Genomic DNA, 57,671 nt, shown 5'->3' on the forward strand with positions numbered 1-57,671 from the left:
CGGGCGGACAGCGTGGTTCCGGCAAACCGGTTGCACTCGAAGTCAGCGCATCGGCTTGTTTTGCTATTCCCGAACGGCTGCCACCTTCGTACTCATCGGGCCAGGCGGAGAAGTGTTACGCACCCATTCGGTGGCGCAGCTCACACGATTCCCTCTTGCGGCGCGCGCCACACCCTGTGTGAGGGATCCGACTCATACGTCCCCGGTGATCCGCACCCCCAGGATGGTCACATCGTCGTCCCGGTCCCGGTCGCCGAGCAGTCCGTCCAGGATGCTCGTCAACAGCGCCTCCAGGCCCCCGTTGGCCCCCCGGGCGACCTCCACGAGGTCGTCCAGGCCCTCGTCGATGCCGCGTCCGCGGGTCTCCACGAGACCGTCCGAGAAGCCGATCAGGATGTCTCCCGGATCCAGTCGGATGGTGTGCTGCGTCCGATGTTCGGCGACTCCCAGCGGCGTCGACTCCTCGCCGATCTCGACGAGTTTGGCCTTGCCGTCGGCGGAGACGACCACCACCGGCAGGTGCCCCGCGTCGGCGAGGACGAGCAGCCCGGTCGCCGGGTCGATCACGGCGTACACCAGCGTGGTGAGAGACTCGTCGTCCTCCGTCGCGGTGAACAGCCGGTCCAGGCCGGTGAGTACGGCGGCGGGCTCGGGGTCGGTGAAGGCGAGCGCGCGCAGCGCCGAGCGGACCCGGCCCATGCCGGCCGCCGCGGTCAGGCCCTTGCCGATCACGTCGCCGACCACGATCGCCACCCGCTTGTCGGGCAGTTGGAACACGTCGTACCAGTCGCCGCCGACCTCGAAGTCGGGCGCCCCGGGCAGATAGCGGTAGCCGAACTCGACGCCGCGCACCGCGGGTAACCGCTCGGGCAGCAGGCTGCGCTGCAGGGCGACGGCCGTGCGGTGCTCGCGTTCGTAGAGCCGGGAGCGCTCGATGGCGAGCGCGCACTGCCCGGCGAACGCCTCGAGGAAGATCCGGTCGTCCGGGTCGAACGCGCGTCCGTCGTCGAAGGTGTAGCGCAGCACGCCCAGCGGCGCGCCGGAGCCGACCAGCGGCAGGATCACCCGGGAGGCGCCGGGACCGTGGTGGGAGACGTACCGGGCGATCCCGTCGGTCACCGCGGCGACCAGGTCCGCCGACCAGTGCGCGGGCAGGCCGCGCCGACGAGTGACGGTGCGCTGCGCCGGCACGTTCGGCCATGGGTACACCGGCGCCGTCTCGTCCAGCAGATACGCCTCCGAGCGGGCCGCGGCGATGCCGATGCCGAGTTCGCCGACCGCCTCCTCCACCTCGGGCACCCGGAGCGTGCCGGCGATCCGCGCGGTCATCGCCTGGAGCCTGGCGGTGCGCCACTGGCTGGAGCGCAGCAGGTCCTCGCAGCGCCGCTGCTCGGTGATGTCGCGCACCACCAAAAGCACGCCGAGCACCGGTCCGGTGTCCTCGACCGGGTCACGCACCGGCAACCACTGCGACTCGTACGCCCGTTCGCGTGCGTCGCCGCGACTGGAACCGACCCGGTCGGCGGGATCGCCGTGGTCGCGGCTCACGTGTGTCTCGACGTACGGTTCGCCGCGGGTGAGCACCCGGGTCATCGTCGCCTCGATCCGGCGCGCGCGGGCCGGCGGGTAGACCTCGCCGGGACGTCGGCCGAGCAGGTCCTCGACCGAGAGCCCGGCCAGCCGGGCGAGCGCGCCGCTGACCCGCCGACAGTGCAACCGCCGGTCGTAGAACGCGAATGCCGTCGATCCCTGGCTGGTCAAGGTGGCCAGCAGCGCCGCGTCGAGCACAGCGGGCCGCTCGCATCCGACCTTGTCGTCGTTCATTGCCTCACAACCCCACCTGTTGGCAACTCCGAGCCGGCGAGTCAGATATCGAGAGTACGCACGCGAACCCCCTCACCGGGAGGATTGGCCTGAACTCTCCGTACGTCGCCAAATCGGGCGGGTCGGACATACGCGCGCCCCTTCGTCGACCCGTACGACGGGCCGGCGAAGGGGCGATGCGTGCGTGTCCTCGGTTCCGGCAGGCACTGCGCCCTCGGCCGCCGATCAGCCCTCGCGGGGAGCGGGGAACTGGCGGTCCACCTCGGGATGTACGGCCAGCAGCGAGCGCATGGCGGCCTCGGCACTCTCGCCGTCGCCGGCGGCGACCGCGTCGACCAGGCGCGCGTGCAGCGCCACGGACGCCTCGGACAGGTGCTCGCAGCCGGCCACGTGGCCACCGGACACCTGGAGCGCGGCGGCCAGGATGCCGGCGAGGTGATCGAGCATGCGGTTGCCCGCGACCTGGAGCAGCAGGCCGTGGAACTCCGCGTCGGCGCGGCTGAAGGTCAGCGGGTCGGGCTGGGCGACCGCTCGCTGCATGATCTCCACGACGTCGGCGAGCCGGCGGACGATCTCGGGGTGGTTGCGGCACGCGGCCATGTGCGCGGCCAGCGGTTCGATGCCCCAGCGCAGTTCGAAGAGTTCGCGGCGCTGCGAGTCGCGTTGCGGGCCGCACGCGCGCCACTCGATCACGTCGGGGTCGAGCAGGTTCCAGTCGCTCACCGGGCGCACCCGGGTGCCGACGTTGGGCCGGGCGCTGACCAGGCCCTTGGCCTCCAGGACCCGGAGCGATTCGCGCACCACGGTCCGGGAGACCTCGAAGCGCTGGCCGATCTCCTCGGGCACCAGCGGGCGTTCGGCGCCCACCTCGCCCGCGACGATCATCTGGCCGAGTTGCTGGACGAGTTGGCCGTGCAGGCCGCGGCCTCGGCCGACGCCGGGTTTGCGCACGGCACGGGCCGGTTCGAGGTCGGGTCCGTCCCACACGTACGGCCGGCGGGACATCGGGTCGGTGCCGGCGGCGCCCGGCTCGCCGGCGCGGAACGCGTCGGCCGAGCCGCTCGCCGGGGCGTGGGTCATTGTCTGATGGGCAGCGATACTCACGCTCTCCATCTCGGCCTCGAACGGGTCGGGCTTGAGCAGCAAACCCGCTCTCGGCTGAAAAACACACGAAAGGGTGATCTACCTTGCGGGTCGATCGTCCGAAAGTGTGACGTCCGTCCGGAGCGCTCAGGCCCGGCGACGCACGAAGGTGATCAGCGCGAGCACGGTGACCACGAGGGTGACGCCGGCCAGCACCGCGCCACCCGTCACCGGCGACAGCCCGCCACCGTCGGAGACGACGAGCATGCGGTCGGCGGCGCGGAACGGGAGGTAGCGCACGAGGTCCCGATACGCCTCCGGGACTCCGGCCTCGATCGCCGCCGCGATCAGTCGTTCGGCCCCGGCGGGCAGCGCCGCGGCGGCGACCGCGATCAGCGCGGTGCCGCGCGAGAGGGTACCGATCGCCAGGCCCAACACGGCGGCGAGCAGCACGTAGGCGACGAATCCGGCCAGGATCCGGGGTGCGGGTGCCTCGATCGCCGCGCGGTCGGGGAAGGCGGGGCCGAACACGGCGCGGGCCGTGCCGACGCTCGCGCCCACCGCCAGAGCCGCGAGCACGACGGCCGCGAGCGCGGTGCCGACCACCTTGGCCAGGAACACCCGACCGCGTCGGGGCAACGCGAGCAGCAATGTCGGCAGCGCGTCCCGCCGTTGCTCGCGCGCGCAGGCGAGCGCCGTCATCAGCATGATCGCCGGGACCAGCACCGGCGTTCGGCCCGGACCCGCGGTCACCAGGTGGGCCACCTCGCCGGAGCCGATCGGGACGGCGCCGGCCTGGCGGGCCGCCACCCAGGTCGCGCCCGCGCCGAGCGCGAGCAGGCCCAGCAGGCCCCACCAGGTGGCGCGCAGGCTGCGGGCCCGCGTGAGTTCGTATCGGATCGCGCTCATGCGCTTCTCACCTCGTCGGTCTGCTCGGCGCGCCCGGCGGAGCGCCAGGTGCGGGCGAATCGGCGCCTGGGCGGCAGTGCGGCGGCGGGCTCGCCGGAATCCGGCTCGATCCCGACGCCGGCACCGACGCCTCCACCGGCGCCGACCCCGTCGGCGATCGTGTCCATTCGGCGCGAGTGTGCCGCGCCGTCCGGCGCGGCCTGCGGGTCGGTGCGACGGTCGATGTCGTGGTCGGCACCCTGGGCGAAGCCGCGGTCGAGGCCCTGGTGCGGCTCGGTCGAGGCGGCGCACGCGGCGCCGGGGCCGGCTTCCGGCGCGGCGTACGCTCGTGGGTCGGCGCGCCGGGGTTCGGCCGGAGCCGCCGCCTGGGCCTGCCGCGTCGGCCGGGGTTCCGGGTGTCCCGGCAGGGCGGGGTGGGGCTCGGCCGGTGACGGTTGTGTCGGTCCGGGTTGGGTCGGTCCGGGTTGCGTCGGTCCGGGCCGGGGCGATCCCGGCTCGGCTTCGAGGTCGACGCGGCCGTCGACAAGAGGTGGCGGGTCGGGCCGGGTCAGGGGTTCCAGGAGTACCGTCGCCGTGGTCGTCGCCGGGTTCACCCCCGCCACACGGGTGGGGTCGGCTCCGGGGACGGCGAGTTCCTCGGTGGGCCGGTCCGCCGAGACGGTCTCGACCGGCGGCTCGACACCGGCCCCGTCGACGTCGGCGTCGGCGTCGGTCCGGACGCGCTCGCGCCGCTTGGTGATCACGTCGATGAACGCGTCGCCCACCCCGGGCTCGCGTTCGGCCAACTCGTGCAGCAGGATCCCGCCGCGGAAGGCGATCTCGCCGACTCGGGCCCGGTCGGCGCCGAGCACGGTGAGCGTGGTGCCGCCGGGGCGGGTGGTGTGCACACCCTCGGCCCGCAGCAGCGCGGACAACCGGGCGACCTGCGGAGTGCGCACGGACACTCCCTCCCGCACGCCGCGGCGCAGGAAGTCGGTCGCCGACTCGTCCGCGACCAGGCGACCTCGACTGATCACCAGGACCCGGTCGGCGCACCGCGCGGTCTCGGCCAGGATGTGCCCCGCGACCAGGACGGTGCGGCCCTCCGCCGCGTAGGCGCGCAGGAAGTCGCGCAACCAGCGCAGCCCCTGCGGGTCCAGGCCGGTCGCGGGTTCGTCCAGGATCAGCGTGCCCGGGTCGCCGAGCAGGGCCGAGGCCAGCGCGAGTCGGCCGAGCGCCCCCGCCGAGAGCACCCTGGTCCGGGCCCCGGCCACCGGGGTCAGCCCGACCAGGTCGAGCACCTCGTCCACCCGGCGGGACGGGATCCGGCCGGCCGACGCGAGCATCGCCAGGTGCGCGCGCACCCGCCGGCCCGGGTGTGCCCCGCCGGCCCCCACACACGCGCCGACCTCGGTGCCGGGTCGGCGCAGCCCGCGGTAGCGCCGACCGTCGTACCGGGTCTCGCCCCCGCCGCGTTCGAGATCGAGCATCAGCCGCAGCGCGGTCGACTTGCCCGCGCCGTTGGGCCCGAGCAGTGCCGTGACCCTGCCGGGGAGTACGTCGAAGGACAGGTCGTCGACGGCCACGATGCCGCCGTATCTCTTGGTCAGCGCACGTGCCTGGATCATCGCCATCGCCATCGCTCCTCGTCACCCCGGCTGCGGGAGATCTATGGATCTTTGGCAACATATCTGCGAAACCACAATTTTCCCGGCATTTACTTGCATATCGGCGAGCTGCGGAAAAGTCCGCCGAACCTGGACAGGCTGCCGGGTCCTGGAGGACCATCGAAATACCGCCGAGTACCGCCTCTGGAGGTCGGCATGTCTCTTCCCGATCCGGGCGTCCTGGACGCCGTCCGCCGCAGGCGGGGCGACCTCGACGACGCGTTGTTGATCGTCCGTGACGGTCTGGTCGCCGACCAGGCGGGCCCGCGTCGGGTGGCCGCGTTGTGCGCGGGGCTGCGGCAGTTGCGGGCCGATCTGTACGAACACGTCGCGGCCACCGAAGGCCCCGGCGGCCTCTACGAGGAGGTGCGCCACGCGGATCCCCGGTTCGAACCCGCGGTGTGGCGACTGCGGGGCGAACACGCCCGGCTGGGTGTGCTCCTCGACGACCTGGTCGCGGGGATCGCTCAGGGCGCGCAGGACACCGGGGGCTGGCCGGCGCTGCGCCCGCGTGTGGTGGAGTTGCTCGCGCTGCTCGGCCGACACCGCAGCCGCGACGCGCAACTCGCCTACGACGCGGTCGGGCTCGACCTGGGCGGCCAGGGTTGAACGAGCCGGGGCCGAACGAAATCGTGGGATGAACGCGTCGGTGGCGCGAGGGCGGATCGGGCCCGTCCGGTCAGGCCTCGGGGCGCAACATCGGCGGGTTGAGCTTCTCCGCGGAGCCGCGGCGGAACAGTTGGGCCGGCCGGCCGCCCTGGCGGGTGGTGGTGCCACCGGTGGGCACCAGGAAGTCGGGGGTGCCGGTGACCTTGCGATGGAAGTTGCGCGGATCCAGAGCCACGCCCCACACCGCCTCGTAGACCCGACGCAGCTCGCCGACGGTGAACTCCTCGGGGCAGAACGCGGCGGCCAGCGAGGAGTATTCGATTTTGGAGCGGGCCCGTTCGACGCCGTCCTCCAGGATCCGTCCGTGGTCGAACGCGAGCCGGCTGCCGTCGCCGAGCAGTTCGCCGACCGAGGACCAGCGCGCGCCGGCCGCGTCGCCGCCGGGGCGCGGGGCGGGCAGATCCGGGGCCAGCACCAGGTAGGCGACGCTGACCACGCGCATCCGGGGGTCGCGACCGGGGTCGCCGAAGGTGGCGAGCTGCTCCAGGTGCACGGGCAGTCGGTCCAGGCCGGTCTCCTCGGCGAGTTCGCGTGCCGCGGCGGCCTCCAGGCCCTCGCCCTCGCGCACGAAACCGCCCGGCAGTGCCCACGCGCCCTGGAACGGCGGCTCGCCCCGGCGGATGGTCAAGGCACTCAGGGCGTGCTCGCGCACCGTGAGGACCACGAGATCCACGGTGACTCCGAAGGGCGGAAAGATCGAGGTCTCGGAGCGCGGCATGGGGCGATCCTAGTGCCCGGAGGGCACTAGCTGTCTGGCTGACGATAAAACGGATTCCGGAAGGTCGGCACACCGCGCGCAGGCGGGTGGTGGCGTCGCGTCACCGGGCGGGCCGGTTCAGATCGCCAGTTGCATGCCCGCCGCCGCCTCCTCCACGATCGCCTGCCCGGCCCGGTTGACCCGGACCGTGAACGGCTCGCCGCCGACCCGCAGATCGCGCAGTTCGAGTTCGCCGACGTCCAGCGCGCCGGCGGGCCGCACGGTGATCCGGCCCGCCGGCGCGTCCGGGCGGATCCCGGCGAAGGCCACCAGGACCGGCAGGATCGCTCCGGCCGCGCGCGCCAGCGGGCGACACGCCAGAGGGTGCGCCACCGGAGCGTGGCCGTCCACGCGCTGTTCGCCCGCGTGCATCTCCGGCAGCCGGTACTGGAACCACGGCGCGGCGTGCAGCAGGCCGGCGAACAGCCGCTGTGCGGCGTCGAGATGGCCCGCCTCGGCCAGCCCCGCGGCGGCCACGCAGGTGTCGTGGGCGCGCACCACGCCGCCCAGGGTGCCGAGCGGGTGGTAGCCCGGGGTCCGGGCCGAGGTGGCCCGCAGCCCCCATCCGCAGTCCAGGTCGGGCGCGGTCAGGCGCTGGGCCACCGCCCGGTTCCCGGTGTCGTCCAGGATGCCGCTGCCGGGCAGGTGGGCCATCGCGGACGAGGCCACGGTGATCGGTCGGCCGGTGGGATCCAGCGCCGCGGCGTAGAACTCACCCGCCGCGTCCTCCGCCCGGAACGCCTTGCGGAAGGCGACGCCGAGGTGCTCCGCCCGCTCGCGCAGCGCGCCGCCGCCCGGCAGGTCGTACGCGTCCAGCAGAGCCGCGCCGTGCCACGCGGCCTGGTAGGTCTGGGCCTGGAGTTCGCACGGCGCGGGTCCCTCGGGACCGAGTCGCACGAAATCGCCGGGTCGCTCGCCCAGCGTGCGCGACAGGTGCCCGAGCGCGCGGACGAGCGCGGGCAACAGCGCGGTGGTCTCGGCGGCCGGCAACCCCCAGCGCCAGGCCTCGCCGAAGAGCGTGACGAACAGCGCGGTCGAGCCCGCGCAGTCGTAGCGTGGCCGCTCGCCGACCCGGCCCAGAAAGTGCGGGATCCGCCCGGGCTCCTCGCCGTCGCGCGGTTGCGAGCGCACCCCTTGGCGCGCGGCCAGCAACCGCAGCACGCCGCTCGCGAAGCGGGTGCCCAGCGGCAGCAACATCCGGGCGGTCCACAGCGCGTCGCGCCCCGTGGGGGCCAGTTGCCACGGCGCGCCGGCGGTGGGCATCGGCGCGGTCGGCAGATCGGAATCGGGAACCACGAGCAGTGCCCGCAGGTCGCGCAGCCCCTGCTCGACCCAGGCCGCGACCCGCACGTCGTCGCAGCGCACCCGGGGTTCGGTCCACGGCGGTTGCCCCACGAAGGCGCGTGGACCGGGTCGGCCGGGTGCCGGCTCGGCGATCACCCGCAGTTCGACCGCCCACGAGCGGGCCGGCTCCAGGTCCACCTCCCAGCGCAGCGTCGCGGTGGCGGCCAGCGCGGTGTCCGGCGCGGGCTCGGCACTCGCCCGCACGGTCATTCCGTCCGGCGCGCTCCACCCCAGGCCGGCCGCGGCCACCCGGGCGGGCAACTCGACCGATCGATGTCCGGCCCGCAGCGCGGCGAGCGGGATCAGGTCGGTGCCCAGGGCCAGTTCGACCGGGAAGCACAACGCGCGGCGGCCGGTGTTGCGCACCACGAGCCGCTCGCGGCCGTCGGCGTACCGGGTGCGCTCGACCACCAGCGCGGGGTCGGGTGTGCCGTCCGCGGCGAACCGGCGCATCGCGAGGTAGCGCACCGCACCCGCCGCGACCACGTGCCCGGACAGCGGTTCGGGTTCGATACCGCCGATCGTGAGCACGTTGCGCGAGAGCGTGCGCCGCCCGTCGTGGTAGATGCCCGACACGCCCTGCCCGCGCAGTTGTCCGTCGCGCCCACTGATCGCCATGCCGGGCGCGTCCACACAGACGAGTGCGTCGTGCGCGACGGGGTGGGGAATCGTGCTCACGGTCACCGCTCTCGTCTCCCGCTTCTCTCGTGGGTCTCGCGCGGGGTCGGGACCCGGACCACCCGCACCGGAGTCGGCGGCACGCCGGATGGCCCGCGGCTCCCGACGTCGACCGGCCGGTCGACACGTTGCCCCCGGCCCCCCAACGGTCACGGCGCCCGGTTGGTCACGGCATCGCGGAAGATCCTTCGGCGCACCTCGGCGGCGCTCAGCGGACTGTTGATCGCCGAGTGCAGCAGTCGCGCCATCGTGTATCCGGTGTCCGCCCGCAGCGCGCCGGTCACCGCGACCCGGGCCAGCACACCGTCTCCGATCGTCCAGGCCGCCCACGCGGCGAGGGTGAGCGGCGGCGCGGAGGCGGGCGCGAAGGCCCGACGGGCAAGCGCCGTCCACAGCGCGAGGAGCGCCTGGTCGTCGGCGTCGCCCGACTGCTCGCCGTGCCAGGCCATCGCCTCGTCGCGCACCCGCGCGTCGCCCAACCCGAGCACCAGCCGCGCCGCCTCCGCCGGTTCGATCGTGGTGTCGCCGGCCCGGAACCGGGCCCGGTGACCGGTCAACGCGGTCAGCGTGCGCTCCGGCGAGTATGCCTTCGGATCGCTTCGCACACTCGTGTACGCCCGCATCATCAACTCGCGCATCGCGTACTCCGGCGGGCGGAAGCGGCGCACCAGTTCGGCCAGCGAGACCGGCTCGGGCAGGCCCGCCCAGACCGCCGTCGCGGCCACCGTCGAGTCGCGCCCGGTCCGCAGCGGGGTGCCCTCGGACGGGCAGCAGTCGGCGTCCGTACAGCCGTAGGACCACCAGCGCTCGGCGGTCACGCACACCGCCTCGCGCACCTCGATCGTGTGGCGGGCGCAGACCCGGGCGATCGCCGTGTGCAACGGCCGCAACCGCTCGACGGCCGGCGCCGGCCCGGCCTCGCCCGCTGCAGCCGACCCCGCCGGCTGCGCGCCATCCGCGTATATCGCCACGGCCACACCCCGCGCGCCGGTGCGCGCCAGCAGCCGCGCAAAGTGGTCGGCGGCCTGCTCGAAGTCGGCGGGCGGCGGCAGGTCGTGCCGCAGCACCGGTCCGACCCGACTGCGCTCACCGGGCAGGATGCCGAGCAGCACAACGCTGTCGGTGGGCCGCACCCCGATCAGATAGGGCACGGCCTCCACCAGATCGGCGGGCGAGCGCACCCGCAGGACGGACTGCGGGGACATCACCACGAAGGGCGTGCGGTCGAAGCCATCGGTGTCGTTCATACGGCGAGCCTGCGCCGGCTGCCGACCCGATTCCGGCACACACCGGCCGACTGTGCATGAATCAGCCGTTGTGGATACCGGTCTTGACAAAACAAGCCACCGAAGCCCAGCCGATCTCACGGTCAAGGCCGGAGGACAGCAGGCGCAGACGAGGCGGCAGGCAACCGTGCGGTCCGACGACGGCGCCCTCCTTACCGCGCCCGCGCCCCGCCCGGAACCCGCCCACACATCGCCGCCGGCCCCCGCAACGGCGCGAAGACCTCCGCCTGCGCGGTCAGTGCCCGGTACTCCTCGTCGGCCAGTTCGATCTCCGCCGCCGCCACGTTGTGCTCCAACTGCTCGATCGTGGACGCCCCAGGAATGGCCACCACCGGGCCCCGATGCAGCGTCCACGCCAACGCGATCTGCGCGGGCGTCGCGTCGTGCCCGACCGCCACCTCGCGCAGCAACTCCAGCAGCGGGCCTGCCCGGCGCAGGTTCTCCGGCCGAAACAGCGTGCTGCGCGCGCGGAACCCGGTCGGCCGGTTGTACTCGTCGTAGCGCGACCCGAGCAGTCCCCGGGCCAGCGGGGTGTGCGCGATCACCAGGCGCCGATTGCGCTCGGCCCACGGCACCAGATCGCGCAGCGGTCCGGGCGCCGCGAGGCTGAACTCGACCTGGTCGGAGAGCACCCGCCGGCCCAGCGCGTGCTCCGCCCGGCGCCACCGGGCGAGGTCGTGATTGCTCACCCCGACCTCGTCGACCACCTTCTCGTCCTGCAACGCGCCCAGCGCACTCATGACCGTGTCCATCGACACCAGCGGGTTGGCGACGTGGACCTGGTAGAGCGGGATCCGGTCCAGACCCAACCGGGCCATGCTGCGATACGCCCGGCCGCGCACCACCGGGGTCACCGGCAACACGGGCACGAACTTGGTGGCCACCACGACCCGGTCCGCGTCCGCCCCCAGCGCCTCGCCCAGGATGCGTTCGCCGCGCCCGAGCCCGTAGATCTCGGCCGTGTCGAACAGGGTCACCCCCAGTTCGAGGGCCCGGCCGACCAGCGCGTGGGCGGTCACCGACGCGTACGCGTCGCCGTAGCCCCACGCCCGGGAGCCGAACTGCCACGTGCCCAGTCCGATCCGACTCACCCGCGGGAATCCGTCCACTTCGAGGTAGCGCACGTCGCGCCTCCGTCGCCGTAGGGGTTTCGGTCCCTTCCACCATCGCGCGCCCGGCGCGCCCGGCCAAGGTCCCGACCCGGGCCCGTCGGCGGCGGTAGCCGATACGTTTATGCACAAACCACCTCCGCTTCCTTTTCGCGATGTCGCCGATGGCGGCTACAAAGGGAGGCATGACCGAGGACCGCTCCACCACCCCCGACGCCCGCCTCGACACCATGACGGACCTGCGCGCCCGCGCCGACGCCGTGCTGCGGGACCTGGCCGGCGGCGACGCGCGGCTGCGCGAGGACCAGTGGCGGGCGGTCGAGGCCCTGGTCGCGCACCACCGCCGCGTGCTGGTGGTGCAGCGCACCGGCTGGGGCAAGTCCGCGGTCTACTTCGTGGCCACCGCGCTGCTGCGCGAGCTCGGTGCGGGACCGACCGTGATCGTCTCGCCGCTGCTGGCACTGATGCGCAACCAGGTCGACGCCGCCGCCCGCGCCGGGATCCGGGCCCGCACCATCAACTCGGCCAACGTCGACGACTGGGACGCGGTGCAGGCCGAGGTGGCCGAGGGCAGCGTGGACGTGCTCCTGGTCAGCCCCGAGCGGTTGAACAACCCCGACTTCCGCGACACCGTGCTGCCCAAGCTGGCCGCCACGACCGGCCTGCTCGTGGTGGACGAGGCGCACTGCGTGTCCGACTGGGGGCACGACTTCCGCCCGGACTACCGCCGGCTGCGCACTCTCCTGGAGGAATTGCCCACCGGCGTCCCGGTCCTGGCCACCACCGCGACCGCCAACGCGCGGGTGAGCGCCGACGTGGCCGAGCAGCTCGACCCCGCGGGTGACGCGCTGGTACTGCGCGGCACCCTCGACCGGGAGAGCCTCTCGCTCGGCGTGCTGCGGCTGCCCGACCCGGCCGACCGGTTGGCCTGGCTGGACACCCACCTGCCCGAGCTGCCGGGCTCGGGCATCGTCTACACACTCACCGTCGCGGCGGCCGAGGAGGTCACCGCGTTCCTGCGCTCGCGCGGACACGCCGTCGCGTCCTACTCGGGCCGCACCGAGGACGCCGAGCGCCGGGTCGCCGAGGCCGACCTGCTGGCCAACCGGGTCAAGGCGCTGGTGGCCACCTCCGCGCTCGGCATGGGCTTCGACAAGGGCGACCTGGGCTTCGTCGTGCACCTGGGCGCCCCGCAGTCGCCGATCGCCTACTACCAGCAGATCGGCCGCGCCGGACGTGCCGTCGACCGGGCCGACGTACTGCTGCTGCCCGGGCGCGAGGACGAGGCGATCTGGCGCTACTTCGGCTCGCTCGGCTTCCCCGCCCGCGAGCAGGTCGAGCGCACCCTCGCCGCGCTGACCGGCGCCGGCCGCCCACTGTCCACGCAGGCCCTGGAACCGCTCGTGGACCTGCGCCGCAACCGCTTGGAGTTGATGCTCAAGGTGCTCGACGTGGACGGCGCGGTCAAGCGCGTCCGCGGCGGCTGGATCGCGACCGGCCGCCCGTGGGAGTACGACGCCGAGCGCTACGCACGAGTGGCCGCGGCCCGCGAGCACGAACAGCAGTCCATGCGCGACTACCAGGCCGACGGCACCTGTCGGATGGAGTTCCTGCGCCGCTGCCTGGACGACCCGGGCGCCGCCCCGTGCGGGCGCTGCGACGCGTGCGCGGGGCCGCGGCACGACGCGCGGGTGGACCCCGCCTCGCTGGACGCGGCCCGCGCGGCGCTCGGCCGGCCGGGCGTCGAGGTGGAGGCGCGCCGGATGTGGCCCACCGGCATGGCGGTCGCCGGCGTCGAACTCAAGGGCCGCATCCCCGACGGCGAACAGGCTGCGGCCGGCCGGGCGCTCGGCCGCTCCTCGGACATCGGCTGGGGCAACCGGCTGCGCCCGATCCTGGCCCCCGGCGCCCCCGACGGGCCGATTCCGGACGCGGCGTTCGACGCCGTCGTCCAGGTGCTGGCCGCGTGGGGCTGGCAGCGCCGGCCCGGCGGCGTGGTGACCATCGCCTCGCACACCCGCGGCGCGCTGATCGACAGCCTCGGCGAACGCCTGGCCGCGGTCGGCAGGCTGCCCTGGCTCGGCCGGGTCGAGTACGCCCCCGGGGCGGGCGGCCCGGCGCCGCGCAGCAACAGCGCGCAGCGCCTGCGCTCGATCGCGGACGCGTTCGTGCTGCCCGACGAGCTCGCCGAGCGGGTGGCCGCGCTCAACGCCCCGGTCCTGCTGGTGGACGACCGCACCGACACCGGGTGGACGCTCACCGTGGTGGCCCGGCTGCTGCGCCGGGCCGGCGCCGTCCAGGTGTTGCCCCTGGTGCTCACGATGGAGGGGTGACTTCGCGCCGGCGGACCCCGAACGGTCACGCGCACGTACCGAATGATCACCTGTACGTGTTGCCGAGTTCGCGGGCCTCACGCAAGAATCGACAAGGCGTTCTCTTCACATTCCCGTGCGGGCCCCGTCGGCGCCGCTCCGCCGCGAGCAACCCGTAGTCGGAGCGTGCGCCCGCTCTCCGTTCCGGACGGAAGGAGGACCGTGCACATCGCCACCACTGCCTCCGCCGCGCCCACTCGCACCGGCGCCGCGACCGCCGGCCCGTCCCGCTGGCTGGACCCCGAATCCTGGCGTGCGCGCGGGATCCCGCTGCTGCGCGACCCCCGAACGCTGATCAAACGGTTGTACGACCTGCACCGGCCGGTCGCCCGCACGGCGGTGGTAGCCGTCCTGGATCGGTCCGAACGCCCGGTGGCCAGCGCCTCCTTCGCCTTCGGCGAGGGGCGCACCGACGGCTGGCGGTGCCGCAACATGATCCTGGCGAACCTGCGCCTGATCGTCCCGGACGACCTGCGCCGGGGCACCCCGACACACACGACGGTGTTGGCGATCCACCGCGAGGGCGCGCGCGAGTGGGAGGCGGACGACGGCCGCTGGATGTGGGGGCTGCACGACGCGTGCGTGCTGCACGGGCTGCGCTGCGGCGCGTTCGCGGTGGTCGCGCGGGACGGCTGGCAGTTGGTGGCCGACGGGCGTTCCGGGCGCACCCCGGCGCTGCGCACGGGCCGCGACGGCGGTCCCGGCGGCAGTACGCCGATCAGGGCAGCGGGCATCGCCCCGGCCCGCCCCGCGGCTGGACTGCCGCACGTGCGTTACCTGCCGGAGGCGGGGCCCGCTCCCCTGGTCCGACCTTCCGCGTCCTGACGGACGCGTCCGATCAGGCGGTGAGGCCGCGCGCCGCGAGCCAGTCGACCAGATCGGTCGTGACCGTCAACGCGTGGTCCTGGACGAGTTCCGGGCTCTGTAGCCGAGTGCGCAGATGTTGCGCGTGGAACGGCTTTATCCCGGCGATCAACTTGCGCACCCCGAACACGTTGCAGAACGCCCGGTCGTCACCGGCCGAGAAGGCGCGGTCCCATTCCTGGCGTTCGGCCCCGATCAGGGTGATGTAGGCGTACCGGTTGAGATAGCCCGACAACATGTCGATGACGGTGCTACAGGCCCGGTACTGCTGTATTTTCAGCCGGTCCTCCTGGTCGCTGAGGAACCGGTCAAGGAGCTGCGCGATCGACGGCGATTCCGACATGGCAACGAACCGTAGCCGACCTTGGCGATTCGCGGGGCAGGGGGCCCGAGTTCGACCGGACCGGATACGGACGGGCCCCCTGCGTGCTACGACGTGCTATGCGACACCGGTGAGCGCCCGCACGCGCTCGATGTCGCCGCAGACCGTCACCGACGCCCCGGCGGTCAGCGCCGCGGTCAGGATCTTCGCGGCGTCGCCCTGGTCGGCGAATCCGTTGACCACGACGACGACCGCGGCCCGGCGCAGCGGACGCGAGGCGGGCAGCGACGCGTAGAAGACGTCCTTGCCCTCGTCGTACTGGCGCCAGTACTGCGCCGCGCCGAAGGTCTCCTCGTGCTGCTGCCACGGGTGCGGTCCACCCGTGGTCAGCACCAGGATCGACCCGGGCTCGGTGCCGGCCTCCAGGAGCGCGTCCACCGCGTCGTCTGCGGCGTCGAAGACGTTCTCCTCGGTCGCGGGGACCAGCGTGACGCGCGGCGCGGCCGGGGCGGGCCTCGCGGGCTTGCCGGGCTTCGTCGGGCCGGGTCCCGTGGCCGCGGTCGCCTGACGCGGCACGGCGGGCTTGGGCGGGCCCGGCTTCGGGCCCGGCCGAGGTCCGGGCTTGGGCACCGCGCCGGACGGGCGCGGCACGGACGGGGTTTCGGGTGCGGACTTGGCGTCCGCGGTGTTTTCGGCAGTCACCGGATTCACAGTCATGTCTGGGGAAGGCTCGGTTCGTTCGTGGCGGTACCGGGATGCCCGGCGGTGAGGAGACGCGGGGAGGGATCGGTGGAGTCCCGTTCCCCGGAGAACACGCGCGGCATGGTGGCAGTCCTATCAAAGCCGCGCGGGGCGTGCCCACCCAGGGTGCTCCTGGGGTGTGGCCCGGGCGTACGACGGCGCATCCTACGATGCCCCGTCAGCTCGGCCGGATCAATCGTCCACCACCACCCCGTGCTCGATCACCAAAGCTGCCAGGCCCTCCGCATAGCCCTGGCCGACCGAGCGCAGGCGCCAGGAGTCGCCGCGCCGATAGACCTCGGCCAGGATCATGACGGTCTCATCGCCTCCGCTCAACCGGAATTCGGCGAGTCGGCGGCAGGTCACAGGGTCGACGATACCGACGGTCACGGGTACCTGGGCGAAGGTGGTGCCACTCGTGGCGTCCAGCGCGAGCGCGACCAGGACTCGACTGCGGCCCGGAGGCAGCGTGGTGACGTCGATCTCGACCGAATCGGAGCCCGGTTCCACGTCGTTGGTGGTCCCGGTCTGCAACTTGCCGGCCAACCGCACGGCGCCGCTGGCGTGCACCGGTTGGTTGAAGAACACCAGGTCGCCGTCGTCACCCACTCGGCGGTCGTCGTCCAACACCAGGGCCACCGTGTCGCCGTCCGCCTGACCGGGCGCCCACCACGCCGCCTCGATCCGCACCGTGCCCGCGAACGGGCCCAGGTCCTCGATCGTGACGGCCTGGCCCCGGGTCAGCGCGCGCGGTGGCGCGTCCGCGGGCCGGGGCGGCACGACGGGCCGCGGCGGAACCGGCTCGGGCGTGGACGCGGGCGTCGACTCGGCGGCGGCCGGCGGCCGGTCCGGGACCGGCGGCACCGTCGGCATCGGCTGTGGCGGCGTCTCCGGGCCCGGCACCGGCGGCGGCGTGGTCGGCTGGGTGTCGTGCGTCGCCGGCACCTCGGGCGGCGGCGGGAGCACGTCCGGGACGGTGGCCTGGAGCACCTCGGCGGCCGAGGCTCCGGGCGCCACCGGCAGATCGGCGGCGGTCGGCGGCGGCGGGATGCTCGGCAGCGTGGCCCCGGTGCCCGGCACCGGAGCGGGCGTGGTGGCGGAGGCGGACCCGGACACCGGCGTGGCCGGCGTGGACTGCGCCTCGGTGACCTCGAACGCCTCGGTCGGCGCGAACGCCTCCGTGGGCGTGAACGCCTCGGTCGGCGCGGCGGCTTCGTCCGCGGTGAAGGCCTCGGTCGGCGCGAATGCCTCGGTCGGCAGCACGTCCGAGACGCCGTCCACGGGCGTGTCGTAGGGCCGGTAGGGACTGGGTACGAAGGATGCGGCGGCCGGCGCCGAGGTGCCCGGCCGGGGCAGCAGGAAGCCACTGGTGGTGCGCGGCGCCCTGGGCACGGCGTGCGCGAGCGAGGCGGCGGCCACCTGGGAGGCCGCGTCTGCCGCGCTGCTGCGCCCACGCTCGAGGTCGGCGAGCAGCGCCAGGAACACCGGCTCGATCAGGACCCGGATGCCGCGCTGGCGCGCCCAGTAGGTCCGGTCCGCGGATTCGTCCGGGTCGGCCACCACGAGCACGTCCACCCGATCGTGGATGCCGGACGCCACGGACAGGTCGGCGCGGGCCATCCGGCGTTCCAACTCGCCCCGGGTGATCGCGAGATAGCCGTGGAAGAGCACCGCCAGACCCGACTCCAGCGGGCGCCCGCGGGCCAGGATGCGCGGCCCGCCGCGACCCTGCTCGACCGTGGATCGGGCCATCCCGACGATCTCGTCCAGCGCGATGCGCGGGATGCCCAACTGCGCGGCGACCCGGGTCAGGTCGGCCCGCTCCTCGCGGTCGACCGGTCCGGCCGCGACCATGGAAGCGGCCAGCGCGGTCACGTACAGCCGGTCCAGGTCCTTGCGCTGTTCCTCGGAAATGCCCAGGGACACCGCGAGTTCGGCCAGGTCGATGGCCTCCTGCGGGGTGATCACCCGGTCCTCCAGGGCCGCGTCGAGCACCGCGAGGTAGCTGTCCGGTCCCTCGCCCACACCGGTCGGCGGACCGTACGCGCGGGCCTTCTCCAGGTACGACACCGCGTCCCGGCGGCGCACCTGCTCGGCCTCCTCGCGCGCCCGACGGGCCATGTGCGCGTCGTCGCGGGTGAACACCCGCGACAAATCGGCGCTGCGGCGCGGCCAGTTCAGCGAGGCCGCCACGGTCCGGGCCTGCTGCCAGTGCCGGGCCTCGCCCGCGCCCTGGCGCAGGTAGTGCTCCAGCAGCCGCGCGGTGCCCATCGCCTTGGCCGCGGCGCCGTGCCCACTGTCCACCGGCACCTCGGCCGCCTCGCAGCACGCGAGCAGCGTGAAGCGCGGCGCCTCGGGCAGGTGGTGCGGCGCCTCGCGCATCGTGCACAGGGTGGTCAGCGGCGGCACGGTGGGCCGGCCCCGGCGTTGGAACTCGCGCTCGACGAAGCCGATGTCGAAGCGCGCGTTGTGCGCGACCACGACCCGTTGCCGGAACAGGTTCACCAACCACGGCGCGACCTCGGCGAACGTCGGGGCGCTGACCACGTCGTCGTCGAACAGGCCGTGCGCCTGGAAGTCGCCGGCCGGACCCTGCGGGTCGAGCAGGGTCGTGAAGAACTCGGTCACGCGTCCGTCGAGATCGCATTGCGCGACCGCGATCTCGATGATGCGATGTCGATGCGGGGACAAACCCGTCGTCTCCACGGCCACCACCGAGTAGCCGGGGCATGCGAGGCGATCACCGATGCGCACAGTCACCCCCCAATGATGATGTGCCCGATGCGGCCTCCTTCAGTCGCATCCCGGCAAGCCCGACCTGCGGCGCGCGCGTCCACGGTACGCGCTCGCGACCGATGCGGGGTACGGCGCGACCGATCGGGCGTACCGTACCGCTGGTGACGTCGCGTCAGATATGACGCAGGGTCAGGACGTACTCTCCGAGGGCTGCGGCGTACCGACCTTGATGCCCTTGAGCACGGTGTCGAGCGTGGCCTTGTCCGGTGCCGAGGCGGAGATCTCCATCTTGAGCAGCACGCACGGGTATTCGCCGTCCGCGTTCTTCGCGTCGATCACCACCGCCTGTGCCCAGGCGGTGTCCGAGTCCAGGCTCAGGTCCTCGGGCTTGCCGCTGACCTTGGCCCGCAGCACGTAGCCCGGGTGACCGTCCACCGTGATCGGTTTGTCCAGTTCCATGGTTTCCACCTTGATTTTGCCCTTGCTTCCGGTCACCTCCTTCTTCAGGTCGGCGATCACTTCGTCCAAGGAGTCGGCCTTGTGGGTCACCAGCTCCAGGCCGGCCCGATAGCACTTGCGCTCGGCCTGCAGCTTCGTCTCGGCTCCGGACCCGCTGCGGGTCGCCGACTTGCTGGGACAGGGGCGCTCCACCGCCTGGTCCGCGGGCGCGTCGTCGGGGTCGGGGGCGACCCAGCCCTTGAACCTGGGCACGGTGAGTCCGGTGGTGGGGTCGGTGACCGTGCCGTCCGTGGCCGCCGACTTACCGCCGGAGCCGCCGTCGTCCCCGCTCAGGACCACGATCAGCGCGGCGATGATGCCGCCCACCACGACCAGCGCCAGCGCGGTCAGGCCGATCGCCTTGCCGCGACCGGGCCGGGCGGCGCCCGGCGGCGGGCCCATCGGCTGGTAGCCGCCGGGGTATCCGCCCTGGGGGTAGCCCGCCTGCATCGCGGCCGGCGGGGCGCCGACCGGCGGCGGCGGGATCTCGCCCTGCGCGCGGGCCCGGGTCGAGGCGGTCCACTGCGCGCCGTCCCACCAGCGCTCGGAACCGGGCGAGGACGGGTCTTCGTACCAGCCGGGAGGAATCGAGGCAGTCACCCGCGTGACGCTACAACCGGCCCGTGCGGCGCACGAGCGCCCCCCGGCAAATGTGACCGTTCGGAAACCGACGCCGATCAGCCCAGGTCGAAGCCGAGTTGGCCGTCGTCGACGAGCTCGACCCGGGGTCGCTTGAGGTGTCGCCACGCGGGCAGGTCGTCCCAGTACGCCCAGGACATCCGGTGGTGCGGCGTGGGGCCGTACTCGGCCAGCGCGGCGCGGTGCACCGGCGCCGGGTAGCCGGCGTTGCCAGCGAAGCCGTACTCGGGGTACCCCTCGCCGATCCCGGCCATCATGCCGTCGCGGTGCACCTTGGCGAGCACCGAGGCGGCCGCGACGCTGACGCACGACTGGTCGCCCTTGATCACACAGCGCACCGACCACGGCGCGCCGAGGAAGTCGTGCTTGCCGTCGAGCACGATCGCGTCCGGACGCACCGGCAGCGCGGTCAGCGCGCGTTCGGCGGCCAGCCGCAGCGCGGCGGTCATCCCGAGCGTGTCGATCTCCTCGGGGTCCGCGGTCCCGAACGCGTACGCGCGCACCCACGGGTCGACCGCGGCGGCGACCTCCTCGCGGCGGCGCACGGTGAGCAGCTTGGAGTCGGTGAGCCCGGCCGGCGGCACGGACAGGTCGGTGATCGCCGCCGCGACCAGCACCGGGCCCGCCCACGCGCCGCGCCCGACCTCGTCCACCCCGGCGATCACCTGCGCGCCCCGGGTGATCAGTTCGCGCTCGACGTCGTAGGTCGGCGGCGCGATGCGACCGGCGGGCTTGCGCGGCCCGACGACCTTCTTGCCGGCAACCTTCTTCGCGGCGACCGTCTTCGCGGCAACCTTCTTTGCGACGACCTTCTTCGCGGCAACCTTCTTGCCTGCGGCCTTCCTCGCCGCGAGCTTCCCGGGTGCCGCTCGCGTCCCCAGTGCCGCCGGCTCGCCGGCGACGATGCGCGCGGCGGCAGCCGTCCCTTCGACGATTTGCCGCGTGGTGGTCGTGTGCGCGGAGCCCGGATCGGCGTCGATCCCGGGTACGTCCGCGTGCTCGGTGCTCGACTCGTTCACCCCACCACCGTAGGTCAACGATCAGCGCCTGCCGACCACCGTCTCCCGCTCGCCGACGGCGATCGACACCGGCGGTCGGGGCTCGTAGTGGGTCGAGACGCCCGCCGCCGCCAAGCGCTCGCGCAGCGCCCTGGCCCCGGCCGACCCGGCGAGCGCGGCCTCGGCCGAGGCAATCGGGTCCAGTTCGGCGCCGAGGTGGTCGGTGACGGTGTCGGTGCCGGTCCAGGTCGGCCGCAGCCGGCCGCGCCCGGACTCGACCCACGCGCGGGCGAGCAGCGCGGCCAGCGCGTCGGCGGCGCCCTCGCCGTGCGCGGCGATCAGTTCGTCCCCCCGGCCCTCGACCAGCAGCCCCAGCACGCCGCCCAGGGTCACCGGGTACTCCACGCCCGCACGCCGCGCGGAGATCCCGAGCGCGGCCGCCCGACGGGCCTGGGCGAAGCCGACCACGTGCTCCAGGTACGCCTCCTCGGCCAGCTTGACCATGCCGTCCAACGCCGCGAACCCGCGCGGGCCCAGGTGCCCGTCGTCGTCGGTGACCAGCAGGTACGGGTGTACGTGCGCGAGCAGGCGAACCGGCTCGACCAGCAGCGTGCCGCCGGCCAGGTCGGTGCCCCCGGGGGTGCCCCGGCCGTCCGACGGCCGCGCGCGCAGCCGTTCGATCCGCGCCGCCGTCGCCGCGTCGGGCGCCGACTCGGCATCGCCGAGGGCGGCCCGGAAGGCCCGGAAGCCGGCGATCGGATCGCCGGGCACACAGCCCGCCTCGATCCCCAAAGTCACCAGGTCGTCCCGGAACCGGCCCCAGTCCGCCCGGACCACCGCGAGTTCGCCCAGCGCGTCCGTCACCGCCGCGGTGCCGTACGCGCGGGCCGCGGCCTGGTCCGCCGCGCGCTCCTCGAAACGCACCACGGGTGCGCACACCCGCTGGTAGAGCGCCGCGTAACCGGCCGCCGCGCGACCTCGGCGACCGCGCCCGTCGAGTGCCTCGGCCAGCCCGACCACCGCGTCCACCCCGTGGCACGCGATCCGGTCCGCGAGCGGCGGACGGCGCCGGCGACCGTGTCCGAGCGCGTGCGCGATCACCACCCGCAGCCGCCGGCCGGTCAGCACGTACGGCAGCGCGGTGCCCAGCACCAGATGACGGTGCAGCCAGGTCCCGGGGCGGCGGACCGCCCGCACCTCGCAACCCGCGCCGCCGGTCAGCACGATCCCGTCCGGCACCGGCACCCGCAGATCGGCGGCCACGTCCCGAACCAGTTCCCACAACACCGGCTGCGCCTCGGCGTCCACCGCGAGCCCGGCCGGAAGCCGGCGCGGACCGGCGAGTTCCACCAGCAGCGCGACCAGCGCGACCGCGCCGAGCGCCCACAACACGGCGGCGCCCGAGGTGAAGAACCGCCCGTGGTCGACGATCGCGCCGACCACGAACGTCACGAACAGGAGCGGCAGCGCGAGCACGACGTACAACACGCCCAGGAGCACCACTCCGGCGAGTGCGCGAAGCCCCGTCCCTGCGCCCATGGATCCCCCTCGAAGCGATGACTCACCCGTTCGAGGACGACCCTAGAGCCTGCCTCTCGGCAACCGCCGGATCCCGTCGCGATCCGGCCGCACCGGCCGGGGTATCCGATCCGGGCACCGGGTCCGGGTCGCCGCGTCGCCGGCGCGAAGCCCCGGTCGCGGGTCCGCCCGAGTCGCCCGAGTGCACGTCGCCGGCCCCGGATCGCCTGCTCAGGGCAGCAGCGGCTCCAGCAGCCGGTGCGGCACCCGCATCGCGCGGGTGACCGCGTCGTCGCGGTGCAGCAGGTCGGCGCCGGGGCCCGGGGCCACCTCGGTCTCGCCCGGGGTGACCATCGCCGCGCAGACCGCGCAGACCCCGTTCGGGTCCACCGTCCCGCCGCAGCCTCGGTGCCGGAAGATTCGGCAGACCACCCCGTTCTGCACGTGCTTCTCGCCCCAGCGGGCCATCGTGCGGATGATCGGCCACAGGTCGACGCCGCGTTCGGTGAGTACGTACTCGTCCCGCGGCGGGGACTCCTGGTAGCGGCGCTTGTCGAGCACCCCCGCGTCGACCAGCGTCTGCAACCGGCCCGAGAGCACCGCCCGCGGGATGTCCAGATGGGCGAGGAAATCGCTGTAGCGCCGGACGCCGTAGAACGCGTCCCGCACGATCAGCAGCGTCCAGCGCTCGCCGACGAGTTCCAGGGTGCGAGCGAGCGCACAGTCCTGCTGCCCGTAGTCCTTGCCCAAAGCCATACGAGCACTTTAACCCCGGGTCGGTTCATTCACCGAACCATCAAGTGCTACGTTCTCCGGGCAGCGTTGGTTCATTCAACGAACCGACTCGGCCAGGAGTCACGATCCGGGGAGCACCGCCATGTCCATCGCCACATCCACCGCACCGCGCACCGCGTACCGGCCATCCGCACCCGTCGCCGGCGGCGGCTCGCCCGGCGCGACCGTCCCGGTGGTGGCCCTGGGCACGCTGCTGCTGCTGGCCACCTACACGATGCCGATCGCGATCGTGCCGGACACCGTGCGCGACCTGCACGCGGGCCCCGGCGGCCCGGCCTGGATCCTCAGCGCGATCGGCCTGGGCCTGTCCGCGGCCCTGCTGATCACCGGCAGCCTCGCCGACGACTTCGGTCGCCGCCGGGTCTTCACCGCGGGCACGCTCGGCCTCGCGCTGGCCTCGGCGCTGACCGCACTGGCCCCCTCACTGCCGCTGTACGTGGTCGGACGCGCCCTCCAAGGCGTCGCGGGCGCGGCGATCATGTCCGCCGGGCTCGGCCTGCTGGCCCACAACCACCACGGCGCCGCGCGCGGCCGGGCGATGGCCGCGTACGGCTCCTCGATCGGCGCGGGCATGGTGGTCGGGCCGCTGATCGGCGCCGGACTGGCACTGGCACACCGCTCCGCGCCCTACTGGTTCACCGTCGTCGCCGCCCTCGCGGTGGCCGCGGTCGCCCGACGGATGCCCGAATCGCGCGCCGAGCACCCGCGCCGGCCGGACGTGTGGGGCACGCTGACCCTGGGTCCGGGTCTGATCGCGCTGACCGCCGCGCTGATCGAGGGCCGGCAGGGTTGGCAACGACCGGTCGTCGACACGCTGATGGTGATCGCCGTGCTCCTGCTCGCGGGCTACGTCGCGACCGCCCTGCGCGGCCGGGCGCCGATGCTGGACCTGCGCATGTTCGCCCGGCCCGCGTTCGCCGTCGCCACCTTCGGCGCGCTGATCACTGGCGTCGCGGTGATCGCCATCGCCGCCTTCCTGGGCACCGTCTTCCAGGGCACCCTGGGCCTGAGCGGCCTGGGCGCCGCGCTCCTGCTCGGCCTGTGGTCGGCCGCCGCCGCGCTCACCTCGTTCGCGTTCGGCCGGGTGCACGTGCTGCCCGACGCCCGACACCGCTTCGCCGCGGGCCTGCTCGTCGCCGTCGTCGGCTTTCTGGGCCTGTACGGCCTCACCCCCGCCGACTCGTGGTCGCGCGCGGTACCGGGCCTGCTGGTCGGCGGCTTCGGCGTGGGCCTGGTCAACACCGCGCTGGCCCGCCTCGCGGTGGAGAGCGTGCCGGCCGACCGGGCGAGCATGGGCTCCGGCGCCAACAGCACCGCGCGCTACATGGGCGCCTCGATCGGCGCGGCGCTGGTGGTCGCCCTGGTCGACGCGGGCGGCATGAACCTGGCGATCCTGGTCGCGGTCGGCCTGGCCGTACTCGGCGCCCTCGTCACCCTCACTCTTCGCCAAAGCGAATAAACCCACAAAAGCACCTATCCCGGACATCCGCCGGCGACGTCGAGCGCCGCGTCTGGAAAACTCGGGTCATGTGACGAGCGATGTGCAGAGCCCAACGACGGAACGACCCGCAGCGCCGGCGGGTCGCCGTCGTTTTCGGGCACTCGGGAACGCGATAGTCGAACGTCCGTACCTGATCACCGCCGGCCTGATCGGCCTGATCATCGTCACCGGCGTGAACGGCCCCGACTGGCCGGCGCAGTACTTCCGGACCTGGCTGATCCGCGACCACGGCACCTACCTGTGGAACAACCAGTGGTACGGCGGCCACCTGCTGCCGGGCTACAGCATCCTCGCGCCGGTGATCGCCTCCAAGATCGGCACCGCGACGCTGACCGCGCTGTCCTGCGTGACGTCCGCGTGGGCTTGGGACAAGCTCCGGGTCGGCGGGAACGAGTTCGCCCGCCAGGTGGGGAGCTGCTGGTTCGCGGTGATGTGCAGCGTCGACTACCTGATCGGCCGCACGCCGTTCGCGCTCGGTGTCGCCGCGGGCATGCTCGCGATACTGGCCGCCCGCCGCCGGCACCCGCTCTGGGCCGGCTTCGCCGCCCTCCTGTGCGGCCTCTCCAGCCCGCTGTCCGGCGCGTTCTTGATGCTGGTCGCGCTCGCCTGGGTGCCCAGGGAGCGGGTCTGGCCGACCCGACTGTGCTTCTCCCCCGCCGCGATCGGCCTGGTCGCCGCGCTCGCGTTCCCCAACGAGGGGATGTTCCCCTTCCCGTGGTGGCGGTTCCTGCCGATCCTGGCGTTCGCCGCGGTCGGCCTGCTGATACTGCCCAAGGAGCAGCAGAGCGCCCGGCGATTCCTGTGGTTGTACGCGGCGACCGCGGTGATCTTCTTCTTCGTGCCGACCTCGCTCGGCGGCAACCTGGCCCGGCTCGGCGAGCTGACCGCGGGGCCCCTGATGGCGGTCGTGCTGCTCTCGGTCGGCCGGCGCCGGCTGGTGGTGCTGCTGGCCCTGCCGCTGCTGGTCTGGCAGTTCCAGTCCGCCGCGCTGGCCATCACGCACGACATCAAGGACTCGCCCGGCGAGAAGCCGCAGTACTACACGGGCATGCTCGAATTCCTGCAGAAGAACAACACCCACCCCGTGGGTCGGGTGGAGATCCCGTTCACCCGCGGGCACTGGGAGTCGGTGTTCGTCGCCGAGAAGATGCCCCTGGCCCGGGGCTGGGAGCGTCAACTGGACCGCAACTACAACGCGGTGCTCTACCAGAAGGACCTCACGCTCCAGGAGTACCGCGACTGGATCGACGACACGGGCGTGCGCTTCGTGGCCCTGCCGGACATCCCGATCGACCCCTCGGCGATTCCCGAGGCGGACCTGATCCGCAACGGCATTCCGTGGCTCAAGCCGGTCTACACGGACGGGCACTGGAAGATCTGGGAGGTGGAGAACGCGACGCCGATCGTGATAGGGCCGGGCGAACTGACCGAGCTGACGCCCAGCCGGTTCTCCTTCGACGCGCACACGGCCGGCACGTTCGTGGTCAAGATCCACCCGACGTTCTGGGTGACCCCCGACCGACCCGAGATCGTGATCAAGTCGACCGCGGACGAGTGGAGCGAGATCACCGTCGATCGGCCGGGCCCGGTCACGGTGTCCGCGCGCGACGCCAAACTCTTCAAGGGCATGGGCGGCAAACCCTGATCGCACCCTGATCCGGGGCCGCACCCGCGGACCGGTCCCGGGGCGGTCCGCGCGGACCGCCCCGCCGGCTCACGGCCTCGGCGGCGCCGCCGGGTCCAGGCCGTCCACCCACTTGGGCGTCGGGGCCCGCCACGCCTTCGCCTGGCCGAGCAGGTCCGCGCTGTCCCGCGCGACCAGCAGGGTCGAGCGCAGCTCCGGCTTGAGGAAGCCGTTCGCGGTCATCGTGTCCAGCGCGTCCAGGAGCGGGCGCCAGAAGTCGCCCACCTCCAGCAGCGCGACCGGTTTGGCGTGGATCGCCAGGTGTTGCCAGGTCCACACCTCGAACAGTTCCTCCAGCGTGCCCGCGCCGCCGGGCAGTGCGACGAAGGCGTCCGCCCGGTCCGCCATCGCCGCCTTGCGCTCGTGCATGGTCTCGGTGATCAGCAGCTCGGTCAGGCTCCGGTGCGCGATCTCGCGCTCCACCAGCGAGCGCGGCATCACCCCGATCACCTCGCCGCCCGCCGCCAGGCACGCGTCCGCGACCGCGCCCATCAGACCCACGTGCCCACCGCCGAAGACGATCCCGACGCCGGCCTCGGCGAGCCCACGACCGAGCTCGACCGCCGCCTCCCGGAACCCGGGCGAGGCACCCGACGCCGATCCCGCGAAAACCGCTACCCGCATGCCAGGCTCCCTGCGTTGCAGACCACCGAAGTGGTGTGTACCGAAATGGTTCGGTACGCAGTCTGCCAACCCGGCCCCGACACGCCGAGCCCGAATCCCGACACGAATCCGAGCCCGAACCTCAAGTCGCGGACGCCGAGCGCCGGCCTCGGACCCGGCGGCGGACCACTCGCGCAAGCGTGTTCCGCGAGGTCTCCGAGTCGGTGCCGAATCGATGGCGAATCGAGTCGATGAATCGCCTCTCTCGCGATATGGCGCCAGTACAGTCCCGGCATAGGCGGGCAAATTCGGCCAACGTCGGTGGTGGTCACGCAACCCGACGTTGACGGGAAGACCCCCCGCCACGGCAGAATGCCCGCGTGCCCGCCACCGAGCGCCCTGCCTCGGACATCCCGTTCGAGCGGCTGTTTCCCGATCTCGACGACCATGGCCGTGAACGCCTGGTCGCCGCCGCTCAAGCGCTCGATCTGCGCCGCTCCCTCGACGATCCCGCGCGCTGGTTCTGGAACGAACCGGACCCGCTGAGTCCCGAGCCCGAGCCCGAGCCGTCCCCGCACATCCTGGGCACCGCGCTGCTGCTGTACGAGGCCGACGGCGACTGGCTGGAACTGGGCCTGGACGTGTGGCAACTGGACGGCCCGTTCGTCAGCGTCACCGCCACCGTCGAGGTCGCGTGCTGGTGCGACACCGATCACAACATGCACGCGGTGCAGCGCGCCGAGTGGCCGGCATCCACCGCGCAGGCGTTCCTGGAGGCGTTCCACACCGCCGCGCTCTCGGTGATCCGCCGGATCGAGGGCCCGCGCGACCCGCGCGACCTGCGCGCCCGTGCGGGGCTGCCCAACCCGCCCGAGCCCCCCGAGGATGACCCGTCCGGCCCCCCGCCGGACCCCTCGTCCGGCCCCGTGGTCTGAGCCGGCGTTTCATCCGAACGAAGGATTTTTTCGCACCGCACCGGTGATTCCACGGTGGACATTGCGCCATGGCACGCCATACATCGGACAATCCGGTGTCCTACCTCAGTGCCCACCTGCACCTCATCGGCCCCGATCTGAAAAACTAGGCCGTCATGACACATGCTCTGGACGGCCGCATACCCCTCGGGGAGCCCACGTCGGATGCGGGCGGCACCGCTCGCCGCACCCGGCGGCGGCACCTGCGCGGGGTCCTGATCGCCGTCGCCGAGCATCCCTACGTGATCACCCTGGCCCTGGTCGGCCTGCTGACCGTGCTGGGCATCAACGGCGCCGACTGGCCCGCGCAGATCTTCCGTGCCTGGCTGGTGCGCGACCACGGCGCCGTGCTGTGGAACAACCAGTGGTACGGCGGACACCTGCTGCCCGGCTACAGCGTGATCACCCCGATCCTGGCCGGCGGGATCGGCACCCGCCTGCTCACCGCGATCTCCTGCGTCGCCGCGGCGTGGGCGTTCTCCCGGCTGCGGCTGGGCCGCGGCGACCTGGCCCGGCGGGTGGGCAGTTGTTGGTTCGCGGTGATAGTCAGCATCGAGTACCTGATCGGGCGGACCCCGTTCGTGCTCGGCGTCGCCGCCGGGCTGATGGCGATCCTGGGTGCCCGCTCCGGGCATCGCGCGTGGGCGGCGGTCGCGGCCGGGTTCTGCGGCCTGGCCAGTCCGCTGGCCGCCGCGTTCCTGCTGATGATCGCGCTCGCCTGGGTACCCGCCGAGCGGGTGTGGGCGACCCGGTTCAGCCTCGCCCCGGCCGTGATCGGCCTGGTGATGTCCCTGATCTTCCCCGGCGGCGGCGACTTCTCCTTCCCGCTGTGGCGGTTCGCCGCGATCCTGGGCTTCGCCGGAGTGGGCCTGGCCCTGGTCCCGCGCACCGAGGTCAGCGCGCGCCGCTTCCTGTGGTTGTACGCGCTGTCCTCCACCGTGCTGTTCATGATCCCCAGCGCGGTCGGCGGCAACGCGGCCCGGCTCGGCGAGTTGTGCGCCGGCCCGCTGATGGCCGTGGTGCTGCTCTCGCTCGGCCGCCGGCGCCTGGTGGTGCTGCTCGCCATCCCGCTGCTGGCCTGGCAGTTCTCCTCGGCCGGCAAGGCGGTGGCGTTCAACAACCAGGACAGCACCGGCAAGAAGGCCGGCTACTACACCGGCATGCTCGACTTCCTGGAGCGCGCCAACCTGCCGGTGGGCCGGATCGAGATCCCGTTCACGCGCGGCCACTGGGAGACGGTCTACGTCGCCGAGCACATGCCGCTCGCCCGCGGCTGGGAGCGCCAGCTCGACCGCGCTCACAACACGGTGCTGTACGGCCCCACCCTGGACGAGGGCCAGTACCACGCGTGGGTGCGCGAGACCGGCGTGCGCTTCATCGCGTTGCCCGACGTGCCGCTGGACCCCTCCGCCAAGCGCGAGGCGGAGATCCTGCGCGCCGGCGCCGACTGGCTGGTGCCGGTGTGGTCCGACCCGCACTGGGTGATCTGGGAGGTGGCCGACCCGGTTCCGCTGCTGGACGGCCCCGGTCAGCTCGTGGACATCTCGCCCAGTGGCTTCACCCTGCTCGCCCAGCAGGCGGGCACCTTCACCGTGCGCATCCACCGCACGAGCTGGTTCGTCGCGGACAAACCCAACACGAGCATCGGCGAGACCGAGGACGGCTGGACCGAGATCACCGTCACCGAGCCCGGCGAGGTCACCATCAAGGCGAAGGCGTCGGCCGTTCTGCCGTGACCGGGCCGGTAGGGTGATTCGGGTTCATGCCCTGGTGGAAAGGTAAGCAAACCGATGGCCGAGCACCACGACCACTCCAGCCACGATCACCACGATCACGAAGAAGGCCGGATCTTTGTGATGGGCCGCCCGGTGGACGCGTACCCCGCCATGGCGCCCGAGGCCGCCCGCGGCAAGGTCCTGCGCGTCACCGTGGTCGGCGAGGACGTCCTGCACCGACCCTGCGCCGAGATCACCGAGTTCGGCACGGAAGAGCTGAACACGCTGATCGACGACATGTTCCTGACCATGTACGTCGCCGACGGCGTGGGCCTGGCCGCGAACCAGGTCGACGTCGGCATCCGGCTGTTCGTGTACGACTGTGTCGACGAGGACGGCCACCGGCACGTCGGCCACCTGATCAACCCGGTCCTGGACGAACTGCCCGCGACCGAGCGGCACCTGGAGGAGGCGGGCGAGGGCTGCCTGTCCGTCCCCGGCCCGCACGAGGACCTGGCCCGCCCCGACCGCGCGATCGCGCGCGGGGTGGACAAGGACGGCAACCCGCTGGTGATCGAGGGCGAGGGCTACTTCGCCCGCTGCCTCCAGCACGAGACCGACCACCTCAACGGCTACCTGTACATCGACCGCCTCTCCAAGCGCGAGCGCAAGAACGTGCTCAAGGAGATGGAGTCGATGCGCGACGAGGTCTTCGCCAAGCGAGACGCCAAGGCCAAGCAGCTCGCCGGCTGACCCACCGCGGCCGACCGGCCCTTCGCGGGCGACCGCGACGGACACCGCACGAGCAACACCGAAAGGGGCGGGGAACCGGTATCACCGGTTCCCCGCCCCTTTCAGGCGTTCACCTCACCGACCTCGAGGTCAGCTGCAGCCGCTGGTCGAGCCGCATCCCTCGCACACGTAGCAGCTGCCGGCCGGGCGCATCTTGATCCCGCAGGAGAAGCACAGCGGGGCGTCCGCGCTGCGGCCCTGGCGGGCCTCCAGCAGTTCGGTCGAGGAGTGCACCGCGGCGGGGACCGGCTTGAGGTCCGGGGCCTTGAGCGCGGCGTCCACCGGCGCGGACTGCGCGAGGGTGCGCATGTCCTCGGCGGCGGCCGGCTCGTCCGGCTCGTAGGAGCCGGTCTCCAGGTGCCGGGTACGCTCCGCGGCGGAGTGGATGCCCAGCGCCGAGCGGGTCTCGAACGGCAGGTGGTCCAGCGCCAGCCGGCGGAAGATGTAGTCGACGATCGACTGCGCCATCCGCACGTCCGGGTCGTCGGTCAGCCCGGCCGGCTCGAAGCGCATGTTGGTGAACTTGGAGACGTAGGTCTCCAGCGGCACGCCGTACTGCAGGCCCACCGAGACCGCGATCGAGAAGGCGTCCATCATGCCCGCCAGGGTCGAGCCCTGCTTGGACATCTTCAGGAAGACCTCGCCGAGGCCGTCGTCCGGGTAGGAGTTGGCGGTCATGTAGCCCTCGGCGCCACCCACCGAGAAGGACGTGGTGATGCCGGGACGACCCTTGGGCAGGCGCTTGCGCACCGGGCGGTACTCGACGACCTTCTCCACCACGGTGGCCGCGGTCGACTTGCCGTCGTCCGCCTTGCCCTTGTTCTCGCCCTTGCCGGCCGAGAGCGGCTGGCCGACCTTGCAGTTGTCGCGGTAGATCGCCAGCGCCTTGATGCCGAGCTTCCAGCCCTGGAAGTAGATCTCCTCGATCTCCTCGACGGTGGCGTCCTCGGACATGTTGACCGTCTTGGAGATCGCGCCGGAGATCCACGGCTGGATCGCCGCCATCATCCGTACGTGACCCATCGGCGAGATGGTGCGCTCACCCATCGCGCAGTCGAACACCTCGTAGTGCTCGAGCTTGAGGCCGGGCGCGTCCACCACGTGGCCGTGCTCGGCGATGTGCTCGATGATCGCCTCGACCTGCTCGGGCTGGTAGCCCAGCCGGCCCAGCGCCCGGGCCACCGTGCCGTTGACGATCTGCATCGAGCCGCCGCCGACCAGCTTCTTGAACTTCACCAGCGCCAGGTCGGGCTCGACACCGGTGGTGTCGCAGTCCATCATCAGGCCGATCGTGCCGGTCGGGGCCAGCACCGAGGCCTGCGCGTTGCGGAAGCCGTTCTTGTCGCCGAGCTTGGCGACGTCCTTCCACGCCTTGGTCGCCAGGTCCCACACGGGGGTGTCCAGGTCGTCCATGCGCTTGCCGGCGTCGTTGGCCTCGGCGTGCAGGCGCATGACGCGCTTGTGCGGCTCGGCGTTGCGGGCGTAGCCGTCGTACGGACCGACGATGCCGGCGAGTTCGGCGGAGCGCTTGTACGCGGTGCCGGTCATCAGCGAGGAGATCGCGCCGGCCAGCGCACGGCCGCCGTCGCTGTCGTACGCGTGCCCGGTCGCCATCAGCAGCGCGCCCAGGTTGGCGTAGCCGATGCCCAACTGGCGGAAGGCGCGGGTGGTCTCGCCGATCTTCTCGGTCGGGAAGTCGGCGAAGCAGATCGAGATGTCCATCGCGGTGATGACCAGCTCGACGACCTTGGCGAACCTGACCGCGTCGAACGTGTCGTCCTCGCGCAGGAACTTCATCAGGTTCAGCGACGCGAGGTTGCAGGACGAGTTGTCCAGGTGCATGTACTCCGAGCACGGGTTGGACGCGGTGATCCGGCCCGACTCGGGGCACGTGTGCCACTTGTTGATCTCGTCGTCGTACTGGATGCCCGGGTCGGCGCAGGCCCACGCCGCCTCGGCCATCTTGCGGAACAGCGCCTTGGCGTCGACCGTCTCCAGCACGTCGCCGGTGAGCCGGGCGCGCAGGCCGAACTCCTTGCCCTGCTCGACCGCGTTCATGAACTCGTCCGAGACGCGGACCGAGTTGTTCGCGTTCTGGTACTGCACCGACGCGATGTCGGCGCCACCGAGGTCCATGTCGAAGCCCGCGTCGCGCAGCGCGCGGATCTTCTCCTCCTCCTTGACCTTGGTGTCGATGAAGTCCTCGATGTCGGGGTGGTCGACGTCGAGCACGACCATCTTGGCCGCGCGGCGGGTCGCGCCGCCCGACTTGATCGTCCCGGCCGAGGCGTCCGCGCCGCGCATGAAGGAGACCGGGCCCGAGGCGTTGCCGCCGGAGGTGAGCAGTTCCTTGCTGGAGCGGATCCGGGAGAGGTTCAGGCCGGCGCCCGAGCCGCCCTTGAAGATCAGGCCCTCTTCCTTGTACCAGTCCAGGATCGAGTCCATCGAGTCGTCGACCGACAGGATGAAGCACGCGCTGACCTGTTGCTTCTGCGCGGTGCCGACGTTGAACCAGACCGGCGAGTTGAAGCTGAAGATCTGGTGCAGGAGGGCGTGCGCCAACTCGTGCTCGAAGATCTCCGCGTCGGCGGGGCCGGCGAAGTAGCCGTTCTCCTCACCGGACTTGCGGTAGGTCTTGACGACCCGGTCGATCAGCTGCTTCAGGCTCCACTCGCGCTGCGGCGTGCCCACCGCACCGCGGAAGTACTTGCTCGTGACGATGTTGACCGCGTTCACCGACCAGGAGTCGGGGAACTCGACGCCGCGCTGCTCGAAGTTGATCGAGCCGTCGCGCCAGTTGGTCATGACGACGTCACGACGCTCCCAGACCACCTCGTCGTACGGGTGGACGCCGGGGGTCGTGTACACGCGCTCGATCCGCAGGCCCTTGCCGGGTCGTGACCGGCCGGAACCGCGTGCTGAGCCGCTCGTCGTCTCTGTCATGCCGTCTCCTCTTTTGAACAACGCCGTGGGCAGGCGGAAACGTCCCGGGGGATGTCCGCCGACCGGTCGGGTGGTCCGTCGTTCGTGTGCTACCGAAATTGATTTCTGGTGATCGCGATCAGTCCGAGGCGGGACTGTCCGCCGCGTCCACGGGCACCGCGGGCTCCGCGCGACCGGCGCGCAGCAGCGCGACCTCGGCCTCGAAGTCCTCCAGGGACTCGAAGGCCCGGTACACGGACGCGAACCGCAGGTAGGCGACCTCGTCGAGCTCCCGCAGCGGGCCCAATATGGTCAGGCCCACGTCGTGGGTGGTCAACTCGGCGCAGCCGGTGGCTCGTACCGCCTCCTCGACCCGCTGGCCGAGCAGGGCCAGCGCGTCGCCGGTGACCGGGCGGCCCTGGCACGCCTTGCGCACCCCGGCGATGACCTTGTCCCGGCTGAAGGGTTCGGTGACGCCGCTGCGCTTGATCACCGTGAGCGAGGCGGTCTCGATCGTGGTGAAGCGCCGTCCGCAGTCGGGGCACGAGCGACGACGCCTGATCGCGGCGCCGTCGTCGGTGGTCCGGCTGTCCACGACGCGGCTGTCCGCTCGCCGACAGAAGGGGCAGTGCATGCGGTTCCCTCTCCCCCTCGTTGAGACGCAGGTCGTCCGTGTTGCTCGTGCGCGCCGCGCGCGGTATGGCGAAGCGTGCCCGGGTTGTTGCCGCGCCCTCGCCCCGGGGTCTCCGCGTGGGGCCCGTCCGGTGCGCTCCGGGAATATGGTATATACGGCAACCACAACTTGTGGGTTCCTTTAGCGACCTCGACCACAAGATGTAGTGGCTACGGTAGACCGCGACCCCGAGCGCTGCAAGCCGACGCGCAGACACTCGGAGAGCCCGTGGTGACCTCTCGTCATCCCCGCAGGTCACCGCCCGACGTCCGGCGAAAATTAACCCGGCCGGCCGCGTGTCGTGGCACACGAGCCACGGATGCCACATATCGGGCAGTCGAAACGAGCGTTTTCCCCGAGCCGAATTCGAATGTATGTACGATTACTACAGCGGGAACCGAATGATCGCCACTGGATTGGCCTAAATTCACTCGAACGTGTGTTTGGCGCAACCTTTCGAACCCGACTACCGTTCTCCACGTGCGAGCAATCCGTCGAAAGGGCCAGCCGTGACCGGAGAAGCCACCGGAGCCATCCACCCCGGAATCCGCACCGAAAGTCTCCCCGTGAAACACCCGCACAGCACCACCGTGCCGCCTCCGGCGCCCGCCCCGGGCACCGAGAACGGGCAGGTCCAGGGTGGTTCGACGCGGCGTCCGGCGGGGGGGCTGACGCCGCGCCAGACCCGTGTCCTGGAAGTGATCCGCACCTCCGTGGAGACACGCGGATATCCGCCGAGCATGCGCGAGATCGGCGAGGCGGTCGGCCTGTCGAGCACTTCTTCCGTCGCGCATCAACTGATGGCCCTGGAACGCAAGGGCTATTTGCGCCGTGATCCGCATCGCCCGCGCGCCTATGAGGTGCGTTCGCCGGACGGCGGTCGCCCGCTCGCGCCGGCCGGGCCGCACGCCGAACGCGGTGCGCAGGCCGCGTCCTACGTGCCGGTGGTCGGTCGGATCGCGGCCGGTGGCCCGATCCTGGCCGAGCAGTCCATCGAGGACGTGTTCGCGCTGCCGCGCCAGCTCGTCGGCGACGGCGACGTGTTCCTGCTCAAGGTGAGCGGCGACTCGATGATCGAGGCCGCGATCATGGACGGCGACTACGTCGCGGTGCGCCGCCAGCCGGTCGCCGAGAACGGCGACATCGTCGCCGCGATGATCGACGGCGAGGCCACCGTCAAGCGTCTGCGGCACCGGGACGGGCACCGCTGGCTGATGCCGCACAACCCCGCCTACGAGCCCATTCCCGGAGACGAGGCGACCATCCTGGGCCGCGTGGTGGCCGTCATGCGACGGGTCTGAGATGACCGGGGACATCGACATACCGGCAGCGGGCGGTCGTACGGCGAGAGTTCGCCGTACGACCGCCCGTCTCGCGTTCGCGACACGGTGACGCTTCAGGCGCTGTCGTCCTTGTCGATCGCGGCCAGCGAGCGGCGCACCTGATTGCGGTCCTCGGTGTACCACAGCGGCGGCATCGAGGACCGGAAGAACCCGCTGTAACGGGCGGTGGCCAGCCGCGGATCGAGCACCGCCACCACGCCCCGGTCGTCCATCGCCCGGATCAGCCGGCCGGCGCCCTGCGCCATCAGCAGCGCGGCGTGCGTGGCCGACACCGCCATGAAGCCGTTGCCGCCGTTCTCCTGCACCGACTGCGCCCGCGCGCTCATCAGCGGGTCGTCCGGACGCGGGAACGGGATGCGGTCCATGACCACGAGTTGGCAGGACGGCCCGGGCACGTCCACGCCCTGCCACAACGACAGCGTGCCGAACAGGCACGTGCGCGGCTCGGCCGCGAATCGCCGCAACAGCTCCGCCAGCGAGTCGTCGCCCTGGCACAGGATCGGCATCTCGAGCCGCTCGCGCAGCGCCTCGGTGGCCGCCTCCGCGCCGCGCCGCGAGGAGAACAGGCCCAGCGCCCGCCCGCCGGCCGCCTCGATCAGCTCGGCGAGCTCGTCCAGGGTGTCCGCGCTCATCCCGTCCCGGCCCGGCGGCGGCAGATGCCGCGCGACGTAGAGGATGCCCTGCCGGGGGTAGTCGAACGGCGAGCCCACGTCCAGGCAGCGCCACGCCGCCAGGTCCGCGTCGGTATCCGGGTCCGCGTCCTCGTCCGGCTCCTCGCCGTCCCCCGGATGCACCGCGACCTCGGTGGGCACCGGCGCGGGCTCGTCGGTGAGCAGCCCCTCGGCGGTCAGCCCCAGACTGCCCGCCACGCCGCGGAAGTCACCGCCGAGCTTGAGCGTGGCCGAGGTGAGCACCACGGTGCGGTCGCCGAACAGCGCCTCGCGCAGCAGCCCGGCCACCGCGATCGGCGCCACCCGCAGACAGGCGCCGGTGCGCTCGTTGCGCTCCAGCCAGATCACATCGTGCGGCGAGCCCTTGAGGATGCGCTCGCAGGTGTCGTGGATGTGCTCGACGCCGGCCAGCGCCTGCCGCCGGGCCGCGTCCTCGTTGCTCAGCGACTTGTCCCGGACCTCGCCCAGCGAGGTGATCACGCCCCGGCTCGCGTCGCGCAGCGCGGACACCGTCCAGCCCAGATCCGGGTCCACCTCGCGCAGTCGGCCGGGCTCGCGCCCCTCCATGGTCTTCTTGAACGCCTCCGAGGCGGCGTCCAGGTTGTCCACCGCGCCCTCGTTGGCCAGCTTGCCCGCGCGGCGCGCGGCGCGGTCCACCGCGCTCAGGCTCAGCTCGGCGGTGGCCACCCCGGTGGCCCGGCCGGCGAACTCGTGCGCCTCGTCCACGATCAACAACTCGTGCTCGGGCAGCACCGGCGCGTCCTCCAACGCGTCGATGGCGAGCAGCGCGTGGTTGGTGACCACGATGTCGGCCTGCTTGGCCCGCTCCCGCGCGGCCTCGGCGAAGCAGTCGTCGCCGTACGGGCAGCGCGAGGCGCCCAGGCACTCGCGCGAGGACACCGACACCTGGGCCCAGGCCCGGTCGTTGACGCCCGGGCTCAGGTCGTCGCGGTCGCCGGTCTCGGTGTCGTCGGCCCACTCGCGCAGCCGGACCACGTCCTGGCCCAGCCTGCTCGTGGGCGCCGGGTCGAAGAGCACCTCGCCCTCGTCCGGCGGACCGTCGTGCAGCCGGTGCAGGCACAGGTAGTTGCCGCGGCCCTTGAGCGTGGCGAAGGTCGGCGAGCGGCGCAACATCGGCCGCAGCGCCTCGACCGTGCGCGGCAGGTCGCGCTCGACCAGTTGACGCTGGAGCGCGAGCGTCGCGGTGGCGACCACGACCTTGCGCCGCGCGGCGAGCGCGGGCACCAGGTAGGCCAGGGACTTGCCGGTGCCGGTACCCGCCTGGACCAGGAGGTGTTCGGCACGGGCCACCGCGCCGGAGACGGCCTCGGCCATGGACACTTGTCCGGGCCGCTCCGCTCCGCCGACGGCGGCAACGGCGGCGTGCAGGAGTTCGGTCAGCTCGGGACGGTCGGAGTCGCTCATCGGGCGACAAGCCTAGATGCTCCGACCGACATCGCCGACCGCGCGGCCCGCTTCGTCCGGCTTCTCCCGCGAGGTCGTGTCCCGGTGTCGGGCCCGCCCGGACCCGGGTCAGCCGAGCTTGGCGAGCACGGCCTTGGACATGCCCTCCTGGCCGAGCGCGTTGGGGTGCACCTGGGCGCCGGGCGACTCGGGCTTGATGCCCTCGATCCACTTGGTGCCGACCGGCCGGCACACGTCGTGGCCGGCCGAGCCGGCGTAGGTGTCCACGTACTCCGCGCCCTGCTTGGCCGCCTCCTTGGCGATCATGTCGTTCAGCGCCGGCACCACCTTGCGCAGGTAGGGCAGGTCGCCCTCGGCGACCGGGACCTGGGCGGGGCACGAGGGACCGCTCTCCGGCAGGATCGTGGGATAGCCCACGACCAGGATCCGGGCCTTGGGCGAGCGCTCCTTGATCCCGGCGATGGTGGCGGCGATCTTCGGCGCGGTGTCCGCGATCCGCTTGGCCAGCTCGTCGTTGCCGCCGCCGGCGTACTTGTCGGTGCACGGCTGGGTCGAGGTGGTGCTGCGGCTCTGGATCACGCACGTCGTGACGATCTCGGAGAAGCCGATGTCGTTGCCGCCGATGCCCAGGGTCACCAGCGCGGTGTCCGGGCGCAGCGCGTCGAACTGCGGCGGCGGCGAGCCCTGGGTCTGCTGACCCGCCGTCATGTCCGGGGTCCTGGCGCCGCCGCAGGTGACGTCGACGAAGCCGGCGATGTTCTTCTGCTTGGCCACCAGGTGCGCGTAGTTGCTCTCCGAGCGGCTGCACCCGGGCGGCGCTGTGGGCACGATCACGGGTATCTTCACGCCCGCCGCGTACGAATCGCCGAGCGCGACATAGGTGGCCCCGCTCGCGGCAACCGGCAGCGCGCTCGGCGCGGTGCCCTTGTCCGCCGCCGGCACGCCGGCCTTCTTGTCGGCGGACGCCGCCTTGTCGTCGGAGTCGTCCGAGCAAGCGGACAGCGCGACGAGCGCCGTCAGCGCGGCCAGACCCGCGATCGCCCTGCGAGTTGTGCGCACGTGCGCTCCCCTCCGTCGTGCCGGCTCCCGTTACCCGTCGGTAGGTCCCGGTCCGGTGAGACTAGGGTTTCCCGCGCGCGGTTTCCAGCATCCGCCGGTCACGAGCCGGTGCGGGTTTCAGTCCAGCTTGATCGTCTCGCGCCGCTGACCGGTCCCCGGGCGCCGGGACGCGGGCAGGTCCTCCAGCATGGTCAGGCACTCGCGCGCGGCGTCGATCTCGATGTCCTGGAAGGTCGCGGCGACCACGTCCACCCGTTCCCCGTCCGCCTCGATCACCACCCGTCCGTCCGGCCCGTACACGCCGCTGCGGCCGCACGCCGGGCCGAGCACGGTGTCGCCGATGTGGTTGGCGACCACGGTGTAGCAGGTGTTCTCCAGGGCCCGGGCGGCGAAGTACAGATCGCGGCGGTGTTCGCCGTCGCCGCGCGTGTAGACCCCGGGGCACAGGTACGCGTCGCATCCGTCGTGCACGGCGGCGCGTACGTGCTCGGGAAAGCTCACGTCGTAGGCGCTGCCCAGGCCCAGACGCCAGCCGGCGATCTCGATCGTGCAGCCGTGGTCGCCCGGGAGGAACAGTTCGCGTTCGTCGTGCCACAGGTGCTGGCGGTCGTAGGCCACGTGCGCGTCGCCGTCGCGGCCGATCACCACGAGCGAGATGGTCCGCCCGCCCGCGCGGCGCACCGCGGCGCCGACCACCGCGACCGTACGGGTGGCGTAGCAGGCGGCCTGGAGTTCACCGAGCCGGGTGTCGCCGGGCACGATGTCGCACGGTTTGACGTCGGGTCGGAACAGGTCGAGGTCATAGCCCGACAGGAACAGTTCCGGCAACACCACGACATCGGCACCGGCCGAGGATGCGAAGCGCACGAGTTGCGCGGCCGTGGCGACATTCGCGGGGATGTCACCCGGCCGCGCCTGGGCCTGTGCGGCGGCGACCCTCAGCGGTTGCCTCGCGTTTTCGGCGACGTCGGTCACCCGCCGCATTCTGGCATCGTGATGGGGATCACACCATCGGCAAACCGGACAGGTTGTTCGCGACCCGGTCGCGGCGTGCGGTGCGCCTCACATGCACAGCGCGTTGGGCACGCTCCCGTGCGCGCCCACGTGCGGACGCGTGGGGCGGTCCCGGTAGCCGTCCAGAAGCAACCGATTGCGGTTCAGGCACAGCCGCTCGATCCGCGGGGTGAGCAGGTCGAACAGCTCGTGCCGGTCCTTGAGTTCGGGGAACGCCGCCTGGTGGTCCAGGATCTCCTCGCGCACCAGCGCCCAGAAGCCCTCCTGCGGGACGCCCAGGTGTTGGGCCGCGAGATCGGCCAGGTAGCGGTGGTGGCCGACCAGCAGCGCGGCGTGGATGAACTGGCACAGGTAGTCCGGCCGTTCCCGAAGCAGCACCGCGGCGACCTCGACGGGCAGTTCGGCCAATTCGGGCAGCGGCTGATCGCTGATGTTGACGTCGTCGACGAAGTCCTTGATCGCGAGCCGGACCGGGACGTCGTGCTCGTCGAAGACCACGATCGCGTTCTCGCCGTGTGGGGAGAACACCAGACCGTACTTGTACAGGCAGTGCAGCAGCGGCGGGAGCAGCGCGTGGAAGAGCCGGCGCAGCCACACCCGGGGCGCCAGTTGCGAGCGTTCGATCAGTTCGGCGACGAACGGCCGGCCGTCCGGGTCCACGTGCAGCAGCGACGCCAGCGTGCGGGCGCGTTCGCCCGGGTCCAGGCGCGGGGCCAGTGGTTCGCGCCAGATCGCGCCGAGCAGTTCGCGGTACTGGTAGGGCACGCCCGGCAGTTCCTCCAGGACCGGGTGGCGCACGGTGACCGACGCGGTCTCGCCGAGCATGATCACCCGGCACTCGTCGCGCAGGAACGGGTCCGCGTCGCGCAGCCCCAGCACCCAGTCGGTGACGGCGGGCGCGGCCAGCGTGCGTTCGCTGGGCAGGCCGCGCCACACCAGTGTGTTCAGCACCGACAGCGGCAGCTTGACGGTGCGCCGGGCGGGCCGGTCCAGGTTCAGGAAGGTGCGCACCGACTGCTGCGCGAGGTGGTGATCCTCCGCCTCGCCCAGTGCGATGATCGCACCGGCGGCGATCTGCGGCGCGAACAGCGTCGCGATCGTCTCGTCCCACTGCCACGGGTGCACCGGCAGCCAGTGGAAGTCGTCCGGGTCCCAACCGTGCGCGGCCGGCACCCGACGAAAGCGCTCGATCGTCTCCGGGTCCAGTTCCTCGGCGTACAGCCGCGCCCGGTCCAGCCCGGGCACCGCGCGGTAGACGGCCAGGTCCCGGTGCACCGCGATCCACGGCAGCCGCAGCGGACGTCGCGCCTCCGGCGGGTATTCGCGCGCGTCGCTCGCCGAGAAGCCGACCCGGCCCTTGTTCGGCACGATCCACGGATGGCCGGTCTGGTGGCCCTCCAACTCGGCGTAGCCCAGGTCGGCCAGTGTCGCGGCGCTCTCCGCGCTCGCCGCGCTCGCCGCGTCGGCGGCCAGCGTCGCGGTCAACTCGCGCACCAGGTGGCCCGCGGTGTCCCCGCTCAGCCCGATCACGGTGTGCGCGTCCAGCAGGAACTGGAGCATGTCCTCTGCCGGGTCGGCGCCGCCCTCCCATTCGCGCACTACCGAGGCGGGGTCCACGTGCCAGGCGTCATAGGCGCCGCGCCGGGCCCGGAAGCGGTAGTGCACGTCGCCGGAGACGTCCACGGTGTAGGTGTCGCCGTCGGCGACGGGGCCGAGCAGTTCCTCGTAGGCGAACTCGGCGAGCGCCTTGGCGATCATGTCCCGGTTGACCCGGCGCCAGAGGTCCCGGTCACCGGCGGCGCCCGGTCGCGCGCCGGGGACCCGGGACGCGGGCTCAGGCGCGGCGGGTCGGGTGCCCTGGTGCGGCAGTTCGGCCTCGATGGGCCCCGCTGCCGGGTTCGACTGCGACATTGCGTACCTCTGCGGGGTCGGTCGCGCTCCGTCGGTGCGGCCGGCGCACGGGCTCGGTGTCGCCCGCGGCCAGGCCGAACGTGGTGAACGCGGTGCGGATCGGCAGCCGGTAGACCGCGCTGCCGCACACGGAGTTGAGAATGGTCGCGGCCCGGTGCGCGCCCAGGCCCAGGTCGGGTGTACCCACGCCGTGTGTGTGCAGCTCGGCGTTTTGCGCGTACAGCCCGCCGGTGACGTGCTCGGCGAGCTCGACGCGATGGTCCAGGTCGATCAACGGCCGGCCTGCGTCGTCACGCGCGATCAGGTCCTTGAGCGGATCCAATATCGCCGGATGCCGCGGCGCGTACCCGGTCGCCAGCACGACCCGGTCGGTGCGCACGGTGAAGGCGCGGTCCTGTTCGCCGTGCCGACAGCCCAGTTCCACCCCCTCGCCGGTGGTGCGCGCGGCGGTCACCGTGACATCGGGCATCAAGGTGGCGCGCACCCGCCCGCCCGCGATCCCGCGCTCGTAGAGCTCGTCGTGGATCGCGGCGATGGTGTCCGCGCTGATCGCCTTGTACAACTGCCACTGCTCGGGCACCAGGCGGTCGCGGACCGGCTCGGGCAGCGCGTGGAAGTAGCGCGTGTAGTCGGGCGTGAAGTGCTCCAGGCCGAGCTTGGAGTACTCCATCGGGGCGAACGCGGGCGAGCGGGTCAGCCAGGTCAGGCGCCGGTTCGGTCCGCGCCGGCGCAGCAGGTCCAGGAAGACTTCGGCGCCGGACTGCCCCGAGCCCAGTACCGTGACGTCCTCGGCGTCGGTGAGGTCGGCCCGGTGGCCGAGGTAGTCGGCCGCGTGCAGCACGCTCTCGCCGAGCAGGCGCGCGAACGGCTCCGGCACCACCGGCTCGGTTCCGATGCCCAGCGCCACGTGCCGGGCGTGCACGTGATGCCGCTCGCCGGTCCCCATGTCGCGGAACTCGACCCGGTACAGGTCGCCTTCCCAGCACACCGAGGCCACGTCGCTGCCGAACCGGCAGGCCGGCAGCGACTCGGCGACCCACCGGCAGTAGTGGTCGTACTCGCGGCGGGGCACGTGCAGCCGCTCGGCGAAGTAGAACGGGAACAGCCGGTCGTGCGCGCGCAGATAGGCCAGGAAGGACCACGGGCTGGTCGGGTCGACCAGGGTGACCAGGTCGGCCAGGAACGGCACCTGGAGCGTGGTGCCGTCCAGCAACAGCCCGGGATGCCAACTGAACGCGGGGGCCCGGTCCAGGAACAGCGTGCGCAGCGGCTCGACCCGGTCGGCCAGCGCGGCGAGCGCGAGGTTGAACGGCCCGATGCCGACGCCGACCAGGTCGTACACCACCGCGCCGGGATCGGGCGCCCGGCGCGGGGCGGGCAGGCGTTCGGTCACCGTCGGGCACCCGATTCCCGCACGCTGCGCGCTCGCATCATCAACGCGGCGGTCTTGTCCGGGAGTTCGACGTCGCCTGCGTGCCGGAAGCCGGCCCGGGCGAAGGCCGCCAGCGACGCGTGGTTGCGCACGTCCGGTTCGCCGACCACGCGCATCGTGTCGGGGGCGGCGCGCAGCACCAGTTCGGCGACCGCGCGCAGCAGCAGCGAGCCGATCCCGCACCCGCGCCGGGCCGCCGGGCCGACCAGCAGGTGGATCCCCACGTCGTGCGGGCGCGCGGGGTAGTGCCGGGCCAGGTCGTCCAGGTCGGCGCGATACAGCTCCCAGTAGCTGATCGGCTCGTCGTCCAGGCAGCCCAGGTAGGCGTTGGTGTGGGTACCCGCGGCCTGGGTCGCCAGGTGTCGGCGCACCACCTCCTCGTCCCCCGCCAACTCCCACCAGGGGGCGATGGCGGGGTCGTTCATCCACGCGTGCAGCAGCGCCAGGTCGCGCTTGGGGTGGATCTCGTGCAGCGAGAACCGGCCCACCGGAAGCGGGACCGCTCCCCAGCGCGCCGCCTCGGCGAGCGGTCCGGTCAGCCCCGCGCGCGGGTGCCGGGTGGCCAGGCGCACGGTCTCCGCCTCGGCGAGCGCCGGCTGATCGGTGGTGCGGGACGACAGGGATGACGGGCTCATACGGGGACGGAACCTCCTGGGACCGGGCTCACGCCGGGGCGTCGGCGAGCGGGTTGCGGATGTGCACGTAGATCGACTGCGTCGCCACGGGACCGACGAGTTCGTCGAGGCCGTGCAGTCGGGTCATCAGGTTGGCCTTGCAGCGCGGCCTGGGATCGGTGAGCAGCGAGCGCGCCGCGCCGGAGGTGGACGCGTGGCCGGCGAGCAACGCGCGCAGGCGGGCCAGCAGCACCGACTCCTCGACCAGGCCCTGCGCGCCGAACGCGCCGATCAGGCCGAGCAGGTTGTTCACGCCCAGGTAGTAGGCCAGCCGCTCGTCGGCGATCTCGTCCGCCACCACGGTGTCGCTGGCCACCCCCGCGGCGGGCAACCGGCGGGCCAGGTCGCCCGCGCGCGAGGCGCGGAAGTAGTAGCCCTGGTTGTCCCGGTAGCGTCCGCCCACCGGCAGGCCGTCCGCGTCCAACAGGACCAGGGTGTTCTGCTGGTGCGCCTCCAGCGCGATGCCCGCGTGCCGGTCCAGCCACAACACCGGTTCGGCCACCACCGCCAGGTAGCGCTCGAACCACTCCTCGGCGACCGAGGCCGGTGCCCGCCCGGTGCGCTCGGCGAGCGCGTGTACGTATCCGGCCAGCCGCGAGGGGCCGATCCCGGGCCGTTCGGCCACCAGCGCGGCCACGCACGAGACCCGCTGGTCGACCGCGAACGGATTGGCCCGCAGCACCAACTCCAGGCCGGCCGCGGGTCGGTCCTGGCGCGGGTACGACTCCGGCGGCGCCACCGAGATCCAGGCCGGGTCGCGGACGATGTCGAAGGCGGGGTGCACGGACCGCAGTTCGTGCTCCAGGCCGGAGCGCAGCAGGCGGTGCACCTCGATCCCGCGCAGCAGTTCCTTGGGCAGGTTCTCCCGGCGCGAGTTGGTGATCCGCAGGCCCAGCGAGAGCTTGAGCATCACCTCGGCGTCGGGCCGATAGACGGTGCGCACCGACGAGGTGGGATGCCACGGGGCGCCGGCCGGGCCCAGCGCGCGCAGCCGACCCGCGTCGAACAGCGCCCGCAGATGCGGGCGCTCGGGCAGGTCCCGGGCCTGCCACGGGTGGGCGGGCACCAGAACGGTGCCCGCGGGCGCGCGCAACTCGCCGGCGAACTCGGCGAGCACCTCGGCCGCCTCGCGCTCCAGCGCGCTGTCCTGCGCGACCAGGTCGGCGTCCGCGGCGAACCAGTGCAGCGCGAAGGAGCCGCGCAATTCCGGCGACCACGCGGCGTCCTCGTCCGGGTCGAGCCGGTCTCGGCTCTTGGGCGTGGGGTGCATCGGATGGCCCAGCACCAGTGACTGCTCGGCGGCCAGGAACGGCGCCGTACCGGGCGGGTCCTCGGGGTGCGCGCGGCGGTAGGCGATGTAGCGCTCGGCGCGGGTGACCGAGTCGGCCACCCGGATCGCGGTGTCTCCGCACGCCCCGCCGGCCTCGCGCGCCCCCGCGCCGGCCTCGCGCTCACTCGCCTCCTGCGCGCTCGCCTCGTCGCCCAACAGCAGCGTCAGCGTGACCGCGTTCAGCGGGCCCTCGTCGATCAGGCGCGGGGCGCCGAAGCGGTGCCACCCCGAGGGCGACCAGTAGTGCACCGGCACCGTCAGGGTCCGGCCGATCGCGGGCAGATCGATGGTCAGCATGCTCGACTCCGGCTCGGGCAGCGCGCGTTCGCGCACCCAGCAGCGGAGCAGGCATTCGACCGTCGCCCCGTCGGCGGCCCGCCGGGTGTCCGGCGCGTCGAGATGGTCCGTTTCGGGATCCGTCCGCACGGCGGACGGATCGGGACCCGCGATGGTCATCGCTGCTCCGTGTGGTGTCGATCGACCCGGTGGTCGATGCCCGTGTATGGGCGTGCTGTCGGGATATGGAGATTTCGACCCGTGTCGATTGTTTGGCGCGAAAGGTCGCAAACATGCGAGGCGCGCGGAACCGAGGATTGTTGACGGAGCGTCAGCCCACCGGGGCGCTTTCCGCGCGCCCCGCCTCGACCACTGCCGCGAGCAGCGCCGCCAGGTCCGTGCCGGTGGTGTTCGGGTTGAGCAGGGTGAGCTTGAGCCGGATCGCGCCGGGCCCCTCGCCCAGTTCGGTACGGCCCACCACCGCCCGCCCCTCGTGCAGCAGCCGACGGCGCAGCGCAGCGTTGACCCGGTCCGCCTCGGCCCGGTCCGCGGGTCTGCGCCCGTCGTACCGGTCGGGGAGGTAGCGGAAGACCACCGAGGTGAGCACCGGCTCCGCGACCAGTTCCAGGCGCGGGTCGGCGCGAATCAACTCCGCCGCGTGCCGGGCCAGATCGTGGCAACGATCGACCAGCTCGCCCAGCCCCGAGCGGCCCAGCGCGCGCAGGGTGACCGCGATCTTGAACACGTCCGCGCGCCGCGTGGTGCGCGGCGAGTTGCCCAACAGGCTGAGGTAGCCGGCCTGTTCGTCGTCGTCCGGATTCAGGTACGCGGCGCGCTGTGCGAGCGGGCCCAGCAGCGCCGCGTCGCGCACCAGGAAGACCCCGGCGGCGATCGGCTGCCAGCCCAGCTTGTGCAGGTCCAGACCCACCGAGTGGGCCCGATCCAACCCGACCAGCAGCGGCGCGAGCCGGTCCGAGAACAGCGCGCCGCCGCCGTAGGCCGCGTCCACGTGCAGCCACGCGTGCAACTCGCGGGCCACCGAGGCGATCGCCGGCAGCGCCTCGATCGCACCCAGGTCGGTGGTGCCCGCGGTGGCCACGATCGCCGCGATCCGGTCGTTGCCCGCCAGCACCCGCCGACCGGCCGCGGCCAGCGCGTCCGGGTCCATCCGGTGGTCGGCGCCGGCCGGCACGGTGACCACGGCGTCCTCGCCCAGGCCCAGCAGGCCCGCGCAGCGGCGCACCGAGAAGTGCGCGGCCTGCGAGCACAGGATCCGCCGCCGGCCCACCCCGGGCCCGGCGGTGTCGCGCGCGAGCAGCAGACCCATCAGGTTGGCCTCGGTACCGCCGCTGGTGATCGTGCCGCCGGCCACGCCGGGGGTGAAGCCGACCAGGCCCGCGAGCGCGGCGACCACCTCGACCTCCAGAGCGCTCGCCGCCGGGGCCTGGTCCCACGAGTCGAGCGAGGGGTTGAGCGCGGCGGCGACCAGGTCCGCCGCCACCGCGACGGCCAACGGCGGGCAGTGCAGATGCCCCGCGCAGTGCGGATCGGCCGGATCGGCCGTACCCCACGCCAGCAGCGCGGACAACTCGCGCAGCGCGGCGGACTCGCCCACCCCGATCACCGGCAGCGGGCCCGGACCACCGCCGGCCGCCCCGCGTGCGGCCGCGAACGCCCCCGCCGCACCCGCGCCCAACGCGCCCGGGCCCAGTACCCGGGCCACCTCGGCCGCGACCACGCCCGGACCACCCGCCGGCAGCGGCCCGCCCCGCGCGCCCACCCCGGCCTCCAGCGCGGACAGCGCGACCTCGACCAGCGCCCGCAGCTCGTCGGCTCCGGTGACCCCGCCCGCGAGCGCGGCCCCGACCGGATGTCCGACGTGCCGCGCGCCGCTCACGCCGACCCCGATCCGGCCGCCGTGCCCGAGTGGCCGGAGCGGGCCGCCTCGATCGCGTCCGCCAGCCGCTCCAGCACCGCGTCCGCCTGCACGTCGGTCATCGTCAGCGGCGGCAGCAGCCGCACCACGCTGTCGTGACGCCCGCCCAGTTCCACGATCAGCCCCCGGGCCAGCGCCTCGCGCCGCACCCCGATCGCCAACCGCGGCGCCGCGGGACGGGCCCCGCACGCGTCCGGGGCGGCGTCCGGCTCGACGATCTCCACGCCGAGCATCAGGCCGCGTCCGCGCACCTCCCCGATCGCGGGCTGATCCGGCATCAGATCGCGTAGCGCGCCCGCGAGTCGGGCCCCCAGCAGGGCCGCACGCTCGTGCAGTCGGTGCTCGCGCACGAACGCGATCGTCGCGGTGCCCGCGGCCATCGCGAGCTGATTGCCGCGGAAGGTGCCCGCGTGCGCGCCGGGCCACCAGCGGTCCAACTCGGCGCGGTAGACCACCACCGCCAGCGGCAGGCTGCCGCCGATCGCCTTGGACACGACCATCACGTCCGGCACCACGCCGGCGTGGTCCACACCCCACATCGCGCCGGTGCGGCCCAGGCCGGTCTGGACCTCGTCCGCGATCAACGCGATCCCGCGCTCGGCCGTCAGCCGACGCATCTCGCGCAGCCAGCCGTCCGGCGCGGGCAGCACCCCGCCCTCGCCCTGGACCGGCTCCACGATCATCCCGGCGGCGGCCGGCACTCCGCCGCCCGGATCCGTCAGCAGCGTGCGCGCGTAGTGCGCGGCGATCCGCTCGCCCTCGGCGCCGCCGGTGCCGAACGGGCAGCGGTAGTCCTGCGGGAACGGCAGCCGTACGGTGTCGCCGGTGCCCGCACCGATCGCGTCGCGGATCGCGGTGTCGCCGCCGACCGCGAGCGCCCCCTCGGTCATCCCGTGGTAGGCGCCGGTGAACGCGACCACCCCGCGCCGCCCGGTCGCGGTGCGCACCAGTTTCAGCGCCGCCTCCACCGCGTCGGTGCCGGCCGGGCCGCAGAACTGGATCCGGGCGTCGCGCGCCAACTCCGGCGGCAGCGTGGCGAACAGTTCCTCGACGAAACGGTCCTTGACCGGCGTGGCCAGGTCCAGCACGTGCAGCGGTGCGCCCGTGTCCAACACGCCCCGGATCGCGGCGAGCACCACGGGATGGTTGTGGCCGAGCGCGAGCGTGCCGGCGCCGGAGAGGCAGTCCAGATAGCGCCGGCCGTCGGCCCCCTCGACGGTCATCCCGCGCGCCCGCACCGGCACGATCGGCAACGATCGCGCGTAGGTGCGGGCCGAGGACTCGCGGGCTGCCTGCCGGCGCAGGATGCCCGGCCCGTCGGCAACCGGCGTGCCGGAGCGCTGCCGACCGATCCGCCCGGCATCCGAGGGCACGGTGTCGGCATGAGCGGTGTCGGCGGGTGCGGTGTCGGCATGAGCAGTGTCGGCGGGCGTGGTGTCGGCAAGCGTGGTGTCGGCGGGCGGCGCGGGTGACGCCGGGTCCTCGGTACCGGAGCGGTCGTCCGGCCTGGTCAGGGCGGCGGTCATGACTGCGGCACCTCCACAAGGGCGATCGGAATTAGGTAAGGCTTACCTTTAAATGACGACGGAAGGCAAAACCATCATCACAACGAGTGACTATCGCCGGATCGACGGCCCCTGCTGAAACAACGACCGAACCGCCGCCCGATCACGGCCGGCGCGCCCTCCGATACTGTCGGGCGGTCGAATACGGGGGCGCACACGGGGAGGTAGGCGCTTGACGCGCGGCGTTCGCACGCTGTTCGTCACGCTGACGGTGGCGGTGTCGCTGCTGGTGACGGGCACCGTCATGGCACTGACACTGGACGGCGCCGGCAACGACGACGGCAATGACAGGGCGCCGGGGGCGCTCGCGGATCCGGGCGATCCCGCGCACTGGACCCCGGAACGCATGAGCCGGGCCAAACCCCGGGACCCCAAGAGCGACGAGGGCCCACCCGCACCCGCCGCGGCCCCCGAGGAGCCGGACCCGCAGGCCACCGGCGGCCCCCTGCCCGACGTGCTCGCCGAGGCCAAGCCACCGCCCGTACAGGCCCGACCGATCGCCCGCCCGTACACCGGCGAGGCCGGCACCGTCGCCGTCGGCAAACTCTTCTTCGAGGCCCCCGACGGCCCCTCGGTCTGCTCCGGCACCGTGGTCGCCGACCCCAAGCGCCCCGGCCGCAGCAACCTGGTCTGGACCGCCGGCCACTGCGTCCACGCCGGCCGCGGCGGCACCTGGTTCGCCAGCCTGCAATTCGTGCCCGCGTTCAACAGCAGCGGCCAGGCCACCCTGGCCAACCTCGGCAACCCCGGCCCGGTCGCGCCGTTCGGCCAGTGGCCGGCGACCTCGGTCGCCACCTCCGAGCAGTGGCGCGCGGGCGGCACCGGCTCCACCTCACCGGCCACCGCCCACGACTACGCGGTGGTCGAGGTCAAGAACCCCGACCGCGGCACGCGCAGCCTGGAGGAGGTGGTCGGCCGCGCCCTGCCGGTCTGGTTCGACGCCCCGCGCGACCTCCCCGCCGCCAGTGCGTACGGCTACCCCCAGGACGCCCCCTTCGACGGCCTGACCATGTTCGGCTGCACCCAGGCCCCGCGCCGGGTGACCGTCGACCCGAACGCGCCGCCGCTGCTGCGGATCGGCTGCACCATGACGGCCGGCGCCAGCGGCGGCGGTTGGTACGCCACCGCCCCCGACGGCACCCTGCGGCTGATCGGCAACAGCGCGCTCAGCGGCGCCGGACACACCTGGATCGCTGGCCCCTACCTGGGCCAGGAGGCCCGCCGCATGCTGGAGGATCTGGGCGGCAAACGCTGAACGGACCACCGCACCCCGCGCCACTGCCGCACCCGGACACGACGAAGGCCCGGGCCACACACCGATGTCGGTGTGCGACCCGGGCCCGAAGGCTCCGAGGATCAGCGCTTGGCGACCACGAACCGCTCCAGCTCGGCCGCGAGTTGCCGGCCCACCCGGGCGTGCAGCCAGGTCCCCTCCTCGCGGTGCTCGGTGGCCAGCAGCTCACCGCTGCCGTGCACCTTGGCGACCAGATCGCCGCGCTCGTACGGCACGACCACCTCGACCTCCACGTCCGGACGCGGCAGTTCCTCGTCGATCAGCGCGAGCAGCTCGTCCATGCCCTGCCCGGTCCGGGCGGACACCACGATCGCGTGCTTCTCCCGACGCAACAGCCGCGCAAGCACCTCCGGATCGGCCGCGTCGGCCTTGTTCACCACCACGATCTCACGCACCTTGTGCGCCTCGACCTCGGTGAACACCTCGCGTACGGCCGCCAGTTGGGCCTCCGGCGTGGGGTCGGAGCCGTCCACCACGTGCAGGATCAGGTCCGCGTCGGCGACCTCCTCCAGGGTGGACCGGAACGCCTCGACCAACTGATGCGGCAGATGCCGCACGAAGCCGACCGTGTCCGCCAGCGTGTACCCGCGACCGCTGGGCGTCTCGGCCCGGCGCACCGTCGGATCCAGCGTGGCGAACAGCGCGTTCTCCACCAGCACGCCCGCACCGGTCAACCGGTTCAGGATCGAGGACTTGCCGGCGTTGGTGTAACCCGCGATGGCCACCGACGGGATGGCGTTGCGACGCCGCTCCTGCCGCTTGGTGTCCCGGGCCTTCTTCATGTCCGCGATCTCGCGGCGCATCTTGGCCATCTTCTCCCGGATGCGCCGACGATCGGTCTCGATCTTCGTCTCACCGGGACCACGCGTGGCCATCCCGCCACCGCCGCCGCCACCCATCTGGCGCGACAGCGAGGCACCCCAGCCGCGCAGGCGCGGCAGCATGTACTGCATCTGCGCCAGCGAGACCTGGGCCTTGCCCTCTCGGGACTTGGCGTGCTGCGCGAAGATGTCCAGGATCAGCGCCGTGCGGTCCACGACCTTGACCTTGACCACGTCTTCGAGCTGGATGAGCTGACCCGGGGTCAGCTCACCGTCGCAGACCACGGTGTCCGCGCCCGTGGCGATCACCACGTCGCGCAGTTCCCTGGCCTTTCCGGACCCGATGTAGGTCGCCGGGTCCGGCTTGTCACGGCGCTGGATCAGTCCGTCCAGCACCTGCGAGCCCGCGGTTTCCGCGAGCGCCGCGAGTTCCTTGAGCGAGTATTCGGCGTCGGCCGCGGTCCCGTCGGTCCAGACCCCGACGAGCACGACCCGTTCCAGGCGAAGCTGCCGGTATTCGACCTCGGTGACATCGGTCAGCTCCGTGGAGAGACCGGCGATTCGGCGGAGCGCGCTGCGCTCCTCGCGGTCGAACTGGTCGCCGTCGTAGTCGAGCGGACCGACCCCGACGTCATCGCCCGTTCCGAATCCGTCGAAGGCCGCTCCGTCGTCGAAGCCGTCGGCGTCGTCGAATGGGGGAGTCGAGTCCGTGTCGTCGTGTCCGGCGCGGTGTGAGCGAGAAGTCATATCGTCCTGTTCAACGTAGTCGGCGGGCCGCTCCATTCCCCGGGGCGGCCGTCACGATGGTCCCACGGCGGCCACCGCACGGGCATCCGGGTTTTCGGCGGGTTCGTCACGCGACGTCCGCGAACCCGGCCGGCTCCGGCCCGCCAGAGCCGCGGCCACGCCCCGGGCGCCCACTCGAGGCACCCTCTCGGATCCGCCGTGCGGGTCCACCGCGCGCCGCGACCTCACGAGGTGAGCAGTCGCGCCTGTCCCGCGTCGGTGTGCACCTTGATCTTGTGCTGCGACTGGTCGTTGCGCGAGACCTTCACGTCGGTGTCGCCGAGGGTGGTGGACACGTCCGCCGCGTACTGCTGCCCACCCGGGACACGCACCGTGGCCCGGCCCGCGTTGGTCTTGGCGTCCACGTCGGTGGGCGGCTTGGTGAAGGTCAGGTCGATCGACCCGGCGCTGGTCTGCGCGGTCACCTTCGCCGAGGTGACCCCCTCGCCGTCGATCTTGCCCGCGCTGGTGTGCAGGTTGAGCGTCCCGGTCACATCGCGCAGGGTCACGTTGCCGGCGTCGGTGCGGATGTCGAGCGCGGCGCCCCCGCGCGGAATGGTCACCTCGTACGCCACGAAGCAGGCCTTCTTGTTCGCGCAGTCGTAGTCCAGGACCAGTTGGCCGTTGCCGTCCACGTTGTGCGTGGTCGTCGGGGCCGTCTTGTCGTAATGCTGTTTCTCCGTCACCTTGACCGTCTTGACGTCGGCCTCGGTCACCTTGACGTTGCCCGCGTTGCTGTCCACCTTGATGGAGCGCACGTTCTGCGTGACGTCGTAGGACGTGGTCTTCTTCTCCGCCTCGTGGTCGTCGGTGTCCACGTTGAATTCGCACGCGGTGAGCACCAGCGGGAGCGCGACCAGCGGGGCCAACAGGGTCAGTCGGCGGGTGCGGGCAGACATGGAATCTCCTTGGGTCGGGGCGGGGTGCGCCGCCCGAACGCACGACCACTCCCCCGCTTTCCTGGTACCTCCCAGGCTAGGAATACCCGCCTCGTCCCGCGTCGGTCCGGCGTCGGGTAAGGCGGGTCCTTCCCTGGCAGGAGAGAGCCCCGAGGCGCTCCACCTCCAGGAAGGACCCGCCTAGGGGTTCTCCCGGACCCCGGTACCGGGACCCACCGCCCGCGTCAGTGCGCCAGGCGCGCGCCCAGGGCCGGCTCGAGGGCGGCGAAATCGGCCGCCTCGGCCTCGTCCAGGACCGCGTAGCCCGCCGCCACCAGCTCGTCCGTGAGCTCCTCCGCGGCCTCCCGCCGGGCCCTCAGCTCGGCCGTGACCTCGGGAAACGGCTTCCGGTGCCCGTAGAACTCCAGATACGGGCTTGCCTCGGCCGCCTGGGCCTCCACCGGTGCGAGACGATGCGCGGCCAAGGCCAGGATGTGCAGCCCGCCGCGGTGCTCGCGCAGCGTCTGGAGGTTCTGCGCGAGCGCGGCGGGCGCGTCATCCGGAAGAGGTACACCGCGCCAGGCCGAATAGAGCGGAGCCAGCCCACCCAGATCGTTGGCCCGCACGATCCGGGTGGTGATCGCGGCGAGTCGCTCCACCTCGGGCAGGTCGGCCAAGTGCTCGCGACCCCAAGCGCGCACGCAGTCCGCGTACAGCTCGCCGATCCGCGCGGGCGGCGCGACCTTACGGCCCGCCTCCCACAGTGGGATCAGGGTCTCGGCGGTGAAATGGTGGAAGGCGCGCACCACCGTCTCGTCGTCCGCGTCACCGAGCACCCCGCCGCGACCGGTGATGTACAGGGTCACGCCGTCCAGGCCCAACTCCGCGCCGCGCGCCACCGTGTTCGGCGCGAAGAAGAAGGCCCCGCCCGCCTGCACCGTCTTCTTCACCGCGCGGGTGGTGGCGCGTGCCGTGTCCAAGCTGCTCATGTCGGTGTCTCCCCATGACGGTATTGCTTGACCAGGTCATGCAAGACCTATCACGGGGCGCCGGGCGTGCACAGGTGCCCGATGGCGCCGGCGACATCGCCGGCCCGGATGTCACAACCGGGCGAGGTCGACCCGCCCCTCGGCGACGATCACGGCCGGGCCGGTCATCTCGATATGGCCGTCCACCCGCTCGGTGATCACCAGCCGACCACCGGGCACGTCCACCGTGTAGGTGACCGGCTCACCGGTGACGGCCGGCTCCGCACCGTCCGCCCGCGCCGCGGCGACCATCACCGCACACGCCCCGGTCCCACACGAGCGGGTCTCCCCGGATCCGCGCTCGTGCACCCGCATCGCCACGTGCCCCGGTCCCCGACGCACCACGAACTCGACGTTGACCCCTTCGGGGTAGGCCCCTTCCGGGGATACTGCGGGCGCCGTGTGGAGCGGGCCCGCCTGGGCCAGGTCCTCGACGAACACCACGGCGTGCGGGTTGCCCATGTCGACGTTGGTCGCGGGCCGCACCCGCCCCTCGACGTCCACCCCGATGCCCCCGGAGCCGGGCAGCCGGGCCACGCCCATGTCGACGGTGACCGCGCCCTCGCTCGGTACGGTGACCACCTTGATCCCACCGCGGGTGGCCACCCGCAGCTCGCCCGCCTCGGCCAGGCCGCGCTCGACCAGGTGCCGGGCGAACACCCGCACGCCGTTTCCGCACATCTGCGCGATCGACCCGTCGCTGTTGCGGTAGTCCATGAACCACTCGGCCTCGCCCGCCAGATGCTCGGCGGCCGGGTCCTTCGCCGCGCGCACCACGCGCAGCACGCCGTCGGCGCCGATGCCCGCGCGCCGATCGCACAGCGCGACGACCTGCTCGGCGGTCAGGTCCAGCTCGCCGTCCGCGTCCGGCACGATCACGAAGTCGTTCTCGGTGCCGTGGCCCTTGAAGAAGTGCAGAGTGCTCACCGCACCATCCTAGGCCGTGACCGCGAACGCCCCCGGCGGGTTTCCACCGGGGGCGCTCGGGCGTGGGAAGGGGGCGGGTCGGCGAGATTGAGGCCCGTTATCGAATGCCTCCCGCCCATCGGGCCCGATCAGTCGGGCCGGACCACACCCGCCGCGCCACCACCCCTGCGGGTCGGTTCCGCCACCGCCTGGACCCGGCCGCCCGGGAGGAACTCCAGTGCCGCGGCGGCGCCGATCTCCGGATTGGCCTTGAGCACGTGCCCGCGTTGCTCCAGGGCCGTGCGCAGCGAAGCCGGCACCCCGGGTTCGACTTCGGTGGCCGCTCCGTTGCGCTGGGACAGGCGCGGCGCGGCGACCGCCTGCGGCAGGGGCAGCCCGCGGTCCAGCCGCCCGGTCAGCACCTGGAGCACGGTGGTGATGATGGTCGCGCCGCCGGGCGAGCCGACGGCGATGAACGGCCGACCGTCGCGGAGCACGATCGTCGGCGACATGCTGCTGCGCGGGCGCTTGCCCGGCGCGGGCAGGTTGGGGTCGAACACGCCGGGGGTGAGCGGCGCGAAGTTGAAGTCCGTCAGTTCGTTGTTGAGCAGGAAGCCGCGCCCGGGCACGGTGATCGCGCTGCCGCCGGTCTGCTCGATGGTCAGCGTGTAGGACACCACGTTGCCCCAGCGGTCGGCGGCGACCAGATGGGTCGTGGACAGCCCCTCGATCGGCTCGGCCGCCTCGGGCGTGCCGGTGGGCCGGCAGCTCCGGTCGTACGGCGCGGTGGGATCACCCGGCGGGACCGGGCTCACCGCGGCGTGGTCGGGGTCGATCAGGCACGCGCGCTCCCGGGCGTAGCCGTCCGCAAGCAGGCCCCGGAGCGGTACGTCCACGAAGGCCGGGTCGCCGACGTAGCGGTTGCGGTCGGCGAAGGCGAGGCGGGACGCCTCCAGGTAGTGGTGCGTCGCGACGACCTCGTCCTGCCGGCGTGGGTCGGTGGTCTCCAGCATGTTGAGCGCCTCGCCCACGGTGGATCCGCCCGACGAGGACGGCGCCATGCCGTAGACGTCCAGCCCGCGGAAGTCGACACGGGTGGGCCGCTGGTCCAGGACCCGGTAGCGGGCGAGGTCACCGGTCTCGATCAGACCGGGCCGGAAGACCCGGTCCGCGCCGGGCGCCATCGGTGGTTGTTGGGCGGTGCGCACCACCTCGCGGCCGAGCCCGCCCCGATACAGCCAGTCCACGCCGTTGCGGCCGAGCTGCTCGTAGGTCCGGGCCAGGTCCGGGTTGCGGAAGACGCTGCCCACGACGGGCGGCTGTCCGTTCGGCAGGAACAGCTTCGCGGTCGGGGCGATGTCGTCGAACCGACTCGCGTTCGCCGCGGTCTGGTCGTGGAAGGTCTGGTCGACCACGAACCCGCGCTCGGCCAGTGCCCGGGCGGGCTCCAGGGCCGCGCGCAGGTTGGTGGTGCCCCACTTGCGCAGCGCGGTGTTCCAGGTCTGCGGGGTTCCGGGCACACCCACCGAGAGCCCCGAGTTGACCCCCTGGTCGAACGGGATCGGCAGCCCGGTGGCCGGGTCGAGGAACGCGCCCTCGCCCATCCGCGCGGGTGCCGTCTCCCGGCCGTCCAGGGTGCGCACGGTGCGGCTGCGGGCGTCGTAGTAGACGAAGTAGCCACCGCCGCCGATCCCCGACGAGTACGGCTCGGTGACGCCGAGCGCGGCGGCCGTGGCCACCGCGGCGTCCACCGCGTTGCCGCCGCGGCGCAGCACGTCCAGACCGATCCGGGTGGCGTCGGGGTCGACGCTGGAGACCGCACCGCCCCATCCCGTGGCCACCGGCTGCTTGGCCGGCGGGCCGCCCGACTCACCGGGGTGCGCGGACGCCACTCCCGGAATGGTCAACGCGAGCCCCAGCGCCGTACCCAGCGCCATGGCGCGACGAACAGAGCGGATCACGACCGCCTCCCCCGAGCAGGTTTGGGTGTGCCACGGACCCCCCACCGTGCCACGTGGGCCCCACCCGCAACACCCCTACGCGGGTCGGATCACCCGTTCGAGTGCGGCGTCCAGCAGATCGGCCCGAGAGTGCTCCAGCCATTCGATCCGGGGATCGCGCCGGAACCAGGTGTCCTGCCTGCGGGCGAACCGGCGGGTGGTGCGCACGGTGTCCTCGCGGGCCTCCTCGTCGGTGCACTCGCCCGCGAGCAGCCGCAGCACCTGCGCGTAGCCCAGCGCGCGCGACGCGGTCCGGCCCTCGCGCAGACCGGCCCTCTCCAACTCGCGCACCTCCTCGACCAGACCCGCGGCCCACATCCGGTCCACCCGCGTGGTGATCCGCTCGTCCAGCACCGGGCGGGGCACGTCCACCCCGATCTGCACGCTGTCGTAGAACGAGCGGTGGGTGGGCAGCGTGGCGGTGAACGGCCGCCCGGTGAGCTCGATGACCTCCAGCGCGCGCACGATCCGTCGGGCGTTGCCGGGCAGGATCGCGGCGGCGGCGGGCGGATCGGCCGCGGCGAGGCGCTCGTGCAGCGGACCGGGGCCCACCCGTTCGGCCTCGGCCTCCAGCCGGGCCCGGATCGCGGGGTCGGTGCCGGGGAACTCCAGGTCGTCCAGCACCGCGCGCACGTACAGCCCCGAGCCGCCGACCAGGACGGGTGTCCTGCCGCGCGCCAGCAGGTCCTCGACCAGCACCCGCGCGTCGCGCTGGTACTCGGCCACGCTGGCGGAGACGGTCACGTCCCACACGTCGAGCAGGTGGTGCGGGACGCCTTCGCGCTCGGCGACGGACAGTTTGGCGGTGCCGATGTCCATGCCCTTGTAGAGCTGCATGGAATCGGTGTTGATCACCTCCCCGTCCAGCGCACGGGCCAAGGCGACCCCCAGATCGGACTTTCCGGCCGCAGTGGGACCGACGACGGCGATGACACGGGGACTCACCCCCCAAGTCTGCCGGATCACCGCCCCCGGTCGTGCCGGGCGCGGCCCCGGGTCGCCGCCGCCACGCGTGCCGTCGCTCGTTGCGGTACGGCCGCCCGCGTGGTCGTGACCGGCACCGTTCGCTCTCGTTGATCTCCCGCGACCCATGTACTCCGGGCGGCTCGGCGCGACGTCACCCGCGTTGCCGCCGAAATGCACGACAACGACCACAGACATACGGTCTAGGAGAAATTGTGAGTGTTTTCGACTGGTTCAAGCGGCGTCCGAGCACGTCGGAGGAAAGCGGCTCGTGCTGCTCGCACAACGCGGCGGGCACGGACACCGCCACGCTGGTCGAGGACCGGCCCGCGACGCCGGCATCGCCCGCCGCCGAGGCCGAACCGGTCGAGGCGACGGCCACGACGCCCGCTCCCCGGACCCCCGGGGACGCGGCCGGTGAACCGGTCGAGGCGGGCGTATCCGAGGAGGAGCAGGACATGGGTGTCTTCGACAACATCAAGGCCAAGGCCGAGGGTCTGCTGGGTCAGCACGGCGACAAGGCCGACAAGGGCGTCGACAAGGCCGCCGAGATCGCCGATCGAAAGACCGGCGGCAAGCACACCGACAAGATCCAGGGCGCCTCGGGCAAGGCCAAGGAGGCACTGGGCAAGGCCGGCGGCGGCGCGCCCGACGCGACCACCGAGGCGACGCCCGAGAGCCGGCCCCCGGCGGGACCCGGCGCCTGA

44 protein-coding genes are annotated in these 57,671 nt (G+C 72.8%); 11 read left to right on the forward strand and 33 right to left on the reverse strand.

The genetic code is table 11. The features are described 5' to 3' along the window. Nucleotides 1-192: 192 nt before the first annotated feature. The 4 genes from ACIRL2_RS01795 to ACIRL2_RS01810 form a co-directional block, all read right to left on the reverse strand. Nucleotides 193-1,824, reverse strand: coding sequence for a SpoIIE family protein phosphatase (locus tag ACIRL2_RS01795; protein WP_395869305.1), 1,632 nt, complete (start codon nt 1,822-1,824; stop codon nt 193-195). A gap of 225 nt (nt 1,825-2,049) precedes the next feature. Beyond that, complete coding sequence (locus ACIRL2_RS01800) at nt 2,050-2,904, reverse strand: FadR/GntR family transcriptional regulator (RefSeq protein ID WP_395869307.1); 855 nt, start codon at nt 2,902-2,904, stop codon at nt 2,050-2,052. 150 nt (nt 2,905-3,054) lie between these two features. Further along, nucleotides 3,055-3,816: a hypothetical protein gene (locus ACIRL2_RS01805; RefSeq protein ID WP_402229411.1), complete on the reverse strand. Its 762-nt coding sequence runs from the start codon at nt 3,814-3,816 to the stop codon at nt 3,055-3,057. Then, nucleotides 3,813-5,429 (reverse strand): ATP-binding cassette domain-containing protein, encoded by a 1,617-nt coding sequence (locus ACIRL2_RS01810; RefSeq protein ID WP_402229413.1) that lies wholly within the window; start codon nt 5,427-5,429, stop codon nt 3,813-3,815. Before ACIRL2_RS01810 ends, ACIRL2_RS01805 begins: the two co-directional genes overlap by 4 nt. A 189-nt stretch (nt 5,430-5,618) precedes the next feature. On the opposite strand from ACIRL2_RS01810, the gene ACIRL2_RS01815 reads away from it, so the two are divergent. Beyond that, entirely contained in the window at nt 5,619-6,071 is a 453-nt protein-coding gene (locus ACIRL2_RS01815) for a hypothetical protein (protein WP_402229416.1), read from the forward strand. Nucleotides 6,072-6,141: 70 nt separating this feature from the next. On the opposite strand, the gene ACIRL2_RS01820 is transcribed toward ACIRL2_RS01815, so the two are convergent. From ACIRL2_RS01820 to ACIRL2_RS01835, 4 genes are all read right to left on the reverse strand, one after another. After that, nucleotides 6,142-6,849 carry an NUDIX domain-containing protein gene (locus tag ACIRL2_RS01820; protein WP_395869314.1) on the reverse strand — a complete coding sequence of 236 codons (708 nt, stop codon included), beginning with the start codon at nt 6,847-6,849 and terminating at the stop codon, nt 6,142-6,144. A gap of 117 nt (nt 6,850-6,966) precedes the next feature. Beyond that, nucleotides 6,967-8,910: a glycogen debranching N-terminal domain-containing protein gene (locus ACIRL2_RS01825; protein WP_402229419.1), complete on the reverse strand. Its 1,944-nt coding sequence runs from the start codon at nt 8,908-8,910 to the stop codon at nt 6,967-6,969. Nucleotides 8,911-9,059: 149 nt separating this feature from the next. After that, nucleotides 9,060-10,157: a DUF4192 domain-containing protein gene (locus tag ACIRL2_RS01830; protein ID WP_402229421.1), complete on the reverse strand. Its 1,098-nt coding sequence runs from the start codon at nt 10,155-10,157 to the stop codon at nt 9,060-9,062. A 191-nt stretch (nt 10,158-10,348) separates the two neighbouring features. Next, complete coding sequence (locus tag ACIRL2_RS01835; RefSeq protein WP_395869320.1) at nt 10,349-11,320, reverse strand: aldo/keto reductase; 972 nt, start codon at nt 11,318-11,320, stop codon at nt 10,349-10,351. A gap of 170 nt (nt 11,321-11,490) precedes the next feature. Between ACIRL2_RS01835 and ACIRL2_RS01840 the strand changes: the two genes are divergently transcribed. After that, the gene (locus ACIRL2_RS01840; protein ID WP_402229424.1) at nt 11,491-13,638 is read left to right on the forward strand and encodes a RecQ family ATP-dependent DNA helicase; all 2,148 of its coding nucleotides are present in this window, start codon (nt 11,491-11,493) and stop codon (nt 13,636-13,638) included. A gap of 201 nt (nt 13,639-13,839) precedes the next feature. After that, nucleotides 13,840-14,502 carry a hypothetical protein gene (locus ACIRL2_RS01845; protein ID WP_402229427.1) on the forward strand — a complete coding sequence of 221 codons (663 nt, stop codon included), beginning with the start codon at nt 13,840-13,842 and terminating at the stop codon, nt 14,500-14,502. Between the two features lie 13 nt (nt 14,503-14,515). On the opposite strand, the gene ACIRL2_RS01850 is transcribed toward ACIRL2_RS01845, so the two are convergent. The 7 genes from ACIRL2_RS01850 to ACIRL2_RS01880 form a co-directional block, all read right to left on the reverse strand. Continuing rightward, entirely contained in the window at nt 14,516-14,884 is a 369-nt protein-coding gene (locus ACIRL2_RS01850) for a hypothetical protein (RefSeq protein ID WP_395869326.1), read from the reverse strand. A 96-nt stretch (nt 14,885-14,980) separates the two neighbouring features. Then, the gene (locus ACIRL2_RS01855) at nt 14,981-15,565 is read right to left on the reverse strand and encodes a hypothetical protein (protein WP_395869328.1); all 585 of its coding nucleotides are present in this window, start codon (nt 15,563-15,565) and stop codon (nt 14,981-14,983) included. Between the two features lie 231 nt (nt 15,566-15,796). Continuing rightward, nucleotides 15,797-18,364 carry a TerD family protein gene (locus ACIRL2_RS01860; protein WP_402229430.1) on the reverse strand — a complete coding sequence of 856 codons (2,568 nt, stop codon included), beginning with the start codon at nt 18,362-18,364 and terminating at the stop codon, nt 15,797-15,799. A gap of 165 nt (nt 18,365-18,529) precedes the next feature. Further along, a complete protein-coding gene (locus tag ACIRL2_RS01865; protein ID WP_402229433.1) occupies nt 18,530-19,438 on the reverse strand; it encodes a DUF2510 domain-containing protein in 909 nt (302 codons plus the stop codon). 77 nt (nt 19,439-19,515) lie between these two features. Then, the gene (locus ACIRL2_RS01870; RefSeq protein WP_395869594.1) at nt 19,516-20,196 is read right to left on the reverse strand and encodes a ribonuclease HII; all 681 of its coding nucleotides are present in this window, start codon (nt 20,194-20,196) and stop codon (nt 19,516-19,518) included. A gap of 321 nt (nt 20,197-20,517) precedes the next feature. Then, nucleotides 20,518-22,014: a hypothetical protein gene (locus ACIRL2_RS01875; protein ID WP_402229436.1), complete on the reverse strand. Its 1,497-nt coding sequence runs from the start codon at nt 22,012-22,014 to the stop codon at nt 20,518-20,520. A gap of 210 nt (nt 22,015-22,224) precedes the next feature. Next, nucleotides 22,225-22,749, reverse strand: coding sequence for a winged helix-turn-helix transcriptional regulator (locus ACIRL2_RS01880; protein WP_395869336.1), 525 nt, complete (start codon nt 22,747-22,749; stop codon nt 22,225-22,227). A 121-nt stretch (nt 22,750-22,870) separates the two neighbouring features. On the opposite strand from ACIRL2_RS01880, the gene ACIRL2_RS01885 reads away from it, so the two are divergent. Together ACIRL2_RS01885 and ACIRL2_RS01890 are read left to right on the forward strand one after the other, a co-directional pair. After that, nucleotides 22,871-24,247: an MFS transporter gene (locus ACIRL2_RS01885; RefSeq protein ID WP_402229438.1), complete on the forward strand. Its 1,377-nt coding sequence runs from the start codon at nt 22,871-22,873 to the stop codon at nt 24,245-24,247. Nucleotides 24,248-24,317: 70 nt separating this feature from the next. Further along, nucleotides 24,318-25,934, forward strand: coding sequence for a hypothetical protein (locus ACIRL2_RS01890; protein WP_402229440.1), 1,617 nt, complete (start codon nt 24,318-24,320; stop codon nt 25,932-25,934). Between the two features lie 69 nt (nt 25,935-26,003). Here the strand turns inward: ACIRL2_RS01890 and ACIRL2_RS01895 are convergent, their stop codons facing one another. Next, the gene (locus ACIRL2_RS01895) at nt 26,004-26,597 is read right to left on the reverse strand and encodes a TIGR00730 family Rossman fold protein (RefSeq protein WP_402229443.1); all 594 of its coding nucleotides are present in this window, start codon (nt 26,595-26,597) and stop codon (nt 26,004-26,006) included. 359 nt (nt 26,598-26,956) lie between these two features. On the opposite strand from ACIRL2_RS01895, the gene ACIRL2_RS01900 reads away from it, so the two are divergent. The 3 genes from ACIRL2_RS01900 to def all read left to right on the forward strand — a co-directional run bounded on the left by ACIRL2_RS01900 (nt 26,957) and on the right by def (nt 30,018). After that, nucleotides 26,957-27,511, forward strand: a complete 555-nt coding sequence (locus ACIRL2_RS01900; protein WP_395869344.1) for a hypothetical protein — start codon at nt 26,957-26,959, stop codon at nt 27,509-27,511. Nucleotides 27,512-27,666: 155 nt separating this feature from the next. Further along, nucleotides 27,667-29,286 (forward strand): hypothetical protein, encoded by a 1,620-nt coding sequence (locus ACIRL2_RS01905; RefSeq protein ID WP_395869346.1) that lies wholly within the window; start codon nt 27,667-27,669, stop codon nt 29,284-29,286. Between the two features lie 54 nt (nt 29,287-29,340). Next, a complete protein-coding gene (gene def / locus ACIRL2_RS01910; RefSeq protein WP_395869348.1) occupies nt 29,341-30,018 on the forward strand; it encodes a peptide deformylase in 678 nt (225 codons plus the stop codon). Between the two features lie 129 nt (nt 30,019-30,147). Here def and ACIRL2_RS01915 read toward each other — a convergent pair whose 3' ends face one another. Together ACIRL2_RS01915 and nrdR are read right to left on the reverse strand one after the other, a co-directional pair. Continuing rightward, nucleotides 30,148-33,000 carry a vitamin B12-dependent ribonucleotide reductase gene (locus tag ACIRL2_RS01915; protein WP_402229447.1) on the reverse strand — a complete coding sequence of 951 codons (2,853 nt, stop codon included), beginning with the start codon at nt 32,998-33,000 and terminating at the stop codon, nt 30,148-30,150. A 118-nt stretch (nt 33,001-33,118) separates the two neighbouring features. Beyond that, the gene (gene nrdR / locus ACIRL2_RS01920) at nt 33,119-33,613 is read right to left on the reverse strand and encodes a transcriptional regulator NrdR (protein WP_395869352.1); all 495 of its coding nucleotides are present in this window, start codon (nt 33,611-33,613) and stop codon (nt 33,119-33,121) included. A gap of 629 nt (nt 33,614-34,242) precedes the next feature. Here nrdR and lexA point away from each other — a divergent pair. Then, nucleotides 34,243-34,953 carry a transcriptional repressor LexA gene (gene lexA, locus ACIRL2_RS01925; RefSeq protein ID WP_402229620.1) on the forward strand — a complete coding sequence of 237 codons (711 nt, stop codon included), beginning with the start codon at nt 34,243-34,245 and terminating at the stop codon, nt 34,951-34,953. Nucleotides 34,954-35,048: 95 nt separating this feature from the next. Here lexA and ACIRL2_RS01930 read toward each other — a convergent pair whose 3' ends face one another. The 9 genes from ACIRL2_RS01930 to ACIRL2_RS01970 form a co-directional block, all read right to left on the reverse strand. Further along, nucleotides 35,049-37,091, reverse strand: coding sequence for an ATP-dependent DNA helicase (locus ACIRL2_RS01930; RefSeq protein WP_402229449.1), 2,043 nt, complete (start codon nt 37,089-37,091; stop codon nt 35,049-35,051). Nucleotides 37,092-37,199: 108 nt separating this feature from the next. Continuing rightward, entirely contained in the window at nt 37,200-38,150 is a 951-nt protein-coding gene (locus ACIRL2_RS01935; RefSeq protein ID WP_395869356.1) for an SGNH/GDSL hydrolase family protein, read from the reverse strand. A 117-nt stretch (nt 38,151-38,267) separates the two neighbouring features. Continuing rightward, complete coding sequence (locus tag ACIRL2_RS01940) at nt 38,268-39,125, reverse strand: carbon-nitrogen hydrolase family protein (RefSeq protein WP_402229453.1); 858 nt, start codon at nt 39,123-39,125, stop codon at nt 38,268-38,270. Between the two features lie 87 nt (nt 39,126-39,212). Beyond that, nucleotides 39,213-41,075, reverse strand: coding sequence for an IucA/IucC family protein (locus ACIRL2_RS01945; protein ID WP_395869359.1), 1,863 nt, complete (start codon nt 41,073-41,075; stop codon nt 39,213-39,215). Beyond that, entirely contained in the window at nt 40,999-42,468 is a 1,470-nt protein-coding gene (locus ACIRL2_RS01950) for a lysine N(6)-hydroxylase/L-ornithine N(5)-oxygenase family protein (protein ID WP_395869361.1), read from the reverse strand. Before ACIRL2_RS01950 ends, ACIRL2_RS01945 begins: the two co-directional genes overlap by 77 nt. Beyond that, nucleotides 42,465-43,142, reverse strand: a complete 678-nt coding sequence (locus ACIRL2_RS01955) for a GNAT family N-acetyltransferase (RefSeq protein ID WP_395869363.1) — start codon at nt 43,140-43,142, stop codon at nt 42,465-42,467. The genes ACIRL2_RS01950 and ACIRL2_RS01955 overlap by 4 nt, the downstream gene beginning before the upstream one ends. Before the next feature lie 28 nt (nt 43,143-43,170). Further along, nucleotides 43,171-44,967, reverse strand: coding sequence for an IucA/IucC family protein (locus ACIRL2_RS01960; RefSeq protein WP_395869364.1), 1,797 nt, complete (start codon nt 44,965-44,967; stop codon nt 43,171-43,173). 151 nt (nt 44,968-45,118) lie between these two features. Further along, nucleotides 45,119-46,684 carry a pyridoxal phosphate-dependent decarboxylase family protein gene (locus tag ACIRL2_RS01965; protein ID WP_402229458.1) on the reverse strand — a complete coding sequence of 522 codons (1,566 nt, stop codon included), beginning with the start codon at nt 46,682-46,684 and terminating at the stop codon, nt 45,119-45,121. Next, nucleotides 46,681-48,249, reverse strand: a complete 1,569-nt coding sequence (locus ACIRL2_RS01970; protein ID WP_402229460.1) for a diaminobutyrate--2-oxoglutarate transaminase — start codon at nt 48,247-48,249, stop codon at nt 46,681-46,683. The genes ACIRL2_RS01965 and ACIRL2_RS01970 overlap by 4 nt, the downstream gene beginning before the upstream one ends. 211 nt (nt 48,250-48,460) lie before the next feature. Here ACIRL2_RS01970 and ACIRL2_RS01975 point away from each other — a divergent pair, with 211 nt between their 5' ends. Beyond that, the gene (locus ACIRL2_RS01975; protein ID WP_395869370.1) at nt 48,461-49,543 is read left to right on the forward strand and encodes a trypsin-like serine peptidase; all 1,083 of its coding nucleotides are present in this window, start codon (nt 48,461-48,463) and stop codon (nt 49,541-49,543) included. A 101-nt stretch (nt 49,544-49,644) separates the two neighbouring features. Here ACIRL2_RS01975 and hflX read toward each other — a convergent pair whose 3' ends face one another. From hflX to miaA, 6 genes are all read right to left on the reverse strand, one after another. Beyond that, the gene (hflX, locus tag ACIRL2_RS01980) at nt 49,645-51,150 is read right to left on the reverse strand and encodes a GTPase HflX (protein WP_395869372.1); all 1,506 of its coding nucleotides are present in this window, start codon (nt 51,148-51,150) and stop codon (nt 49,645-49,647) included. A gap of 224 nt (nt 51,151-51,374) precedes the next feature. After that, complete coding sequence (locus ACIRL2_RS01985; protein ID WP_395869374.1) at nt 51,375-52,088, reverse strand: DUF4097 family beta strand repeat-containing protein; 714 nt, start codon at nt 52,086-52,088, stop codon at nt 51,375-51,377. A gap of 224 nt (nt 52,089-52,312) precedes the next feature. Further along, nucleotides 52,313-53,056: an SCO6745 family protein gene (locus ACIRL2_RS01990; protein ID WP_395869376.1), complete on the reverse strand. Its 744-nt coding sequence runs from the start codon at nt 53,054-53,056 to the stop codon at nt 52,313-52,315. 111 nt (nt 53,057-53,167) lie between these two features. Next, complete coding sequence (dapF, locus tag ACIRL2_RS01995; RefSeq protein WP_402229464.1) at nt 53,168-54,022, reverse strand: diaminopimelate epimerase; 855 nt, start codon at nt 54,020-54,022, stop codon at nt 53,168-53,170. Between the two features lie 128 nt (nt 54,023-54,150). Then, on the reverse strand, nt 54,151-55,938 hold the full coding sequence (ggt, locus tag ACIRL2_RS02000) for a gamma-glutamyltransferase (protein WP_402229623.1): 1,788 nt from the start codon (nt 55,936-55,938) through the stop codon (nt 54,151-54,153). A 99-nt stretch (nt 55,939-56,037) separates the two neighbouring features. Continuing rightward, nucleotides 56,038-56,946, reverse strand: coding sequence for a tRNA (adenosine(37)-N6)-dimethylallyltransferase MiaA (miaA, locus tag ACIRL2_RS02005; protein WP_395869380.1), 909 nt, complete (start codon nt 56,944-56,946; stop codon nt 56,038-56,040). A 233-nt stretch (nt 56,947-57,179) separates the two neighbouring features. Between miaA and ACIRL2_RS02010 the strand changes: the two genes are divergently transcribed. Continuing rightward, on the forward strand, nt 57,180-57,671 hold the full coding sequence (locus ACIRL2_RS02010; RefSeq protein WP_402229466.1) for an antitoxin: 492 nt from the start codon (nt 57,180-57,182) through the stop codon (nt 57,669-57,671).

This window comes from Embleya sp. NPDC127516 (assembly GCF_044765325.1).
Lineage (GTDB): Bacteria > Actinomycetota > Actinomycetes > Streptomycetales > Streptomycetaceae > Embleya.

Excerpts from the sequence above, each read along its gene's own strand:
- ACIRL2_RS01795 (WP_395869305.1), bottom strand. The coding sequence starts at position 1,824 with ATGAACGACGACAAGGTCGGATGCGAGCGGCCCGCTGTGCTCGACGCG.
- ACIRL2_RS01800 (WP_395869307.1), bottom strand. The coding sequence starts at position 2,904 with ATGACCCACGCCCCGGCGAGCGGCTCGGCCGACGCGTTCCGCGCCGGC.
- ACIRL2_RS01805 (WP_402229411.1), bottom strand. The coding sequence starts at position 3,816 with ATGAGCGCGATCCGATACGAACTCACGCGGGCCCGCAGCCTGCGCGCC.
- ACIRL2_RS01810 (WP_402229413.1), bottom strand. The coding sequence starts at position 5,429 with ATGGCGATGATCCAGGCACGTGCGCTGACCAAGAGATACGGCGGCATC.
- ACIRL2_RS01815 (WP_402229416.1), top strand. The coding sequence starts at position 5,619 with ATGTCTCTTCCCGATCCGGGCGTCCTGGACGCCGTCCGCCGCAGGCGG.
- ACIRL2_RS01820 (WP_395869314.1), bottom strand. The coding sequence starts at position 6,849 with ATGCCGCGCTCCGAGACCTCGATCTTTCCGCCCTTCGGAGTCACCGTG.
- ACIRL2_RS01830 (WP_402229421.1), bottom strand. The coding sequence starts at position 10,157 with ATGAACGACACCGATGGCTTCGACCGCACGCCCTTCGTGGTGATGTCC.
- ACIRL2_RS01840 (WP_402229424.1), top strand. The coding sequence starts at position 11,491 with ATGACCGAGGACCGCTCCACCACCCCCGACGCCCGCCTCGACACCATG.
- ACIRL2_RS01850 (WP_395869326.1), bottom strand. The coding sequence starts at position 14,884 with ATGTCGGAATCGCCGTCGATCGCGCAGCTCCTTGACCGGTTCCTCAGC.
- ACIRL2_RS01875 (WP_402229436.1), bottom strand. The coding sequence starts at position 22,014 with ATGGGCGCAGGGACGGGGCTTCGCGCACTCGCCGGAGTGGTGCTCCTG.
- ACIRL2_RS01880 (WP_395869336.1), bottom strand. The coding sequence starts at position 22,749 with ATGGCTTTGGGCAAGGACTACGGGCAGCAGGACTGTGCGCTCGCTCGC.
- ACIRL2_RS01885 (WP_402229438.1), top strand. The coding sequence starts at position 22,871 with ATGTCCATCGCCACATCCACCGCACCGCGCACCGCGTACCGGCCATCC.
- ACIRL2_RS01895 (WP_402229443.1), bottom strand. The coding sequence starts at position 26,597 with ATGCGGGTAGCGGTTTTCGCGGGATCGGCGTCGGGTGCCTCGCCCGGG.
- ACIRL2_RS01905 (WP_395869346.1), top strand. The coding sequence starts at position 27,667 with ATGACACATGCTCTGGACGGCCGCATACCCCTCGGGGAGCCCACGTCG.
- def (WP_395869348.1), top strand. The coding sequence starts at position 29,341 with ATGGCCGAGCACCACGACCACTCCAGCCACGATCACCACGATCACGAA.
- ACIRL2_RS01915 (WP_402229447.1), bottom strand. The coding sequence starts at position 33,000 with ATGACAGAGACGACGAGCGGCTCAGCACGCGGTTCCGGCCGGTCACGA.
- nrdR (WP_395869352.1), bottom strand. The coding sequence starts at position 33,613 with ATGCACTGCCCCTTCTGTCGGCGAGCGGACAGCCGCGTCGTGGACAGC.
- ACIRL2_RS01930 (WP_402229449.1), bottom strand. The coding sequence starts at position 37,091 with ATGAGCGACTCCGACCGTCCCGAGCTGACCGAACTCCTGCACGCCGCC.
- ACIRL2_RS01945 (WP_395869359.1), bottom strand. The coding sequence starts at position 41,075 with ATGTCGCAGTCGAACCCGGCAGCGGGGCCCATCGAGGCCGAACTGCCG.
- ACIRL2_RS01955 (WP_395869363.1), bottom strand. The coding sequence starts at position 43,142 with ATGAGCCCGTCATCCCTGTCGTCCCGCACCACCGATCAGCCGGCGCTC.
- ACIRL2_RS01960 (WP_395869364.1), bottom strand. The coding sequence starts at position 44,967 with ATGACCATCGCGGGTCCCGATCCGTCCGCCGTGCGGACGGATCCCGAA.
- ACIRL2_RS01970 (WP_402229460.1), bottom strand. The coding sequence starts at position 48,249 with ATGACCGCCGCCCTGACCAGGCCGGACGACCGCTCCGGTACCGAGGAC.
- hflX (WP_395869372.1), bottom strand. The coding sequence starts at position 51,150 with ATGACTTCTCGCTCACACCGCGCCGGACACGACGACACGGACTCGACT.
- ACIRL2_RS01985 (WP_395869374.1), bottom strand. The coding sequence starts at position 52,088 with ATGTCTGCCCGCACCCGCCGACTGACCCTGTTGGCCCCGCTGGTCGCG.
- ACIRL2_RS01990 (WP_395869376.1), bottom strand. The coding sequence starts at position 53,056 with ATGAGCAGCTTGGACACGGCACGCGCCACCACCCGCGCGGTGAAGAAG.
- ggt (WP_402229623.1), bottom strand. The coding sequence starts at position 55,938 with ATGGCGCTGGGTACGGCGCTGGGGCTCGCGTTGACCATTCCGGGAGTG.